49 protein-coding genes and 2 tRNA genes (2 of these 51 only partly in view) are annotated in these 57671 nt (G+C 37.2%); 23 read left to right on the top strand and 28 right to left on the bottom strand.

The window, feature by feature from the left end:
• Both VL047_RS12650 and VL047_RS12645 read right to left on the bottom strand, forming a co-directional pair.
• Positions 1-687, bottom strand: the 5' portion of a protein-coding gene (locus VL047_RS12650; RefSeq protein ID WP_325361094.1) for a tetratricopeptide repeat protein. 153 nt of this gene lie to the left of the window's left edge; 687 of the gene's 840 nt are visible here — the first part of the coding sequence; its start codon is at positions 685-687; its stop codon lies off the left edge, out of view.
• A gap of 14 nt (positions 688-701) precedes the next feature.
• Entirely contained in the window at positions 702-992 is a 291-nt protein-coding gene (locus tag VL047_RS12645; protein ID WP_325361092.1) for an HU family DNA-binding protein, read from the bottom strand.
• Between the two features lie 250 nt (positions 993-1242).
• Here VL047_RS12645 and mutY point away from each other — a divergent pair, with 250 nt between their 5' ends.
• Positions 1243-2292 (top strand): A/G-specific adenine glycosylase, encoded by a 1050-nt coding sequence (gene mutY / locus VL047_RS12640; protein WP_325361091.1) that lies wholly within the window; start codon positions 1243-1245, stop codon positions 2290-2292.
• Between the two features lie 6 nt (positions 2293-2298).
• A complete protein-coding gene (locus VL047_RS12635) occupies positions 2299-2724 on the top strand; it encodes a single-stranded DNA-binding protein (RefSeq protein ID WP_325361089.1) in 426 nt (141 codons plus the stop codon).
• On the opposite strand, the gene aspS is transcribed toward VL047_RS12635, so the two are convergent.
• The 3 genes from aspS to VL047_RS12620 all read right to left on the bottom strand — a co-directional run bounded on the left by aspS (position 2725) and on the right by VL047_RS12620 (position 9222).
• On the bottom strand, positions 2725-4476 hold the full coding sequence (gene aspS, locus VL047_RS12630; RefSeq protein ID WP_325361087.1) for an aspartate--tRNA ligase: 1752 nt from the start codon (positions 4474-4476) through the stop codon (positions 2725-2727).
• Between the two features lie 29 nt (positions 4477-4505).
• Positions 4506-6434, bottom strand: coding sequence for a 1-deoxy-D-xylulose-5-phosphate synthase (gene dxs / locus VL047_RS12625; protein WP_325361086.1), 1929 nt, complete (start codon positions 6432-6434; stop codon positions 4506-4508).
• A gap of 139 nt (positions 6435-6573) precedes the next feature.
• Positions 6574-9222 carry a DUF7133 domain-containing protein gene (locus tag VL047_RS12620; protein WP_325361084.1) on the bottom strand — a complete coding sequence of 883 codons (2649 nt, stop codon included), beginning with the start codon at positions 9220-9222 and terminating at the stop codon, positions 6574-6576.
• A 92-nt stretch (positions 9223-9314) separates the two neighbouring features.
• Here VL047_RS12620 and VL047_RS12615 point away from each other — a divergent pair, with 92 nt between their 5' ends.
• Together VL047_RS12615 and glyA are read left to right on the top strand one after the other, a co-directional pair.
• Entirely contained in the window at positions 9315-10067 is a 753-nt protein-coding gene (locus tag VL047_RS12615; RefSeq protein ID WP_325361082.1) for a segregation and condensation protein A, read from the top strand.
• 96 nt (positions 10068-10163) lie between these two features.
• A complete protein-coding gene (gene glyA, locus VL047_RS12610) occupies positions 10164-11435 on the top strand; it encodes a serine hydroxymethyltransferase (RefSeq protein ID WP_325361081.1) in 1272 nt (423 codons plus the stop codon).
• Positions 11436-11547: 112 nt separating this feature from the next.
• Here glyA and VL047_RS12605 read toward each other — a convergent pair whose 3' ends face one another.
• Positions 11548-12387 (bottom strand): UDP-2,3-diacylglucosamine diphosphatase, encoded by an 840-nt coding sequence (locus VL047_RS12605; protein ID WP_325361079.1) that lies wholly within the window; start codon positions 12385-12387, stop codon positions 11548-11550.
• A 142-nt stretch (positions 12388-12529) separates the two neighbouring features.
• Here VL047_RS12605 and VL047_RS12600 point away from each other — a divergent pair, with 142 nt between their 5' ends.
• Positions 12530-14083 carry a carboxylesterase/lipase family protein gene (locus tag VL047_RS12600; RefSeq protein WP_325361077.1) on the top strand — a complete coding sequence of 518 codons (1554 nt, stop codon included), beginning with the start codon at positions 12530-12532 and terminating at the stop codon, positions 14081-14083.
• 10 nt (positions 14084-14093) lie between these two features.
• Here the strand turns inward: VL047_RS12600 and VL047_RS12595 are convergent, their stop codons facing one another.
• Together VL047_RS12595 and VL047_RS12590 are read right to left on the bottom strand one after the other, a co-directional pair.
• The gene (locus VL047_RS12595; RefSeq protein WP_325361075.1) at positions 14094-15464 is read right to left on the bottom strand and encodes a GDSL-type esterase/lipase family protein; all 1371 of its coding nucleotides are present in this window, start codon (positions 15462-15464) and stop codon (positions 14094-14096) included.
• A 50-nt stretch (positions 15465-15514) separates the two neighbouring features.
• Entirely contained in the window at positions 15515-17329 is a 1815-nt protein-coding gene (locus VL047_RS12590) for a response regulator (RefSeq protein ID WP_325361073.1), read from the bottom strand.
• Between the two features lie 219 nt (positions 17330-17548).
• Between VL047_RS12590 and VL047_RS12585 the strand changes: the two genes are divergently transcribed.
• The gene (locus VL047_RS12585) at positions 17549-19642 is read left to right on the top strand and encodes a TonB-dependent receptor plug domain-containing protein (protein ID WP_325361071.1); all 2094 of its coding nucleotides are present in this window, start codon (positions 17549-17551) and stop codon (positions 19640-19642) included.
• A 63-nt stretch (positions 19643-19705) separates the two neighbouring features.
• Positions 19706-20434: a DedA family protein gene (locus tag VL047_RS12580; protein ID WP_325361069.1), complete on the top strand. Its 729-nt coding sequence runs from the start codon at positions 19706-19708 to the stop codon at positions 20432-20434.
• Here VL047_RS12580 and VL047_RS12575 read toward each other — a convergent pair.
• The 4 genes from VL047_RS12575 to VL047_RS12560 all read right to left on the bottom strand — a co-directional run bounded on the left by VL047_RS12575 (position 20422) and on the right by VL047_RS12560 (position 24793).
• On the bottom strand, positions 20422-21876 hold the full coding sequence (locus VL047_RS12575) for an amino acid permease (protein WP_325361067.1): 1455 nt from the start codon (positions 21874-21876) through the stop codon (positions 20422-20424). The two genes, VL047_RS12580 and VL047_RS12575, sit on opposite strands and share 13 nt — an antisense overlap.
• Positions 21877-22021: 145 nt before the next feature.
• Positions 22022-23044, bottom strand: a complete 1023-nt coding sequence (locus VL047_RS12570) for an LLM class flavin-dependent oxidoreductase (protein WP_325361065.1) — start codon at positions 23042-23044, stop codon at positions 22022-22024.
• A 124-nt stretch (positions 23045-23168) separates the two neighbouring features.
• Positions 23169-24101, bottom strand: coding sequence for an NADP-dependent oxidoreductase (locus VL047_RS12565; RefSeq protein ID WP_325361063.1), 933 nt, complete (start codon positions 24099-24101; stop codon positions 23169-23171).
• Between the two features lie 92 nt (positions 24102-24193).
• Complete coding sequence (locus VL047_RS12560) at positions 24194-24793, bottom strand: nitroreductase family protein (protein WP_325361061.1); 600 nt, start codon at positions 24791-24793, stop codon at positions 24194-24196.
• Positions 24794-24936: 143 nt separating this feature from the next.
• Here VL047_RS12560 and VL047_RS12555 point away from each other — a divergent pair, with 143 nt between their 5' ends.
• Entirely contained in the window at positions 24937-25236 is a 300-nt protein-coding gene (locus VL047_RS12555) for a winged helix-turn-helix transcriptional regulator (protein ID WP_325361059.1), read from the top strand.
• A 50-nt stretch (positions 25237-25286) separates the two neighbouring features.
• On the opposite strand, the gene VL047_RS12550 is transcribed toward VL047_RS12555, so the two are convergent.
• Positions 25287-25358: transfer RNA gene (locus VL047_RS12550), tRNA-Glu, on the bottom strand.
• A 285-nt stretch (positions 25359-25643) separates the two neighbouring features.
• On the opposite strand from VL047_RS12550, the gene VL047_RS12545 reads away from it, so the two are divergent.
• From VL047_RS12545 to VL047_RS12535, 3 genes are read left to right on the top strand one after another with little or no spacing between them, the layout of a single operon-like run.
• Positions 25644-26768, top strand: a complete 1125-nt coding sequence (locus VL047_RS12545; protein WP_325361057.1) for a Re/Si-specific NAD(P)(+) transhydrogenase subunit alpha — start codon at positions 25644-25646, stop codon at positions 26766-26768.
• Positions 26769-26787: 19 nt separating this feature from the next.
• Complete coding sequence (locus tag VL047_RS12540) at positions 26788-27075, top strand: NAD(P) transhydrogenase subunit alpha (protein WP_325361055.1); 288 nt, start codon at positions 26788-26790, stop codon at positions 27073-27075.
• A 43-nt stretch (positions 27076-27118) separates the two neighbouring features.
• Positions 27119-28507 (top strand): NAD(P)(+) transhydrogenase (Re/Si-specific) subunit beta, encoded by a 1389-nt coding sequence (locus VL047_RS12535; protein ID WP_325361054.1) that lies wholly within the window; start codon positions 27119-27121, stop codon positions 28505-28507.
• 39 nt (positions 28508-28546) lie between these two features.
• Here VL047_RS12535 and VL047_RS12530 read toward each other — a convergent pair whose 3' ends face one another.
• The 3 genes from VL047_RS12530 to VL047_RS12520 form a co-directional block, all read right to left on the bottom strand.
• Positions 28547-31624 (bottom strand): SbcC/MukB-like Walker B domain-containing protein, encoded by a 3078-nt coding sequence (locus VL047_RS12530; RefSeq protein WP_325361052.1) that lies wholly within the window; start codon positions 31622-31624, stop codon positions 28547-28549.
• A complete protein-coding gene (locus VL047_RS12525) occupies positions 31621-32844 on the bottom strand; it encodes an exonuclease SbcCD subunit D (RefSeq protein WP_325361051.1) in 1224 nt (407 codons plus the stop codon). Before VL047_RS12525 ends, VL047_RS12530 begins: the two co-directional genes overlap by 4 nt.
• 100 nt (positions 32845-32944) lie before the next feature.
• Positions 32945-33517, bottom strand: coding sequence for a YceI family protein (locus tag VL047_RS12520; RefSeq protein ID WP_325361049.1), 573 nt, complete (start codon positions 33515-33517; stop codon positions 32945-32947).
• Between the two features lie 241 nt (positions 33518-33758).
• On the opposite strand from VL047_RS12520, the gene VL047_RS12515 reads away from it, so the two are divergent.
• The gene (locus VL047_RS12515; RefSeq protein WP_325361048.1) at positions 33759-34994 is read left to right on the top strand and encodes a BamA/TamA family outer membrane protein; all 1236 of its coding nucleotides are present in this window, start codon (positions 33759-33761) and stop codon (positions 34992-34994) included.
• Positions 34995-35051: 57 nt separating this feature from the next.
• Here the strand turns inward: VL047_RS12515 and VL047_RS12510 are convergent, their stop codons facing one another.
• The 7 genes from VL047_RS12510 to VL047_RS12480 form a co-directional block, all read right to left on the bottom strand.
• Positions 35052-36227 carry an alpha-hydroxy acid oxidase gene (locus VL047_RS12510; protein WP_325361046.1) on the bottom strand — a complete coding sequence of 392 codons (1176 nt, stop codon included), beginning with the start codon at positions 36225-36227 and terminating at the stop codon, positions 35052-35054.
• A 12-nt stretch (positions 36228-36239) separates the two neighbouring features.
• The gene (locus tag VL047_RS12505; RefSeq protein WP_325361044.1) at positions 36240-37592 is read right to left on the bottom strand and encodes an FGGY-family carbohydrate kinase; all 1353 of its coding nucleotides are present in this window, start codon (positions 37590-37592) and stop codon (positions 36240-36242) included.
• 16 nt (positions 37593-37608) lie between these two features.
• Positions 37609-39735 carry a bifunctional aldolase/short-chain dehydrogenase gene (locus VL047_RS12500; RefSeq protein ID WP_325361042.1) on the bottom strand — a complete coding sequence of 709 codons (2127 nt, stop codon included), beginning with the start codon at positions 39733-39735 and terminating at the stop codon, positions 37609-37611.
• A 212-nt stretch (positions 39736-39947) separates the two neighbouring features.
• Complete coding sequence (locus VL047_RS12495) at positions 39948-40979, bottom strand: substrate-binding domain-containing protein (protein ID WP_325361041.1); 1032 nt, start codon at positions 40977-40979, stop codon at positions 39948-39950.
• 484 nt (positions 40980-41463) lie between these two features.
• Positions 41464-43092 carry a carboxylesterase/lipase family protein gene (locus VL047_RS12490; RefSeq protein ID WP_325361039.1) on the bottom strand — a complete coding sequence of 543 codons (1629 nt, stop codon included), beginning with the start codon at positions 43090-43092 and terminating at the stop codon, positions 41464-41466.
• Between the two features lie 32 nt (positions 43093-43124).
• Positions 43125-43853 carry a LytTR family DNA-binding domain-containing protein gene (locus tag VL047_RS12485; RefSeq protein WP_325361038.1) on the bottom strand — a complete coding sequence of 243 codons (729 nt, stop codon included), beginning with the start codon at positions 43851-43853 and terminating at the stop codon, positions 43125-43127.
• Positions 43843-44919: a sensor histidine kinase gene (locus tag VL047_RS12480; protein WP_325361037.1), complete on the bottom strand. Its 1077-nt coding sequence runs from the start codon at positions 44917-44919 to the stop codon at positions 43843-43845. The genes VL047_RS12485 and VL047_RS12480 overlap by 11 nt, the downstream gene beginning before the upstream one ends.
• A 187-nt stretch (positions 44920-45106) precedes the next feature.
• Between VL047_RS12480 and VL047_RS12475 the strand changes: the two genes are divergently transcribed.
• From VL047_RS12475 to VL047_RS12455, 5 genes are all read left to right on the top strand, one after another.
• Positions 45107-46438: a TolC family protein gene (locus VL047_RS12475; protein ID WP_325361036.1), complete on the top strand. Its 1332-nt coding sequence runs from the start codon at positions 45107-45109 to the stop codon at positions 46436-46438.
• A 3-nt stretch (positions 46439-46441) separates the two neighbouring features.
• The gene (locus VL047_RS12470; RefSeq protein ID WP_325361034.1) at positions 46442-47623 is read left to right on the top strand and encodes an efflux RND transporter periplasmic adaptor subunit; all 1182 of its coding nucleotides are present in this window, start codon (positions 46442-46444) and stop codon (positions 47621-47623) included.
• Positions 47620-48366 carry an ABC transporter ATP-binding protein gene (locus VL047_RS12465; protein ID WP_325361033.1) on the top strand — a complete coding sequence of 249 codons (747 nt, stop codon included), beginning with the start codon at positions 47620-47622 and terminating at the stop codon, positions 48364-48366. The genes VL047_RS12470 and VL047_RS12465 overlap by 4 nt, the downstream gene beginning before the upstream one ends.
• A gap of 10 nt (positions 48367-48376) precedes the next feature.
• Positions 48377-49597 carry an ABC transporter permease gene (locus VL047_RS12460; protein WP_325361031.1) on the top strand — a complete coding sequence of 407 codons (1221 nt, stop codon included), beginning with the start codon at positions 48377-48379 and terminating at the stop codon, positions 49595-49597.
• Positions 49598-49912: 315 nt separating this feature from the next.
• Positions 49913-50332 (top strand): c-type cytochrome, encoded by a 420-nt coding sequence (locus VL047_RS12455; protein ID WP_325361029.1) that lies wholly within the window; start codon positions 49913-49915, stop codon positions 50330-50332.
• Between the two features lie 98 nt (positions 50333-50430).
• Here VL047_RS12455 and VL047_RS12450 read toward each other — a convergent pair whose 3' ends face one another.
• Positions 50431-50820 carry a hypothetical protein gene (locus VL047_RS12450; protein ID WP_325361028.1) on the bottom strand — a complete coding sequence of 130 codons (390 nt, stop codon included), beginning with the start codon at positions 50818-50820 and terminating at the stop codon, positions 50431-50433.
• Positions 50821-51181: 361 nt separating this feature from the next.
• Positions 51182-51253 (bottom strand) — tRNA-Arg (locus VL047_RS12445).
• 215 nt (positions 51254-51468) lie between these two features.
• On the opposite strand from VL047_RS12445, the gene VL047_RS12440 reads away from it, so the two are divergent.
• The 5 genes from VL047_RS12440 to VL047_RS12420 all read left to right on the top strand — a co-directional run bounded on the left by VL047_RS12440 (position 51469) and on the right by VL047_RS12420 (position 55342).
• Positions 51469-52107: a peroxiredoxin gene (locus VL047_RS12440; RefSeq protein ID WP_325361026.1), complete on the top strand. Its 639-nt coding sequence runs from the start codon at positions 51469-51471 to the stop codon at positions 52105-52107.
• 11 nt (positions 52108-52118) lie between these two features.
• A complete protein-coding gene (locus VL047_RS12435; RefSeq protein ID WP_325361025.1) occupies positions 52119-52433 on the top strand; it encodes a thioredoxin family protein in 315 nt (104 codons plus the stop codon).
• Positions 52414-52674, top strand: coding sequence for a DUF6952 family protein (locus tag VL047_RS12430; protein ID WP_325361023.1), 261 nt, complete (start codon positions 52414-52416; stop codon positions 52672-52674). The genes VL047_RS12435 and VL047_RS12430 overlap by 20 nt, the downstream gene beginning before the upstream one ends.
• A gap of 409 nt (positions 52675-53083) precedes the next feature.
• Positions 53084-53791, top strand: a complete 708-nt coding sequence (locus VL047_RS12425) for an SAM-dependent methyltransferase (protein ID WP_325361021.1) — start codon at positions 53084-53086, stop codon at positions 53789-53791.
• Positions 53792-55342 carry an FAD-dependent monooxygenase gene (locus VL047_RS12420; RefSeq protein ID WP_325361019.1) on the top strand — a complete coding sequence of 517 codons (1551 nt, stop codon included), beginning with the start codon at positions 53792-53794 and terminating at the stop codon, positions 55340-55342. It begins immediately after the preceding gene.
• Here the strand turns inward: VL047_RS12420 and nadD are convergent.
• Genes nadD through VL047_RS12405 form a run of 3 tightly spaced genes read right to left on the bottom strand, consistent with a single transcriptional unit; the run spans position 55339 to position 57374 of the window.
• Positions 55339-55914, bottom strand: a complete 576-nt coding sequence (gene nadD, locus VL047_RS12415; RefSeq protein ID WP_325361017.1) for a nicotinate (nicotinamide) nucleotide adenylyltransferase — start codon at positions 55912-55914, stop codon at positions 55339-55341. The genes VL047_RS12420 and nadD overlap by 4 nt on opposite strands.
• On the bottom strand, positions 55907-56497 hold the full coding sequence (gene gmk, locus VL047_RS12410; protein ID WP_325361016.1) for a guanylate kinase: 591 nt from the start codon (positions 56495-56497) through the stop codon (positions 55907-55909). The genes nadD and gmk overlap by 8 nt, the downstream gene beginning before the upstream one ends.
• Before the next feature lies 1 nt (position 56498).
• On the bottom strand, positions 56499-57374 hold the full coding sequence (locus VL047_RS12405) for a YicC/YloC family endoribonuclease (protein ID WP_325361015.1): 876 nt from the start codon (positions 57372-57374) through the stop codon (positions 56499-56501).
• 122 nt (positions 57375-57496) lie between these two features.
• Here VL047_RS12405 and VL047_RS12400 point away from each other — a divergent pair, with 122 nt between their 5' ends.
• A protein-coding gene (locus VL047_RS12400) for a hypothetical protein (protein WP_325361013.1) crosses the window boundary here: on the top strand, positions 57497-57671 show its start. 569 nt of this gene lie beyond the right edge of the window; only the first 175 of its 744 coding nucleotides appear in the window; its start codon is at positions 57497-57499; its stop codon lies beyond the right edge, outside the window.

The raw sequence follows: 57671 nt of genomic DNA, 5'->3' as shown, positions 1-57671 counted from the left end.
ATTAGGAGTTTGTTCAAGCACTGTATTAAAACGTTCAACTGCTTTATCAAACTGTCTGGATTTCATTGAAAATAATCCCAGATTATAATTTGCATTTAAGTTTTCAGGATCTTCTTTAACCACATCCAACAACATAGTAATACCTGCCATTGGAGCCGGACCATTTACCAAAGCTGTTCCCAGGCCAGTCCTTGCATCCAGATTCTTATCATCAATTGCCAATGCCTCCTCATATGCTTTCTTAGCACGTTCCGTAAAAGCAGGAGCCATAACCGTATCACTCAAATGTTGGTAAGAATCTGTAAATAGATCGCCTGTCTTTACCCAATTCTCAAGACTTGGTTCTTGTTGAGCGATCTCTTCATATATAAATGCTACAGGCATAGGTTGATTTACATCAAGCCAATGTTGAGCTAATTCTTTATATAAAGGTAATTTGTCTGCATCAGATGCAGCATTCAATTGAGCTTCTAAATCAGTAATCTCTTTTGCTAAATTAGCACTAAGGCTTTGTTTTGCAATCTGAGAAACCGATTCCAGGGAAAATTGATCAGTAACAGTAGTGGCCGCGGCTCCTTCAGTAGCAACGGGCTCCTCCTTTGTCAAACTTTTTACTGGCTGCAACAAGATGAAGCCCATAAGGACCACAACTCCTGCAATCACAACTATTTGTTTTGTATTGATCATAATCCCATTGTTTGTTATTTAGCCTTATTGCCCGCTTTAACTTTTTCTACGAAAACTTTAGCAGGTTTGAAACTTGGAACGAAGTGCTCCGGAATAATAATTGCGGTATTCTTAGAAATGTTACGAGCTGTCTTCTGAGCTCTTTTCTTTACAACGAAACTCCCAAATCCTCTAACGTACACATTCTCACCCTCAATCATGGAGTTCTTCACCACTTTGAAGAATGCTTCTACAGTAGCCTGTACATCCGTCTTCTCTAATCCAGTCTTGTTGGATATCTCCGTGATAATATCTGCTTTAGTCATGTTTTAATTTAATTTATTATATATGCTTTTATTATATGCTTCTTTAAACGAATTGGGACGCAAAAGTATCCTTTTATAATGATTAAACAAAATCATTATAGACAAATATTTTCCTCAAACATGCTATTAACCAATAGTTAAGCAAAACTAATCTAAATATTAGATAAAGATCTCTATTAATGTAAGATATTCACAAAGTTTAAAAATAAAAATTTAAGGCTATTTTAATTTTATTTACGAATCTTGCAAAATGTATTTCTCTCGACAAATAATTCAATGGTATTATAAAAATCAACGCAAGCTTCCCTGGCGGGAAACTCATGATCCTTATATAATCTGGCTATCCGAGATCATCTTACAGCAAACACGTGTTAATCAAGGCATGCCCTATTTTTATAAATTCGTAGAACATTATCCCAATATAGAATCCTTCGCTTCAGCACCTGAAGAAGAAATACTACGCCATTGGCAAGGTCTTGGTTATTACTCTCGTGCTAGAAATATGCTAAAAGCTGCAAAACTAATTATGCAAGAGCATGGTGGCATTTTTCCATCCCGCTACCAGGTATTAATTAAGCTACCGGGTATCGGCGAATATACAGCTTCAGCAATTGCATCTTTCTCAATAAATGAACCCAAGGCAGTAGTCGATGGCAATGTAAGCCGCGTATTGGCCAGACACTTCGGAATCGAAGAACCTATAAACTCGACCAAAGGTAAAAAAGACTTCAACATTCTAGCTCAGGATGTACTTGACAAAGAAAACCCCGGTATCCACAACCAGGCGATGATGGAATTCGGTGCATTACAATGCAAGCCCCAAAACCCGGATTGCGAAACTTGCCCGCTACAACAATCCTGTTTTGCCTATCAAAATAACCTTGTTAACAAACTACCGATAAAAATCAAAGCAGGGAAAAGTAGAAACCGTTATTTCAATTACTTCGTACTACGAAAAGAGGAAAAGATTCTAATGCAGAGAAGACAGAAAGGAGATATCTGGGAAGGATTGTTTGAATTGCCTCTTATAGAAAGTACCTTTCTCTTGAGCGACGAAGAATTAAAACTTTCGGAGGAGTTTATTAAACTTTTCGGAAAACAAGCAGAAATTATTTACAGCAGTGCAATTACAAAACACATTTTAAGCCATCAGAATATCTACGCACGCTTTTTTGAAATTACCAATATCAAGGAGAATGTATTCAAAAATAAAGATTGGGATTATGTATTGATAAAAGATTTAGATAAATTAGCTAAGTCAAAGCTTATGTTTTCTTTTATGGATGTGTATTTTAATTAATTTGATATGTCGGGAATTAACAAAGTTATATTAGTAGGGCACCTAGGTAAAGATCCGGAAGTTCGCCACTTGGATAATAACGTAACCGTAGCAAGCTTTCCGCTTGCAACTTCAGAAACCTATAATAAGGACGGAAAAAGAATCGAACAAACCGAATGGCACAACATCGTGATGTGGCGCGGCCTAGCTGAAATAGCTGAGAAGTTTCTTCACAAAGGAAAATTAGTATATATCGAGGGTAAGATACGTACGCGATCCTATGAAGATAAAGAAAACGTAAAACGTTATACAACCGAGATTGTAGCCGATAACTTCACCATGTTAGGACGTAAGAGTGATTTTGAATCTACCGGCACACCTGGCGCATTCGAAAATGAGAACCCTGTTAATTTTAAAGAAAATCAAGATGAAGAGGATGATCTACCCTTCTAATTAATCTTTCTTTTTAATCTGAATAGATAATTCGGTCAACTGCTTCTCATCAATTGAAGAGGGTGAATCAATCATTACATCCCTGCCTGCATTATTTTTAGGAAAAGCAATAACATCTCGAATGGAATCTAATCCTGCAAATATGGAAACCAAACGATCGAAACCTAAAGCAATTCCACCATGTGGCGGGGCTCCGTATGTAAAGGCATCCATTAAGAAACCAAATTGTTTCTTTGCTTCTTCAGGAGTAAAACCTAATAGGTCAAACATCTTAGCCTGTACATCCTGATTAAAGATACGGATAGATCCACCTCCAACTTCACTTCCATTAATAACCATATCGTAGGCATTCGCCCGAACACTTAAAGGTTCGGTATCTAACTTAGCCATATCCTCTGGCTTTGGAGCCGTAAAAGGATGGTGCATAGCATGATAGCGATTAGACTCTTCATCCCATTCAAGTAATGGAAAATCCGTTACCCATAGCGGTGCAAAAGTCTCTTTATTTTTCAGGCCTTTTCGGTCCGCAATCTCTAAACGCAATTCACTTAGCTGCTTGCGGGTTTTATCAACCGAACCAGCCATTATCAAAATCAAATCACCAGGCTTAGAATCCATTTTATCGGCGATTGCTTTTAACTGATCTTCCGTATAGAACTTATCAACCGATGACTTTAAGGTGCCATCCACATTATAACGGATGTAAACCAATCCTGTCGCGCCTATCTGTGGCTTTTTCACAAAGTCAGTAAGCTCATCCAATTGCTTTCTTGTATAAACAGCACAATCTTGAGCATTAATTGCAACAACCAATTCAGCTTTGTCAAAAACAGAGAAACCCTTTTTCTGAACAAGTTCGTTAATTTCAACAAACTTCATATCAAAACGAATATCCGGCTTATCAGATCCATACAAGCGCATAGCATCTGCATAATTCATTCTCGGAAAATCATTTAAAATAACTCCCTTGATATTCTTAAATAAATGCCTTACCAAGCCTTCAAAGATATTCAGAATATCTTCCTGTTCAACAAACGTTAACTCACAGTCAATCTGAGTAAACTCCGGCTGCCTGTCGGCACGTAAATCTTCATCACGGAAACACTTTACAATCTGGAAATAACGATCAAAGCCGGATATCATCAATAACTGCTTAAAAGTTTGCGGCGATTGAGGCAATGCGTAGAACTCACCCGGATTCATGCGGCTTGGAACCACGAAATCTCTTGCACCTTCGGGAGTCGATTTAATTAAAACCGGTGTTTCTACTTCTATAAAATTCTCAGTATCTAAATACTTACGGATCTCTTGAGCCATTGTATGGCGAAGAATCAAGTTATTACGAACAGGATTACGACGTAAATCAAGGTATCGATACTTCAAGCGAATATCTTCTCCACCATCCGTTTCATCTTCAATTAAGAAAGGAGGTAGTTTAGCTGAATTTAAAACATCAAGCTGCGAAACCTTAATTTCTATTTCACCCGTAGCCATTTTCAGGTTTTTACTCGCTCTTTCTATAACCGTACCCGAAACCTGTATAACATATTCGCGACCCAGCTCACGTGCATTTGCCCGTAAAGCAGGATCATCATCTGAATTAAATGTTAATTGTGTAATCCCAAAACGGTCACGCATATCTATGAAGGTCATCCCTCCAAGATCACGTGATTTTTGAACCCAACCACAAAGTTTTACTTCTTTTCCTAAATCGGCAAGCGATAATTCACCGCATGTATGTGTTCTGAGCATATAAATTTTGTATATCTTATCTTGAAGAGCTAACCAGCCAATGTGTTAGTCTTTCTGCTAACTGCTAAACGCTTAATTTCCGTCACAATGGAGTCAGCGTCATACCCACTCTCTGCCCACAGCTCATGCTGCTCACCATGCTCTACTATTATATTAGGAATTCCTAAACGGACAATCTGACTTGAATAATTATGGTCAGCCATAAACTCCAGTACAGCACTGCCCATTCCTCCCTCTATTGTACCATCTTCAACGGTAATAATCTTCTTAAACTTTTTAAACACTTCATGGAGCAATTGCTCATCCAGCGGCTTAACAAATCGCAAGTCATAATGAGCAGGATATATTCCTTGTTCATTCACTATCCGACAAGCTTTGACAGCTTCATTACCAATATGTCCGATAGTAAGAATGGCAAGATCTTCCCCATCACAAATCTTTCTTCCCTTCCCGACCTCAATAGCTTTCATCGGCCTGCGCCAGTCTACCATTACACCTTTTCCACGCGGATAGCGAATAGCAAATGGCCCCATATTATCCTGCTGTGCAGTAAACATCAGATTCCGCAGCTCCTCTTCATTCATCGGTGCAGAAACTACCATATTTGGAATACAACGCATAAATGCCAAATCATAAGCCCCATGATGCGTTGCACCATCAGCACCTACCACACCGGCGCGATCTAAACAAAAAACCACATTCAGATTTTGCAGAGCCACGTCGTGAATCACCTGATCGTATGCTCTTTGCATAAAACTAGAATAGATCGTGCAAAATGGAATCAGATCTTGTGTAGCCAAACCGGCTGAAAAAGTAACGGCATGCTGTTCAGCAATACCCACATCAAAAGCCCGGTCAGGCATAGCCTTCATCATAATATTTAATGAAGAGCCTGATGGCATCGCTGGGGTAATACCCATTATTTTTTTATTCTTTTCTGCTAATTCCACCAAAGTAAGTCCAAAAACATCCTGATATTTAGGTGGAGTAGGAGTAGTCGAACTAGATTTTTTAATCTCGCCCGTTATTTTATCAAACAAACCCGGTGCATGCCACTTGGTTTGATCCTTCTCGGCTAAAGCATAACCTTTGCCTTTCGTAGTAATTACATGTAATAATTTAGGACCCGGAATGGTCTTCAAATCTTCAAGCGTTTTCACCAAGCGCTTCACGTCATGCCCGTCAACGGGTCCAAAATAACGAAACTTCAAGGCCTCAAAAAGATTGCTGTTTTTAAGCAAAGTACCTTTAATGCTCTTCTCAATCTTCTTAACTGTTCCCAAAGCATCTGGCCCTAGTTCAGATATCTTTCCCAACACATACCCAATATCATCCCGGAAACGATTATATGACCTCGAAGTGGATATCTGTGTCAAATATTCTTTCAATGCCCCAACATTAGGGTCAATCGACATGCAATTATCATTTAATATCACTAATAAATTTGAATTAGCAATACCTCCATGGTTCAATGCCTCAAAAGCCATACCGGCAGTCATCGCACCATCACCAATGACAGCTACATGCTGACGGTCGGTTTCACCCTTGTAAACAGAAGCAACCGCCATACCCAAAGCTGCAGATATAGAAGTAGAGGAATGTCCTACCCCAAAGGTATCATATTCGCTCTCAGAACGTCTCGGAAAACCACTAATGCCATGATGAGTTCTATTGGTATAAAAAGAATCGCGCCTACCGGTAAGAATCTTATGTCCATAGGCTTGATGACCGACATCCCAAACTAGTTGATCGTAGGGTGTTTTAAGTACATAATGTAAAGCTACTGTTAATTCAACCACGCCTAAGCTCGCTCCAAAATGACCGCCATACACGGATACTACATCAATTATATATTGACGCAACTCCTTGCTTAGCTGCTCTAAGTCAGATTCTTTAAGCTTCTTTATGTCAGCGGGGCTATTAATGTGCTTTAATAACTCTCCCGGTTCAAAATCCATATCCAATAAGGTCCTCTTCAAAACTTGTACAAATTACGGTATAATATTTAAAACATCCTATTTTGACTAGCCTTCCCCGAGCTTAATACAAAGGTTCTGCTATTAAATAATATACCGGGCACAGATTATCAACCTTGATTTATTTCTGTTCTGATAAATAAGTAACCAGCGAAGCGAATTCTTCAATCGATAATGAGTTTGCTAAACCACTTGGCATCATAGACATTTCCATTTCTTCCCGCGAAGCAATATCCGAAGTTTTTATTGTTGAAACATGTCCGGTGATATCTCTTAAAACAATCGTGTTAGCACTTTCTGAAGTAACAAAACCCATATAACTGTCGTTCGATTTTGTAACAATCAATACAGTCGCAAAACCTTGAGAAATAGAAGCATTTGGCTTAAGGATCGATTCAGCAATCTGCTCACGGTTCATGATGGAACCTATCTGACCCATAAATGGTCCTTTCAATGGATCACCTTTATTAATACTATGACAAGCAACACATCCCTGTTGCATAAAAATAGCCGTACCCTTCGTCGGATCACCTTTTATATCCTGAATAGCAAGCAACACATTCTCAATAGAGGTTTCTCCAATCTGGCCTTTCTTGTTTTTTATTGATTCCAAATCAACGATAACTTCATCCTTATTTCCGGCTAAACGCTCCTCTCCGCCACCAAACTCGCTGATACCCAACTGAAATTTAGCATTCAAATCAGCATAAAACTCTTTCTCAGAACCTTGGCTCTTGTTTCTTTCTGAAATAAGGAACTGATTAATTTTTGGAGTTGATTCCCAATCAATTGCTTTATAGTAAGGACCGTGTCCATCTGGTCTTGTATTCCACCAAGTTAAACCTTCATAAGGAGCTTCCTTCTTATCCAAACGTGCAAGCGTAGTAATAATTTGCTTTTTCAACCCTTCATCATTCGTCTTTTCATAAGCAGCTATCAAACCGTCAACAGCTTTCGGATCGTGCATATAACGCAAAGCCCATAATGCAATTGTAGAATTCTCAGTACCAATAGCTGCAACACATGCTTCAACAGCATTCAGTTTTACTAATGCCTGCACAGCTAAATGGGCCGGGATAATCTCAGAGTTTGGCGTTGCATGCGGGCCTTCCATGTTTTTCGGAGGAGCAACAAATGAGGCAGGAACCTCAATTCCTAAAAGATGACTGATTGCTTCCGGACGACCTAAACGGCCTAAACCTACAATCGCCGCTGCTTGAACTCGTGGCGACTGATCTGCTAATGCTTCAATAAAAGGATTGATAGGCACCTTCTCACTAGCCGTTTTGCGATCAGCAAGAGCGCGAAGTGCAAACTCTTTTACATCTTTATCAGATACTAGTTTAAGTAGATTATTTGTGCCACTCTCTCCTGCTGCTTGTGTATAGGTAAAAATACCTGCTACACGACTGTATAATGGCAGGCTTTTATCAACAGCAATATCCCAAGCAATCTTTTTTGCTTCTTTAGGAAAACGATTTAGTAACTCTTGCTGAGCATTTAAGCGAGCAACGCTACTCGCTGACTTCAACAAGGCGGTCAATTCTTTTACCGATGATTTTCTAATATCCGGAAAAGCTTTGTACTTCCAGTCTTTAGGTACTACACGCACAACATAGCCTTTATCCGGACTTCCAGAATAACCAGCACCATCCCAAGCTGATAGATACAAAGTACCTGAGCCATCAACATCCAAATCTGTAATTTGTGGTAACTTTATAAATTCCTCCTCTGCTTGTGTAAAACTCGCTCCATCCGGAGTCACACGATGGATATAAAGCTTGCTGTTTCCCCAATCAGCCATCATCGGAACCTGGTTATATTTTGCAGGCCAAGTAGGTTCATCCATGAATAAAGAACCGGTTCCAGATCCACCACCAAGATCAACCAAGCCAGGAAGGATTTCTTCTGTAAAATTTTTAAATAAAAGCGGATAACCGTACTCTCCCGATTGAATTTGATGGCTAAAACGAATATTCCAGCCACCACCATCATTGGTGTTATCGCGTGTAAAAATATTCATATAGGGGTCAATAGCTACGTCATAAATATTGCGCGTACCATGGGTATATATTTCCATTTCTGTTCCATCAGGTCTGACACGCACAATACCACCACCCTGCATGGTCAGCTTAGTGCCTTCCCGGTCAACAGCATTATGAAAACCGAAATCACCAATAGTAACGTAAATCCAACCATCGATACCCATTCTGATACCATTTGTTGCATGATCAACACCTCGGTCTACTATAAATTTAGTGGAACTGATGTTTTCGATCAATGGTTTGGACGGACCATCTGCTACTCCATCATGATCCTTGTCTTCAAAAACTACCAGGTTCATTCCAGTGGCTTTTCCAGTATCTTCAGAGAAAATAGCATGAAGAACAAATACCTGATCGCCCATTGCGATAATTCCACGCGGATTATTAACCTTCACAAACTCAGTATGTGAATCGACCTTCCCATCATGATCACTATCCACAAGTCTGACAATACTTCCATTACCGGGTGTCTTACCTAAAGAACCCATTTTATCAACACCAACAAATACCTCTCCTGTGGCTGCTACTGCGAGACAAGCAGGGCTGGGTGTGAGATCCGAACCAGAAAACATAGTAAGATTAAATTCATCTGGCCAGGCAACACCTTTTAAGGTATCGGTGTTTTGTACTTTCAGCCCCTCGGAAACAACAGGACGTTCCAGGTTTAACCAGAAACTAAAAAAAGTTATAAAAGCGTACAGCAGTATAAATTGGATTTTGAACATAATAAATGATTATAATTTAATTTCGAAGGTTCCAAATTAATAAATAACTTGTGAAGTTTTCAATACTTTTATAAAAAGCATCCCAAGAGGTTATGAGTACTAGCAATTTTGAAATAAATCTGCCTCAGTTTGAGGGACCATTTGATTTACTGCTATTCTTCATTGAACGGGATGAATTGGACATTATGGATGTCCCGATTGCCAAAATAACACAAGATTTTTTACTCTATATTCAACAAATGGCAGCCTTGAATATGGAAATAGCCAGCGAATTTATTTTCGTAGCTGCCACCCTTATGCGAATCAAAGCCAAGTCTTTACTTCCGAGTATCCGCCTGGATGACGAGGAAAATGAAATAGACTTAAAGGAAGATTTAATACAAAAACTAATAGCATACAAGCAATTCAAAGTTGCCTGTGAAGAATTACGCCTTTTAGAAGCAGATCGTAGTCTACTTGAGAAACGCAGAAATATTGCATACGATCTCAATTTAGCTGCTCAAAGCAATGAATACAACGAAGAACTCGAATCTTTCGACCTCTATAAACTCATGCAAGTTTATGATAAAGCGATAAAAAATCATACCAATCGTACGCAGGAAATTAAGCACCGAATAGAACAATACCCTTATACCATTGAAGAACAAAGAAAGGTAATTGCTTCCTTATTAGAAGTAAATGAACAACTGGATTTTCAAACCATCCTGAAAAACTCAAAAGATAAGGTGCAATTTGTTTATAATTTCCTGGCAATCTTGGAAATGCTGCAACAACAACTCATCAACATTCAAATCAATAGTGGTTATAACAATTTCAGGATCGAAAAATATAACCATACTGTTTAAGAAACGTAGAATTTTAAATGATTTTGTAATTATTATCCTGATTAAAACATTCATTTTTAATATCTTTGCCGTTTATCTGAATGACATCAAAAAAACATGAAAAGAGATACCTTAATATTTGATCTAATTGAGGAAGAATTAGACCGCCAAGAGGAAGGCTTAGAACTTATTGCTTCCGAAAACTTTGTAAGCAAGCAAGTTATGGAAGCGGCTGGCTCTGTATTGACGAATAAATATGCAGAAGGACTTCCGGGAAAACGCTATTATGGTGGCTGCGAAATTGTAGATGAGATTGAAACCATCGCTATAGAACGCGCTAAACAACTATTCAACGCAGAATGGGCAAACGTACAACCACACTCTGGAGCGCAGGCAAATGCAGCTGTTTTCTTAGCTGTTTTAAAACCAGGCGACAAAATATTAGGTTTTGATCTTTCACATGGTGGACATTTAACGCATGGTTCTTCTGTAAACTCATCAGGTAAATTATACGATCCTTATTTCTACGGTGTAAATAAAGATACCGGATTAATTGAATATGAAGAATTAGAGAAAGTAGCATTGCGCGAAAAACCTAAATTAATTATTTGTGGCGCATCGGCTTATTCAAGAGATTGGGATTATGAATTTATCCGCAAAGTAGCCGATAAGATTGGAGCTTTAGTATTAGCAGATATCTCACACCCTGCGGGAATGATTGCCCGTGGTTTATTAAAAGATCCGCTTCCTCATTGCCATATTGTAACCACTACTACTCATAAAACCCTTCGCGGACCAAGAGGTGGTTTGATTCTTTTAGGAAAAGACTTCGAAAATCCATTCGGAATAAAAACTCCAAAAGGAGAAGTACGCATGATGTCATCATTGTTAGACATGGCTGTTTTCCCGGGAATACAAGGTGGTCCGTTAGAGCATACCATCGCTGCAAAAGCAGTTGCCTTCGCAGAAGCTTTGAGCGACGAATACATGGAATACATCCTTCAGGTTAAAACCAATGCACAGGCTATGGCTAAAGCATTTACTGACAAAGGATACAACATCATTTCCGGAGGAACTGACAATCACCTAATGCTAATCGATTTACGCAATAAAGACATCAACGGAAAGGTTGCTGAAAGAGTTCTTGGCGAAGCTGGAATTACGGTTAATAAAAACATGGTTCCTTTTGATGATAAGTCTCCATTTACAACATCTGGAATCCGTGTAGGTACTGCTGCAGTGACCACCCGCGGATTAAAAGAACCCGAAATGCAAACCATCGTTAACTTAATCGACGAAGCTTTGATGAATCCTGAGGATGAGGAAAAACTATCTGAAATCCATGATAAAGTAAACGAACTGATGGAACGTTTTCCATTATACAAATAACATAAAATATTTTTTTTTAGCCGCTCAGCAATGAGCGGCTTTTTTTTTGTTAAAAAATCTAAATAAACTACTAAAACGCTTCGCAGCATCTACTATCTTCTTATTCGGATTTTTAACTAATCTGGCTTAATAAAGATTTGATATCAAGAAGCGAATTAAGGTTCTGATTATCCAAAATATCATCGCTTTCGGAAGGATAATTTTTAAAATCTTCTGGTTTATATTTGAAGATATCCCATTGACCTTTATGATACTCCAAAGCAGTGAGGCTTTCTACCCAATCGCCTGAATTTAGGTAAAGCACCTTACCCTTATCAGATTCGATTTCCCTTATTTCCGGCTGATGGATATGACCGCAAACTACATATGTATATCCCTTATCGATGGCCAGGTCGGCTGCTGTATTTTCAAAATCATTAATGAATTTTACGGCATTCTTAAACTGCTTTTTGATGCGTTGCGAAAAGCTCATTTTTTCTTTACCGATAGCCGTAAGACACCAGTTAACAAAACTGTTGATGAGGATTAATGAATCGTAGCCTACAGCACCTAACTTGGCGAGCCACTTCGAGTTTTGCATGGTAACATCAAAAATATCGCCGTGAAAGAACCATGCTTTGTTGCCTCTCAGGTTTAGGATCAGTTTATTTACAAGTCGGAAATTACCCATCTTAAGATCTACGAACTTACGGAGCATTTCATCGTGGTTTCCGGTAATGTAGTAAACTGACGTCCCTTCAGATGCCATTTTCATAATTCTTCGCAACACTTTCATATGAGAATCGGGCCAATACGATTTACTGAATTGCCAGATATCGATAATATCGCCGTTAAGGATTAGCTTTTTTGGCTGAATGCTTTTTAGATAGCGAATTAACTCCTTGGCGTGACAACCATAGGTGCCTAAGTGAACGTCGGAGATTACGACTAAGTCTATTTCTCTTTTTGGCATGTATGTATGCTAATAACAATACAAAGGTCAGCAGATTAATTCCCTGATATATTAAATAATTATCAATCTTAGATTAAGCTTGCACACCTAATGTTAGAATCGTCCGTAATAATTATTAATTTTAGCTGTAAACTCTACCTTTATGAAAAAACCTAAATCGATTATATTTAAAATTGCGATTGTAAGTATCCTTATTTTAAGCTCTGCTTTTACTTTAATAAAACTTAAACAAGACGGCTTAGACCTCGTTCAAACGGTATCCGGCTTAGTTTCAGGTATTAAAAACGATACGGGCGATGTTCTCTCTTTTAAAGGAATCCCCTATGCAGCGGCGCCAATTGGGGATCTTCGATGGAAAGCACCTCAGCCTGCAAAATCTTGGCAGGGCATTATGGTAGCAGATAAGTTTGGTGCAAGTCCTATCCAAGGCAAGCCTGTTCCGTTTGGCGTTTATACCCCGGAGTTTCTAATTCCCGAAACACCGATTGATGAAGACTGCTTGTATCTGAATATATGGACCAATGCGAAAACAAAGCAAGATAAGCGGCCGGTATTGGTTTGGATTTATGGTGGCGGTTTTTCAAGCGGTGGTAGCGGAGTACCAATTTACGATGGAGAAGAGATGGCTAAGAAAGGCGTAATTTTTGTTTCCATCAATTACCGAGTAGGTATTCTTGGGTTCCTGGCGCATCCCGAACTAACAGCTGAGTCGCCGAATCATGCGTCCGGCAATTATGGCTTACTTGATCAAATTGCAGCGTTAAAGTGGATAAAGCAAAATATTGAAGCCTTTGGTGGAGATCCGAGCAATGTAACTATTGCCGGACAATCTGCTGGTTCTATGAGTGTTAATGCTTTGGTTGCATCGCCTCTGGCAAAAGGTTTATTTGCCAAAGCTATCTCAGAAAGCGGATCATTTTTAGTAAGCAATCTGCAGGCATTAAAAAGTGCTGAAGAGCAAGGCAAGAAGCTGACAGACGCAAATTCTCTTACACTAAAACAATTACGAGAGATGCCGGCAGAAGCGGTACAAAAACTTCAAGGCCGTTTCTCGGTGATAGAAGATGGTTATGTATTGCCAGAGCCTATATCGAAAATATTTGCTGAAGGGAAGCAAAATCAAGTTCCCGTAATCACAGGTTGGAATGCAGATGATTCTTTTGCATCTGGGGTGATGAAGAAGGAAGATTTTATTGAAAGAGCTCAAGATCAATATGGTGCAGACGCTGCGGAATTTTTAAAACATTATCCGGCTAATTCAGATGAAGAAGCGGGAGTCTCAGATATTAAAATCAGTCGCGATCAGACATTCGCTTTATCTGGTTATAAATGGGGCGCTATACAAAGCAGTCAGGCAAAGAATCCGATTTATCTTTATTATTTTGAAAGAAAAGTGCCTGCCACTCCTGCTTTTGAAAAATACGGTGCTTTTCATACAGCAGAAGTCCCCTATGTGTTAAATACACTTAAATTTTTGAATCGGCCTTTACAGCCTGCAGACTATGAACTGGCAGAACTGATGTCTTCTTATTGGGCAAACTTTGCTAAAACTGGTAATCCTAATGGTGAATGGCTTCCACTTTGGCCAGCTTATAAAGCAAAAGATGGTATCGTTATGATTTTTAACGAGCACTCTATGGTTGGAGAACTTCCTGGTAAAGAAGGTTTAGACTTTCTCTTGTCGAGAATAGAATAATAAGGCTATTTTAATTCGAAGCAGAATCCATGCTGTTGATTTCTCTAATGGTATTCATGCTTTGTGCTAGATTAACCAGTGGATCTGAAACACTTACTTTCTTTCCATCCAATGGTGCATATAATTCAAGGCTTGATTTTAATAAGGAATCTTTTGCTAGATAAGCAACTTCTTCTGCGTTCATAGCTGAACGATAGAACAGCCAGTTTTTATAAGGCAGCTTTTGGGGAATGTTGGCTCCCCCGATCTTAACGCCGGTTGTTACAAGCTTCTCTTCTAATGTTCCTTGCAGAGTACTATCAGCATAGAGCATGGTAACGCCTTTGGCATAATAATGAGTAAGGGTTAACTTATGCCATTTGTTATCATTAACCTTAGTAGCCCCGATAATAACACCCAATTTCGCTGATGAATAAACAAGGTGACCATCGTTATTAATGGACACCTTACCTGCTTCTGTGACATCATCAATCTCCAATAATGTTCCCTGACCTTTTGTTTTAAAACTGATGGAGGTTGTAAATGGATGCACAACATTTTCAGGAGTAAATGCTATATACTTATTTCTTTCTGCCTTAATATACGATCCTTTTACGCTTTCAGGCATTGGTTTCTTGCTTTCAAGAGCATCAAACAAAGAAGGAACAATGGTATAAGACATTTCTGCATGCCCGGCATCATTAGGATGTGCCGCATCTGCCCAGTATCCATCCATCCAGTGACCAGAAAGATCATCCACTGCACCAAGTAGATTGATGCTTGGAACATTCCATTCATGGATCAATAGATTCATCTTTTTTATAAAGCTATAATCTTTTTCATTATAGTCATTACGGGTATAGCTATTGGTTACGATTGGAGTATAACCATCTGATCTTGCCTTATCAATCAGAACCTTCATGTTCTTTTTAAACTGATCAAACATCGGTTGTCCTTGTTCATGAATCCCCTCGTTACCCAAAGCTAATGCAAAAATGACATATTTGCCCTTTTGAGGCAAAAGATCTGCTTCATACCTCTTTAATACTTTTATAGTATTGTCTCCCCCTATACTTATATTGGATGTTTCCCATACACTTCCGCTAGTTGATATCCTATTCTTGAGAATATCTGAAAATAAGCTGGTATAACCCCTAAGATTTGTTGCACCTTGTCCGTATGGAACCGAAGAACCAAAATAAACAATCTTTATATGAGTGCTGTCCTGAACGATTGACTCTTTAAGAAAGTTGTTAGAAACAGAAAAATTATTATTCCAATAATTCTTTTTATTTGCCGTTGCAGTATTCGTAAGCAGTTGTGCTTCCTGAGCTCTTACACTAATTGAAAGAAGAACTGTTAAAGCACAGATTAATGCTTTTTTAAAATAAGTATATTGCATTTGTTTATGTTTTTAGCTGTTTTCCAAAAGCTACATTTGTTAATACCTTGTTAGCTATAAGCCTTTTCTAACGATAGTTTTTGTAACTTTTCAAATAAATGTTCTGGATGAAATGGCTTTGATAGGTAGTCGTTCATACCAACCTGGGTTACTCTCTCAATTATATTATCATTAACCGTAGCTGTTAAAGCAATGATGGTTGTATTGGCTTTTGTCTTGTCGGCCATTTTCCGTATTAATGTTGTGGCCTCGTAACCATCCATATTTGGCATATACAAATCCATCAATATCACGCTATAGTTTGTTTCTTCTAACTTTTGCAATGCTACGATACCGTTTTCTGCAATTTCTGGCTCAATATCCCATTGTTCGAGCGTTTTTTTAATTACCAATATATTGATCGCATTATCTTCAGCTACCAAAACTTTAAGATTTTTCAATCCATTTTTCTCAATTTCTGGCTTTAGAACTGTTGCTTTATTATCTATTTCATAATTGAACTCAATATCAAAGAAAAATTTCGAGCCCTCATTGGGTATACTCACGAGTTCAACATGGGTATTAAACATACTTAAAACTTTTTTAACAATAGGGAGACCCAAACCTGTACCTCCATAGTTTCTGTTTGTGCTTGATGATGCCTGAGAAAATGCCTCAAATATATGCTCTTGTTTATTTGGCTCAATACCAACCCCTGTATCTCCTATAATAAAACGAACAGTCATTTTATTGCTATCTTTCTTTATTACATAGACCTCCAGACTTATAAAACCTTTTTCTGTAAACTTTATAGCATTATTCAGGAGATTGAGTAACACTTGAGTTAATCGTGTAGGATCGCTGATAACTATTTTATCTTCAATATCCTTAGAAAGAGACACATTGAAATCCAACATTTTTTCTTCTGTCTTCATTTTCAAGCTCGAACAATTATTTCTAATAAGGGTAGCAAGATTAAATGGAATATGCTCTAATTCTACCTTATCTAAATCTAATTTGTTAAAATCAAGGATATCATTTATGAGTGACAACAGATTCTCGGCGGAAAATCCAAGAATTGCCAGATTCTCTTTCTGATCGGCTCTTGGATTCTGAGATAAAAGAGCATTTGAAATTCCTATTACTCCATTTAATGGTGTCCGCAATTCATGTGACATTGTAGATAGAAAGTCCATCCTAGCATTTGACAGCTTGCTAACATCAACTAAGGTTTCATTTAATTTCTCATTCAAATCATTCAGCTCATTCTTTGTTTGGGTAAGATTAACGATGTTGCGATTAAAGGTTCTAAAGAAATAATGATGAAGAAAAATAATAACAAGAAAATCATAGCTAAGTACAAAGAGATATACGGACTGGTTAACAGGACGTGCATCATAAAATGAATGTAAACTGCCGATTATATAACTATACTCACTATATTCTATATAAGTGAACACAAGTACAGGGAACAGATTAACTATAGAATAGAACCAGCCCCACTTTAACCCATGCATATAAAAGCTTAGCGCAATCGCAAGCCAAACGTATTGTAAAGTAGCCACATTAATTCCCTGTACATAGATCAATACATTGCTCCACACACACAAGGTTACCGTGAAAACTACAAAATGCGAGATCAGTTTCCAGCCTTTGGTATACCGAATAAAAGCAAATAAAGCAAAAGCAGATGAAAAAATTAGGGATACTCTTATCAAATGCAGGAAATTCCAGTCAATGAAGTATGCAACCATTAATATCCCCGTAAAAAGCATGTAAGAGAATATAATGTATATAAGTATTCTAACACGCGCTTGATCTATTGGGTTTGTTTCGCGACTTGCCACGTTGACAATCATATTATCGATATATCGAATTAGAGGCATAATAATAATACTTTATGCATGAGGATAATGGGTTTAAATTCGGTGCCTAAAGGTAGGTTAAATTTTATAATCTCAATATTGATATCTCAAAAACATGACTGAAGATAAACATTTCTTAAAGATGCAAGTTATACTAAATAATTATGTTAGTTGAATCTAACTTATTATATTTGCACAACATAACATATGCATTCTTGCAAAATATCAGACAACTATATTATGAAAAAAATCAAAGTGCTTTTTTTGACTTGTTCGATCACATTTTCATGCCTGCAAACTATTGCACAATCAGAAGAAACAGGCAGAAAAGGTGACGCTGAAAAGAAAGGTGATTTAAATGAAGTAGTTATCTCAGGAACACTGAAAGAGGTAATTAAGCTTGACAGCCCCGTTCCTGTTGAAGTCTATACTTCTAGTTTTTTTAATGCTAACCCTACCCCCTCAATATTCGAGGCGCTTCAAAATATAAATGGTGTACGGCCGCATTTGAATTGTAATATCTGTAATACCGGCGATATTCATATCAATGGATTGGAAGGGCCCTATACAATGATTCTTATAGACGGGATGCCCATAATTAGTGGGCTTTCTACTGTTTATGGCTTAAGCGGCATCCCTCAGTCACTTATTGACCGTGTAGAGATTGTAAAAGGGCCAGCTTCTATGCTATATGGAAGCGAGGCTGTAGGTGGATTGATTAATATCATTACGAAGAAACCCCTGAACGCACCGCTTTTCTCGGTTGATATCTTTGCAACTGGTTGGGCGGAGGTTAATACAGATCTATCTGCGAAATTCAATGCAGGGGAAAAGGCACAGTCTTTAGTAGGATTGAACTATTTTAATTATCAGCAGCCAATCGATAATAATAAAGATAATTTTACTGACGTTACCTTGCAAAATCGTTTTTCAATTTTCAATAAATGGAGCTTTAAAAGAAAAGAAGATCGTCTTTTTTCCTTTGCAGCAAGATATGTATATGAAGACAGGTGGGGAGGAGAGTTGAACTGGTCAAAGAAATACAGAGGTAGCGAAGAAGTGTATGGTGAGAGCATTTACACAAAAAGATGGGAACTATTCGGAAACTATCAATTGCCCTTTAAAGAGAACCTGGTGTTTTCATTCAGTACAAACGGACATAATCAAAACAGTTATTATGGAAATATCCCATATATGGCAGATCAATATATCGGCTTTGGCCAGTTAACATGGAATAGAGAAATGGGTAATCATGATGTTACGTCTGGTCTTGCTTATCGCTATACTTATTATGATGATAATACATCTGCTACTGCAGGTTTTGTTAATCCGGCTAAAAATAAAGCTACTCATACGAAACTGCCAGGTACTTTTATACAAGATGAAATTGCATTAGATACCAACAATAAGATTTTATTGGGATTAAGATACGATTATAACTCTATTCATGGCAGTATACTGACTCCCCGATTCAATTACAAATGGAATTCTGCGGATAAAAACAATGTTGTTCGCTTAAGCTTTGGAAATGGATACCGGGTAGCCAATGTCTTCACAGAAGATCATGCTGCTTTAACTGGAGCGCGTGAAGTGACTTTTAACAATGAGCTCAAACCAGAAACTTCCTGGAATGCAAATGTTAATCTTATAAAGAAAATATTTGTTGGAAATTCTTTTATTGGCTTAGATGCGACTTCATTCTATACTTATTTTAAAAATAAGATCATCGCTGACTATGATGCAGATCCGAACAAAATTATTTATGACAACTTGGAAGGGCATGCTGTTTCAAAAGGTTTCGCTTTAAATATTAACATCGCATTTACAAACGGGTTAGAAATATTATTTGGAGGTACAGTAATGGATGTATATAGCAAAGAAAAAAATATAAAAACAAATCAGCTGTTTACTGAGAAATTCACAGGCGTATGGAATGCAGGGTATACAATTAAAAAACTGGGACTTACGATTGACTACACCGGCAACCTCTATGGGCCAATGCGTTTACCTCTGTTAAGCGAACAAGATCCAAGAAAGGAATACTCTCCTTGGTGGAGCATTCAGAATATACAACTCACCAAGATATTAAAAAAAGAATTTGAGATCTATGGCGGTGTAAAAAATTTGCTAAACTGGACTCCTAACAAAGGTAACCCATTTATTATTGCCCGTTCAAATGATCCGTTCGATAAAAACGTTCAGCTTGATACAAATGGCCTAGCAATGATAACACCTGATAACCCTTTCGGACTAACCTTTGACCCTTCCTACGTTTATGGTCCTAATCAGGGAATAAGAGGATTCTTGGGAATAAGGTATAATCTTTCCAGATAAAATCAATGCAGTAGCTATCAGGAATAAGATTAATTTTTGTTTATATAGCTCGATTTTTACAATATGTTTCCATTTTTTGTTCGTTCCTTTGCAGCTGAATATCAGAACGATTTTGTGGAAGTATTTTTAGAGTTTTTCAATAACCTAACTGATCCTGATTGGATCGTAACTCATGGCGGTCTTTATCTGCTGTTATTTATTGTCTTTGCTGAAACAGGAATTCTAATAGGTTTCTTTTTACCAGGTGACCCCATTCTTTTTATATCAGGTGTTATTATCGCCAACACATCGCTTGGAGCCAGCAATCCTGTACTGACACTTCTATATTGGATAATTTTAATTTCAGCAGCTGCTGTACTGGGTAATTTTGTAGGCTATTGGTGTGGTAAGTACTTTGGTCATCGTTTGCTAAAGATGAAAGACAACTGGCTTTTCAAGAAGGAATATATTTATAAAGCTCAGGAATTTTATGAGAAGCGAGGAGGAGGTGCAATTATTTTAGCTCGGTTCCTTCCCATCGTACGTACATTCGCTCCAATTGTGGCCGGTATTGTAGTAATGGATTTTAGAAAATTTGCCTTTTATAATATTATAGGTGCTATTATATGGGTTGGAAGTTTGGTAACACTTGGCTACTTAGTTGGTGAGAATCCTTGGGTGCAACGTAACCTGGAATATGTTATCATGGGGATTGTTATCTTGGCAACAGCACCGGTTATTATGAAGCTGTTTACCAATAAAAGGAAACCAGTAAAAGAAGTTACTGAGGTAGAGGAACCTCAGGATGTATAGCTTACTCTATTGTTCTTACCTTTCCTTTTTTTAACGATGCGATAACAAACATAGAGTAATAAAATCCATCCGGGAATCAGTTCAACTGATATTTTCAACCCTGTTATCCACATAATCACCAGAATACCCACCAAAAATACGAGGCATATATAGTTCGAAAGAGGATAGATATAAGAAGGAAACTTGGTTTTAATCTGATTTGCTTCTTTATTTCTTTTAAATTTTAAATGCGTAATGCTAATCATTAACCAATTGATAATTAGCGAAGATACTACCAGTGACATCAAAACCTCCAATGCTCTTTCCGGCATTATCTTATTGATTACAATACATATCGCCGCAAATAAACTTGATATTAGAATTGCATTTATAGGTGCAGAGTTCTTATTCAACTTTGATAGAAAAGAGGGTGCATTGCCCTGTTCTGCCAATCCAAATAGCATCCTGCTGTTACTGTATACACAACTGTTATAAACAGATAGGGCTGCTGTCAATACAATAATATTAAGCACGTTAGCAATCAGACTCGTAAAGTATACCGTTTTACCTAAAAGGCTAAACTGAAAGCCTTTCAGACTTTCAAAAACCATTACGAAAGGACTACTGTCTGTAGTAATATTTCTCCATGGAGATAATGAAAACAGAATTATAAGCGCGCCAACATAAAAAATTAAAATTCGGTAAATGACTTGGTTAGTAGCCTTTGGGATCGTTTTTTCAGGCTGTTCAGCCTCTGCAGCTGTTATTCCAATTAACTCAAGTCCGCCGAATGAAAACATAATTAAGGCAATTGCGGCAAACAATCCCTGAAAACCTCCTTTACCATCGGCACTTAAGAAACCTTTTGGAAAAAATCCTTCATCATTCCATAGGTTTCTAATACTTGCCTGCTCGCCTCCATCACCACTAAAAAGCAAATATATCCCGAAAAGGATCATGGCAATAATGGCTATCACCTTGATAATAGAAAACCAGAATTCTACTTCGCCATACACTTTAACGGAAGTGAGATTCAGGGCATTAATAACAATAAAGAAGAAAAGACTTGATGTCCATAGTGGGATTTCAGGCCACCAAAAATGTATGTAAATACCAATGGCAGTCAGCTCTGACATACTTACCAGGATATATAATACCCAATAGTTCCAACCAGAAGCAAAGCCGGCGAAGGATCCCCAATACTTATTGGCAAAATGACTAAAGCTACCAGAAACAGGTTCTTCCACTACCATCTCACCTAACTGTCGCATAATAAAAAAAGCGATTATACCTGCTAATGCATATCCTACGATTACCGCAGGGCCGGCTAATACAGCTGCCGGACCAATGCCTAGAAACAATCCGGTTCCTATGGCTCCACCCAGGGCAATTAGCTGAATATGCCTATTCTGTAAACCTCTTTGGAGCTTCTGATCTTTAGTCTTTTCGCTAGTTCGTTTCAATATTTACGCTATTATTCAAATACAATATAAGTGCCCACAAGAATTTTCACAAAAATGGGAACTTATATTGATTATCTAACGATTAACTAGCTATTTACTTTATATGAGAACGATTTAGAGGAAAAGCTGGCTTTGAATCCAATTCTCAACGCCAGCCTAACCCAGGAGCAACATGCTCCAGAATGGCAGACAGCACATGGACGTTATAATCAACACCCAAGGTATTTGGCACAGTTAGAAGCAGTGTATCAGCCTCCTTAATAGCTTCGTCTTTTGATAGATCCTCGATAAGCTGATCAGGCTCGGCAGCATAACTTCTTCCAAAGATTGCTCGTTTGTTATTTTCAATGAAACCGACTTTGTCATGACGATTGGACTCTTGTCCAAAATAATAATGGTCTTGTTCATTTACCAATGCAAAAATAGATCGGCTAACCGATACACGTGGTTCACGTTGGTGGCCTGCTTTTTTCCATGCATCTTTGTATAACCTGATTTGTTCAGCTTGCTGTACATGAAAAGGCTTATCACTTTCGTCTTCTTTTAAGGTAGAACTTTGCAGATACATTCCATTTTCTGCAGCCCAAATGGCTGTAGCATTGGAGCCAGCGCCCCACCAAATACGTTCACGCAAACCTTCGGAATATGGTTCTAAACGCAGAAGACCCGGTGGGTTGGGAAACATAGGATTAGGGTTAGGTTGTGCAAACCCAACACCCTTCAGCTTATCCAGAAATTCCAAGCCTTTTCGGCGTCCCATATCTGCACCATCTTCTCCTTCCGCCGGCTCATAACCGAAATAACGCCAACCATCGATAACCTGTTCGGGCGACCCCCTGCTAATGCCCAATTGCAATCGCCCTTCTGAAATTAAATCAGCAGCTCCGGCATTTTCTGCCATATACAATGGGTTTTCATAGCGCATATCAATGACACCCGTTCCAATCTCTATTTTATTTGTTTTAGCACCGATTGCTGACAATAAAGGAAAAGGTGACCCCAATTGATCTGCAAAGTGATGTACTCTGAAATATGCGCCGTCCAAACCTATCTCTTCGGCAGCAACAGCTAAATCAATTGACTGAAGCAAAGTATCACCTGCCGATCTGGTTTGGTATGAGGGATGCTTTCCCCAATGTCCAAAAGATAAAAATCCTATTTTTTTCATGTTAAACAAATTTAACAATTCAACGGCTGTTTTCTGTTGACCTAAATCAATAACAACAGGGCCTAAGTCATCTTATTTATTTTGTTTCAAGATAGCTTGTTACATCTATTTGGAAGCACTTTAATCATTCTAATCGAACAACAATTTTTCCGCGCACTCCATGAGTTTCGATAAGTTGATGAGCTTGGGCAATTTCCTGCATAGGGAAAATCTGTTGGATTTCTACCCTCAACTTTTCATCATTTAATAAATCTGAGATTGTTTGTAAAATCCCCTTCTCAGGTTGCATCATAAACCAGATTAAATCTACACCTTTTTCCTGAGCAAGCGCTATTGCTTTTGGGTCATCTTTTGTGGATGATGGTAAACATACAACTTTCCCTCCGGGCTTAACAAGTGCAATGGAACGATATAGTATTTCACCGCCCATAGTGTCCATTACAGCATCTATATTAGTTGCAATGTCTTCAAATCTTTCTTCTTTATAATTGATCGGCTGATCAACACCAAGGTCTTTTAAAAATTCAATGTTTTTTCCAGAGGCGGTTCCATATACAAATGCGCCCTGTAATTTAGCAAATTGAACAGCTAAATGCCCTACACCTCCTGCAGCCGATTGGATCAAAACTCTTTGACCAGATGAGACATTTAAATGATCGTTAATAGCTTGATAGGCTGTCAATCCTGCTAAGGAAACTGCGGCTGCAACTTCGAAGGAAATCTTTTCTGGTTTTTTTACAATGAATTCAGGACTAGCTACTGCATAAGCTGCATATGTGCTGTTAATGCATCCGAATACAGGGTCTCCAACTTTAAATCCTTTTACATTTCCTCCTACAACTTCTACAATACCGCTCATATCCTTTCCCAGGATTGCGGGTAATTGCAAAGTACTGCAGGATATATGCCTTCCTGACCTGATTTTTGTATCTACCGGATTAAGACCTGCTGCCATTACTTTAATCAGAAGCTGATCTTCTGTACACTCTGGTCTTTTGACTTCAGCAAGTTGCAGTTTATCTGCATTTCCGAACTCTTTTATAACAATCGCTTTCATCTATCAAAGTTAAAACCTACTCTCAAATTTAGAATATATTTAGATAATATTGAACGCTAAGATGAGCCTTATATTAAGTTCTTATGATAGCCTTATATTGATTCTACTACCTTTTCTAATGGCAATCGAGATTTTAACTTAACAGACGGCTGATTGGTATCATTGGGATTCCTGTAACCAATAACAACGGCAAACAAAGTTTTATAACCTTCCAATCCAAGTATTTTATCATACTCTTCACTTTTAAGGCCTTCCATTGGCGAGCTGTCAATTTCTAAACTTGCACAAGCCGAAAGGAAAAATCCTAGTGAGAGATAAACCTGATGTTTAAGCCAAGATTTGATTTCTGCCTCCGACAATGGCTTCACGAAAGTATTGTAATAGTTGACCGAGCCTTCGGGTAAATTCTGCTGAATCTGCTCTTCAAATTTTTCAATTTCGTCAATCACGCTAAAGACAATCAAATGACTTGATTCATTGATTTTCTTCTCATTGAAGAAGGAAACACTTGCTAACTCCTGCTTTGTTTTTTCATCTGAAACAAAAATAAACTTCCACGGCTGGCTGTTGATAGATGACGGACTTAACTGTAAAATTTCTTTTAACTGATTAAGCTTTTCATCAGTAATTTTCTCGTTCTCATTATATGCTTTCGTAGTGTATCTACTTTTAGCAAGGTCTAAAAAACTCATTTTTCTTAAATTATATTTACACTATACTTTTTATGGTTGCAAACATAAGTATAGTATTTTATCTTTGCAATAACGGTCAAAATAGATAGTATAAGATGTATTGTATAGACAACAAACAATTTCCTTGCAGCACGAGCCTGACAATGAAATATATAGGAGGAAAATGGAAAGCAGTAATCCTTATTCATTTAATCAAAAAAAAGAGATATAATGAATTGAGAAAGGAACTACCCATGGTAACCGAACGCACAATTAGCCTCCAGCTGAAGGAGCTAGAACAAGATGGTTTAATTTCCCGGACTGTTCATACAAGCAAACCACCATTGAAAGTAGATTATGAATTAACTGAGTTTGGAAAAACGTTAACCCCTATATTGGAAGCCATTGCAGAATGGGGAAATGAAACTGCTCAGATAGATAAGCGAATAAGTATTGTAAAATAAAAAAGAGGCAAATCAGAATTAAACTGAATTTGCCTCTTTTGCAACTGAAGTAGCCCGTAGGGGAATCGAACCCCTGTTTCTAGAATGAAAATCTAACGTCCTAACCCCTAGACGAACGGGCCAATTATAATCGAAAATAACTGTATATTTTCGGACTGCAAAGATAATCCTTTATACTACAAATCAAAGAATACTTAAAAATATTTTCAATCAATAACCTTAAATAAGGTACAACAATAATCGCAAATTTAACTGCAAGGGTGATTATGATATATCTCATAACAGCACGTGACAGTTATCTACACCACAATTTCTATTATTGTCGCATAGATTAATAATTAAACCTATATATTTGATACAATTGCAGTTAACAACAAGCAATACCAAAAATAAAACCTTAAAATCGAATGAAATTAGGCGTACTAAAAGAATCCAAAGAAAAGGAAAAACGTGTGGCCCTTACTCCGGAACTAGTTAAACAACTCATAAAAAAAGAATTTGAAATTCTGGTTGAAGACGGAGCAGGAAGCGAATCGAAGTTCTCAGATAATGATTATATAACTGCCGGAGCAAGTATTGTTTCTAAATCTGAAGTCTGTAATGCTGATGTTATTCTGAAAATAAATGCTCCTACTATTGAAGAAGCAGAACTTATGAAGGCCGGAGCAATAAGTATATCGCTACTATATGCTTACACACAAAAGGATCTTTTAGAAGTATTTAAAGCTAAACAGATTTCTGCCTTTGCAATGGATGCTGTTCCTCGTATATCAAGAGCTCAAAAAATGGATGCATTAAGCTCACAAGCAAATCTTGCAGGCTATAAATCCGTAATTATGGCCGCAGATTCATTGGGCAAAATATTTCCTTTGATGATGACCGCAGCAGGAACCATTACTCCAGCAAAAGTTCTGATTTTTGGTGCTGGTGTTGCCGGATTACAGGCAATAGCGACAGCCAAACGGTTGGGCGCAGTGGTTGAGGTTTCTGATGTGAGACCCGAAACCAAGGAACAAGTTGAGTCATTAGGAGGTCGTTTCTTAGTTGTTGAAGGCACGGATGAAGTGAAAATTGAAGGAGGTTATGCTAAAGAGGTTTCTGCTGATTTCTTAGCTAAGCAAAAGAAACTAGTTGAAGATAAAATAAAAGACGCCGATATTGTTATTACAACAGCATTGGTAATTGGGAAGAAATCTCCATTATTAGTGACAGAAGATATGGTTAAATCTATGAAATCAGGATCTGTGATTGTAGATATGGCTGTTGAATCAGGAGGAAATTGTGAATTGTCGGAGTTTAATCAAACAGTCATTAAGCATGGGGTTACTATTATTGGTGAGTCTAATCTACCAGCTCTTCTTCCAATCAATGCCAGCCAACTTTATGCTACAAACATAAGCACGCTTTTACTGCATCTGGCAACCAAAGATGGCTTTAAATGGGAAATGGAAGAGGAAATCACTAAGGGGGCATTGATAACCCATCAAGGTGAGCTTGTACATGAATTTACAAAGTCTATTCTATCTAAATAAAAATCCAAAACATACTTTTATGACTGCAGAATCATTCATTATCTTATTATACATTTTGGTATTAGCCAGCTATGTTGGTTTTGAATTAATCAATAAAATACCTCCAACACTCCATACACCCCTAATGTCTGGCTCAAATGCTATTTCTGGGATTACCATTGTAGGTGCAATAATTGCCTGTAATGTATTGGATTATGGGGCTACCAGTAAATGGCTAGGAATGCTTGCTTTAATTTTGGCTACCATCAACGTTGTAGGAGGATATGCTCTTACAGACCGGATGCTTAAAATGTTCAAAAAGAAATAAACCTTTAATTAAAGGGATAATAACAACCTACTAACCTATTGTAATGGATATTTTTATACAAATTGCTTATTTAGCAGCATCTATCTTATTTATTATTGGCATTAAAATGCTTGGCCGCACCAGTACTGCAAGGAAGGGAAATTTCCTCTCTTCTATAGGCATGTTCCTCGCCATTTTTGCTACTGTCATTCAGGTCGAGGCTATTACCTTAGTCGATATTTTAATCTGCGTAGTTATTGGTTCTACTCTTGGTTTAATTATCGCCTATAAGGTTCAAATGACTAAGGTTCCGGAAATGGTTGCCTTATTTAATGGATTTGGGGGTTTGGCTTCGCTTGCAGTTGCTTTAGCAGATTTCTGGTTAAATACGCAAGAGAAAGGCCTGCAGGTTGATCAAATCACAGGCATTAGCGTTGCAATCAGTATTTTAATTGGTGGAGTTACCTTCACCGGTTCTTTAATTGCCTATTTAAAACTCAATGGTAAGGTTTCAGGAAAGGCTATTACATTTACCGGACAACATCTCATCAATCTGATTTTACTAATTGCTGCAGTTGCTGTTTCCATATTTGCATTGACTGACTTCGCAAACCCCAACTTTATGATTGCTCTGGCAATTCTATCATTGGCTATAGGAGTATTGGTTGTAATCCCTATTGGTGGGGCTGATATGCCAGTAGTTATTTCCTTGCTGAATTCTTATTCAGGAATGGCAGCATGTGCTACAGGTTTTGTACTTAACAACAATGTATTAATAGTAGCTGGTGCTTTAGTAGGTGCATCAGGAATTATCCTTACACAGATTATGTGTAAAGCAATGAACCGTTCCTTGATCAATGTTTTATTGGGTGGCTTTGGTCAAACGTCTGGAGGTGGAAACCAAGCTGACGGACCAGAAATTGCTGTTAAAGAAGTAGGAGTAGAAGAGGCTGCACAAATCTTTGATTCAGTATCTTCTCTAATCATTGTTCCGGGTTATGGAATGGCGGTCGCTCAAGCACAGCATGCGATCCGAGAATTAAGTGAACTATGTGAGAAAAGGAATATAAATGTTCGATTTGCTATCCATCCGGTTGCGGGAAGAATGCCCGGCCATATGAACGTTTTGTTGGCAGAAGCAAATATCTCTTATGATAAATTAATCGAAATGGATGAAATTAATGACGATTTTGCCAACACAGATTTAGTATTTGTAGTAGGTGCAAATGATGTTGTTAACCCGGCTGCGAAAACCAATCCTGATAGCCCAATTTTCGGGATGCCTGTTCTGAATGTTGAGAAGGCACAAACCGTGATTGTATCTAAAAGAAGTATGGGTAAAGGTTATGCGGGTATTGAAAACGAGCTATTTGGAGCAGATAATTGCTTGATGCTTTTTGGTGATGCCAAACAGACCATAACCAAATTAGTAGGAGAGTTAAAGGAATTATAATTCCTTTAACTCTTTCTTTTGGTAAAAAGGCACTGGCAATTACTCCCAATTTCCTGTAATTTTACTTCCTGTAAAAGGATCATTTACGATCGTAAGAAATACATCAATCTCTTGCTGTAGCTCTTCTACATGTGATATGATTCCTACAATACGATTCTCCTTACGAAGCGACTTTAAGGTTTCAAACGCAATTTGAAGCGACTCCTTATCTAAGGATCCAAATCCTTCATCCAAAAAGAAGAAATTCTGATTAGATTTATTCTGTTGTTGCACGCTCTCCGCCAGAGCTAATGCCAATGAAAGAGAAGCCTGAAAGGTTTGTCCGCCTGATAAGGTCTTCACGTTCCTCACTTTACCATTATTTAAGAAATCTCTTACCTGAAAATCATTCTTATCATTAACCTCTAAACGCAATTGTTGCCTTGTGAGTTTATAAAAGCGGGCATTTGCAGCATGACAAAGATTCTGCAAATAAACTGTAGAAATATAACTCACAAAGCCACTTCCTTTAAAAAGCTGCTTAAGTGTATTAATATTTAAAGCACGATGTTGTAACTTCTCATAATCCTTTTCAAGTTTAACTTTCTTATCGTAATCTTGCTTATTCGCTTTTAATAATTCAGACTCCCGAATATAGTTTGAGTGAATAACTTCAAGCTCATTTTTAAGTTCAATAAGCTTTGCTTCAAGCGATATAAATTGCTCTTCGTTAAACACACGGTTACCCAATACATCTTGTAGCTGTTCAAGACGTTGTTCAATTGCGAACACTTCCTTCTTATGCTCTAATACTCGTTTCTTAATCGCTAACAAATCGATCGGCTCTTTTAGAATTGACTGGATATGTTGAAAATCAGAATAGGAAGATTTTGCCAATTCATTCTCTAATTCAATCTCAATCCTTTCCAAAGACTCTTTATTCTCAGAAATCAGCTGTTGGGATGAATTAATTCTCTCCGAGAGAGTGATTTTTTGATTAGCAAGATCTTGATACTTTTCAGTAAAAGCCTCAAAACGCCCTTTAACGGAATCTATAGTAGCATAAAGTGTTTTAATCTTTGATTCCAATTCAACATCAGACACTTCCTGATATTCTTCAAAAGAAAGATTCTTAACTTGCCGTTGGAGGGTCAAAAACTCCGTTCTTTTTTCAACCAACTGAATCTCAAACTCATTAACTGCCTTCTGGTATCGATCATAATCAGCATTTTTCTTTACTAAAAGGGCTTCTAGTTCTATGATTTCTTTTTCTAAGAGTAAGATCTCCTCTTGTGTTTTCTCAGCTTCCTTAAATGCAAAATCTACTGCTTCTGGTTTTTGAGAAGAATGATTCTCCCATCTAAAAGAAGCTTTGTGTTCCAAATAGATTAAGTTTTCTTCATCCAGTTGCTTCTGAGCAATCGTAATATGCTGTGAGATTACCTGTTCTTCATAAATGAAATGTGAAAGTTCAGTAAGAAACCTCTCCAGAAGCCCATCAATTTCTCTAAGTTCTCCTAAATGGGAAGTTGCTTTCTCTAAATGGGACAAAACATCGTCCACCTTTAAAACTTTGGGATGGTGAACTGAGCCGCATAAAACACAAGCCTCTCCATCGTTTAATTGGCTACTAAATTCACCTAATTTTACTTGCAAATTATAATGTTCGATTAGCCCTTGGACTTCCTTTTGCTTTTCACGATGATGATCTTTCAATTGCTGCAGCTGATCGCGATGATAACCTGGATAAATACCTGTCTTTATCTCTTTTAAAAGAGGATGAGCTAATTGCTGATGAATTGTTTGGGTTATAATCTTTTTTCTTTCTTTTAACTCATTTACTTTGCCTTCAAAACCTTTTATTGATCTCTCTAAATGTTCTTTTTTAAAGAACCATGTTCTTAAATCGGAAAGAATATTTAAATCCGGTAAAGAAGCCTTTAATTCACGAGTTCTTGCTTTTAGCGCAGCAATATTATTTTCAATAGCAGTCCTTTCCCCAACAGCCTTATTTACATAAATTTGTCCGTCTTCAATTCGTTTCTTCAATTTGATTTTATCTGCTCTTATCTGAATTAAAGAAAGAATATGTTTATATTCAATAGCTAATTCCTTATATTTCTCCTGCTTTTTATATTCTATTTCTACGTCTTCCTGCTCTTTTGTTAAAAGTTCAAGGCTTGAACAACATTCATTAAAAAGACGCACTAATTCATGACCGGAATCTGTGTGCTTCTTAATTAAAGTCTCCACTTCCTGTCTGCGCTCTAATCTATTTTTAAAATGCAACTGGCAGTATTCATAATCTTGTGCTTTTTTATCCAGCTGTTCAATATCTGAACCCGCTTCCAGAAGTCCATTTAGTTGCTTAAGATAGGATGCTTGATCATCAAAAAGCCTTTTTTCCTTTAATTGTGCTTCGTATAATTTTTCTTCTGCATATAGATATAGCCTTTTCTGGTCTAGCTCTTCCTTCAATTGTTTAACTTCTGTCTCTCTTTTATCAATAACCTCTTTCATTAGATAATCATAATGAGAAAGTTGACCTTTCAAATTCTGAATGGCCTCATTGTTTTTACGTTCAATACTCGATGTTTGATAAAAGAACTCATATTTATTAAGGTTGAATATCTCTTTCAACATATCCGTTCTAGCCTTATCACCTAACTGCAGAAATTCCTGAAACTTCCCTTGTGGAATGATAATGGTTCTTCTAAAATTCTCATAACTAAGTCCTAATATAGAATCTGCAGAAGTACTTTCTAATGGCATCCATTCACCATTGATATATTTATATGTGCTACGATCAAAAGTTCCTATTTTATTAAAGTCTTTCCCATTTCTTTTTCCACGCACAATAAAACGATATTCTTCATTATCAAAATTCTTGAATCTAAAATCGATTAACAGATCATTCGATTTTAAATTCATCATATTATAATTACGATTATCTCTTTGATTCAATCTTTCTGTTTCCCCATAAAGAGCAAAAGAGATCGCCTCAAGAATTGAAGACTTACCCGATCCAACAGACCCAAAGATTCCGAACAATTGTCCTTCAATAAGCTTATCAAATTCAATTGTTTGTGCCTCCTGATAAGAGTACAGCCCTTTAATAACCAGCGTTATAGGTATCATTCCTCGTTTTGTTCAGCTTTAATTTCTTTAAATAAATCAAATAACTCATCATTTACTTCTATCCCGTGGCGATGTTGAAAGTATTGTTTAAACAAATCCTCGATACTTTGATTAAGATCAAGCGTTTGAGACTGAGATTCCACTTGATCCGAATTGATAAGCTCCGGAATAAGGGTGACTATTCCTGAATGCACTTGTAAAAGCCTTTTCCGATCATCGGAACGCATATATTGATCTGTCACCATCGTAAGCTCTACAAGAGAATCAGGGTTCTCTTGTAGCCACTTAACAGCTTCGTCAATATCATCAAACCGTTTACGTTGCAGTTTCTTGCCCTTGGTTAATGGAATCTTGGAATACTGAACCTCTTTCGCAGGCTCTATATCCAACAAAACAACAAACTTCTGCTGTTCTGCTTCGGCAAAGCTATAACTTAATGGACTGCTGCAATAAACCATAGGACAAGGTTTATTATCGATTTTCTGATGTCTATGTAAATGACCTAATGCAACATATTGAATCTGTTCAGGTATATTCTCAGAATATATAGCTTGCGCACCACCCACATGCAAGATTGGCTTCTCATCCTCCGGCTCTTCTGGTGGAGCAGAACCCTTCTTCATCATAAATAAGTGAGCTAATAAAATATTTACTCCCTTATCATCACAGTACCTATCTGCTAATTCCTTCCATCTGGTCTCTAAAACATTCCGTAATTCACTTTCAGTCTCATCTACTCCCAAAAATGTCTTTAAGCGATACTCATTGGCATACGGAGTAATAATTATACGAAGTGTTTCATCACATCCAGGCAATTTTAACTCAATAAAACCTGGCTCGCTCTGAAGAATTGCTATACCGCAATCTAACTCTCCAACCGATATAACCGAGTCGGGATACCCGGCAAACAAAATGCCACACTCCCTTGCCAAAGGATCCGGAGCCTCAATCCTATCAGGGGAGTCATGGTTTCCGGCAATAGCAACAACCACCCTTTTCCCATTATTTGACAATCGCTTAAGACTTCTATAAAACAATTCTACTGCCTCAGTCGAAGGATTGAAATTATCAAACAGGTCTCCGGCTATCAATACTCCGTCTACATCATTATCCTCTGCAATCTGTATAATCTCTTCCAGAACTTCACGCTGCTCATCCATGCGCGAGAATTTCTCAAGACGCTTTCCAAGGTGCCAATCTGCTGTATGAAGAATTTTCATCCTAATATTCTAATAGATTAATTCAAATGTAAAATAACAAATTAATGCACAAAAAAAGCGGATTATTAATAATCCGCTTTCCAAATCCTGTTAATGATTCTTATTTCTTATGCTGAAACTCACCGTCTGCTTTAACGATTACTTCATCACTAATCATTGGTGCAGGGAATTTAGATCCAAGTCCGAAATCAGAACGCTTGAATGTGCCTAAAATCTGAATTCCTGCAACAGATGCTCCTTGAGGATTTACAATAGTTCCACGGTGATTCATCGTTACAGTTATAGGTTTAGTCACACCTAGTAAAGTAAGATTTCCTTTTACATTATACTTACCATCACTTACTTTCTCAATCGATGTACTTTTAAACGTCATTGTAGGGAATTTCTCCACATCGAAAAAGTCAGGGCTTTTTAAGTGAGTATTTCTTTGTTCTACTCGCGTATTGATTGTATTAGTCGGAACAGTCAATTCAATCGCAGCATCACTGAAGTCCTCTTTTGATGAAACAATACTTACATCGAATTTATCAAAATGTCCAGGAACATCTGCAATCCCTAAATGTGTTACAGTAAATCCTAATTTTGAATGATTTGGATCAGCTTCCCATGTAGTTTGTGCAAATACTCCGGCTGATGCAAATAGCAAGGCTAAAAATAAAGTGATTTTTCTCATAATAATCTTAATTGTATTTAAATGTTTATTTATAAATTTCTTTTTCTTTGGTATCAAAGATACATTACCTTTGCTGGAAAAATCTTGACCTATATCAATTAATAACCTAAGTCATTAATATTTTACATAGTTTTCGACAGTTAAATGTACAAACAAAACATTATTCCTGCTGTTAATTTATCAAACTAGGATAACAATAGACCGTTATTCATATGAATAATGAAATATACCGTGTATTACTATGCGTAAACTGTTGAGTGTGATTCACTTTTGTCTTTTACTGACACTGTTTCCTCTTTTCACTTACTCGCAAAACGCGAGTAATGCTATCATTGAAAATAATGTACCCAGCGATACTTCTAAACAAAAAGACTTACTCGATATTGGAAAATCCATATTGAAGATAAAACCAAAAACCCTTGAAGAAGAAAAGAATAAAAAAGCGTACTTCTCCATATTACCCATTTCAGGAGAATTACCTGGCGGTGGCAATATCTTAATAACATCCACTACAGCAGGATTTTATTTAGGGAATCGGGATAGTACATACCTCTCTTCTGTAGTTTTTACTCCATATTGGAATTTCAGAAGCCGTTTCGGTATTCCACTAAGAAGTAATCTCTGGCTTGCCAATAACACTTGGAATATCAAGGGCGATACGCATTTTATGGTTTATCCTCAATATACTTGGGGGTTAGGCGGAGGCCAGCCTTCTGAAGATAAACTGCTGATTAACTATAATTATATCCGATTCTACCAAAGTGCCCTGAAACGCATCAAGCCCTATTTTTATGCAGGCATTGGATACAACTTAGATTACTTTCATAATATTCATACAGATTATCCAACAGGTCTGGCAGATTTTACAGGTTATAATTATGGGACTGAAGAAGGTTCAAATGCTTTTTCTTCGGGCATCAGCCTAAATTTACTTTACGATACTCGTAATAATTCTATAAATCCTATTCCTGGCGTTTATGCTAATTTAATCTATCGTGTAAACTCAACATTGTTAGGCAGCAATTCTACATGGCGATCAATCTATCTCGATGCACGAAAATATATCCCTTTTGCAAAAAGGCCAGGTCAACAAAATGTATTAGCAGTCTGGTCTTATTTCTGGACGGTTTTAGATAATCATACTCCGTACCTAAACTTACCCAGTATAGGGATGGAACCTCAATATAAGTCGGGCAGAGGAATAGAGCAAAGTCGTTATCGTGGAAAAACCCTGATCTACCTCGAAAGCGAATATCGTAGAGATATAACCAACAATGGCTTATTTGGATTTGTAGTTTTTGCTAGCATTAATTCCGTAAGTGATACGGACAACAGTAGATTTAAACACATTAATCCTGCAGCCGGTGCAGGATTACGAGTTAAGTTCAATAAAGGTTCGAATACTAATATTGCAATCGACTATGGTTTTAGTAAAGGTTATTCTGGAGTATCAGTAAGTTTAGGTGAAGCTTTTTAATTTTATTATAAGGGCTAAGTATTAATATATTTCAAAGGAATAACATTGCTGATTTAATTATTTTTGAATTAAACATTCCTTGAAATCCTCCAACGTTTCGCAACCCAATTGTTCCATAACCTGCTTTAGCTGTAGTTTCAATATAGCAATTGTATGATCGCCACCTTTTTCACCTAAGGCGCCTACTCCATACATAAAGGGCCTGCCCATAAAGGTAAAATCAGCACCACAAGCCAAGGCTCTTCCAATATCAGGTCCTGATCGCAAACCACTATCAATCATAACTTTTAATTTATCCCCAAATTTATCTACCAAGCCTTTCAAAGGCTTAATAGTCGACTCTCCAGAATCAATCTGCCGTCCTCCATGATTAGAAACAATAATTCCATCTGCTCCAATAGCTGTCACTTTCTCTGCATCCTCTTCATTAACAATGCCTTTAATTACAAGTTTTCCTTTCCAAATATCTCGGATAGCTGAAATCTTATCAGCATCAACCCTACCTGTAAAAGTGGAATTCATAAATTTACCCAACTGACTCAGATTTAAGTCTTTAGACATATAGGGTTTTAAGGTTGCAAACTCAGGTATACCTACTCGAAGTGTTTCAAAAGCCCAAGTTGGTCGAGTAGCTGCTTGTAGAAAATTATTAATAGTCATCCGTGGAGGCATGGATAAGCCACTCTTTATTTCACGATATCGCATACCAAAAGAGGGAACATCAACAAGTACAACTAAGACCGGGCACTGAACAGCTGCCAGTCGTTTTAGAATATCATCACGCAAGCTGTTTTCTGTTGGATGATAGAGCTGAAACCAGGCCTGCCCCTCTGAAACCTCAGCAATTCTCTCAATACTGCTTGTAGAAACAGTACTTAAAATATAAGGAATATTCTGTCTTAAGGCCGCCTTTGCTAATATTTCAGGTGCATTAGGCCACATTAAACCTTGCAAACCAATTGGAGATATGCCAATAGGAGCAGAATAGCGATGACCAAACAAATCAACACTCATATCCATCCCCTTAATCTTTCGAAGATAATGAGGCATCAAACTAATCTGATGAAAATCAGATTCGTTACGCAACAAATTAACTTCATCATTACAACCACCTTCAAGATAATCAAAGGCAAATTTCGGCATTCTCTGTTTGGCTTTCTTTTTCAAATCAGAGATAGATGGATATTGAGGGTTGTACTTCAATAAACTATCATTTTCGTTCATCTTTTCCATTAGGTATATTAATTATAGCTTCGGCTGCTTAGAAGCAGCATAAAATTTCAACTCAATTAAATCATTAGGCAAGGGCAGAGTATTCCAAGAACTGTGAATTGCCAGAGCTGTTCCCATTGCAGTAGCCTGAGCCATTGAAGCAGCAAAAACTTCCATCTCAGGAAACACTCGTGATAGAAGATTCATATAGATCGAATTCTTACTAAAACCCCCATCTACGAAAATCCGGTTCACGCCAGATGAATTAATAATTAATTCTGTTGATTTTTTTTGTTGTAAAACAATATTCGCCATTAGGTAATGGTATGCTTCGATATCTGATGAGAATACAGACAAATCTATTTCTGAGAAAGGCTGTGTACTTCTTTTATCATTCACAATATCAAAGTACTTACTTTCAAATGCTACATTTTTATACTTCGAAGTAACCTGATTGAAATATTGTGCGATCCTTTTTACCTCCACTTCATGTTCATGACCCGCAAAAAGCCGTGAAGCTTTTACCGGAGTACCTTGATATTGTATATATGAAAGACAATCTGACTGAAGTTCCTCCTTTGTCAACGGACTAGCTGTAAAAGGATTAAAACTTATACACCAGGTTCCGGTTGAAATAAGAATGAATGGCTCTTGAAAACTTACCAGATAAGGTATTAATGCAGCCGAACTATCGTGTAAGCCAGTTCCTACTCCATAATTGTTACCCGGAAAAGTTGCAGGCATCACACTATCCGACGGTACAATCGGTGCTAATTTATCTCTTATCCCTTCTTTGTCAACCCATTCATGATATGCATTCTTACTGAAATCCCATAAATTGGTGTGACAGCCAATGCTAGTTATATCTGAATATAGCTTCCCAGAAACAAGGAAGCTCATATATTGCGGAAGATGTAAAGCATATTTTATCTTTTTAAATAGCTCTGGTCTTTCTTTCTTTATCCTATAAAGCTGCATTCCGGAGTTCAGACTCCCCAAAACAGGAGAAGCCGTTTGAAATGCAAATTGATCCTCTCCGCCATATTTTGAATAAAACTCTCTTTGAATGTCTTCGGGATATGGTTTCAAATAGCTGTATAGCGGGGTTAAAGGTCTTCCATTTTCATCTACATGCACCATACTGGCCCCATAGGTAGAAAAATTGATCGCTTTTATTTCAAACTCCGAATTACGAAATACTTCATGCAAAGAATCAAATATCGAAAGTCTTAGGCTCTCCAGGTTCTCACAGGGAAATCCATCTTCATCTGTAATTTCAAGAAAACGTGCCGATCGTTCAAAAACTATCTTATACTGTTCATCAAATAGAAAAAGCTTTTTATTTGTTTTTCCTACATCAAATACAGCTATAACAGGTTTTTTCATAATGATCCTCTATTTTCTATCTCACAAATGCCATAGAAACTCCACCATCTACATTTAATACGTTTCCAGTAGCTTTATTCATTAAGCCTCCAACAAACACGAAACAAGCATTTGCGATATCTGCAGGCAAAATCATTTCATTCAATAAAGTACGCTTAGCATAGAAAGCCGGCAACTCTTCAATTTTAATTCCATAAGCTTTAGCACGTCCTTCTGCCCAAGCACCTTCCCATATCTTACTATCAGAAATTACTGCATCAGGATTCACAACGTTAACCCGAATTTTGTCCTTTCCAAGTTCCGCAGCATTTAATCTGCTTAGATGTATTTGTGCTGCTTTTGCTGAACCGTAGCCTGCATTGTTAGGCCCTGAAACCAAGCCATTCTTACTGGCGATGTTTATTATATCTCCACCTATCTTTTGCTTTTTCAGAACTCTAACTGCTGCTTGAGTAATCTTAAACTGCCCTTTTACCAACACATCATATAAAAGATCCCAATCTGCGTCAGTATGATCCTCAATCGATTTTGAAATCGATAAACCTGCACAGTTAACTACGATATCCACTCCTCCAAAGTTAAGAGCAGCAGCATCGAAAGCTCGTTGAATCTCTTCGTCTTTCGTTACATTTAAAGGCACCGTTATAAAACTATCTTTACCATATTGTTCTAAGAATTTATTACCGGTAGTTGCCAATCGCTCTAGATCCATATCATTCACAACAGCTACTGCTCCCTCCTCAATAAACTTTCTAACTATTGCTTTTCCAATTCCACCCGAGCTACCTGTTACTAAAGCAATCTTGCCTGATAATGCCTTCGGTTTTGGCATACGTTGAAGTTTCGCTTCTTCCAGCAACCAATATTCAATATTAAAAGCTTCCTGCCTATCTAAAGAAGTATATTCTGAAATAGCTTCCGCACCACGCATAACGTTAATTGCATTGGTATAGAACTCTGCAGCTACCCTGGTAGTTTGTTTATCCTTTGAAAAAGAAAACAATCCAACTCCCGGATATAAGATAATTACCGGATTTGGGTCTCTCATTTTAGGAGAATTTGCATGCTTGCAAGTTTCATAATATTCAGCATACATTTTTCGATAGTCTTCAAATAAAGGCTGAAGCTTAGATGAAATTTCTTCTGGATCACTTAAGTCGGTATCAGGCTCTAAATTAAGCACGAGCGGACTTATCTTCGTACGTAAGAAGTGATCCGGACAGCTGGTTCCCATAGGAGCCAAACGATCAAGGTCATTGGAATTTATAAATTCCAAAATACGCTTATCATCTGTGAAATGACCAATCATATGTCGCTCAGAAGAGCAGAGCCCTCTCAAAACAGGTGCAATCTTTGCAGCCTGTTCTTTTCGTTTATCTTCATTTAAACTTTGCAGACGTTGCCCTCCAAAAACAGACCCATTACTTTCAACTCTGTCTTCTATATATTGAGCACATTTTTCAACAACAGTTAATGTATTAATATAGCAATCATAGGCTGTGTCTCCCCAGGTAAATAACCCGTGTGAACCTAACATAATTCCTTTTATACCTGGATTATTATCCAAGCATTCTTTAAGTTTCAAACCTAAGTCAAAACCTGGTCTTTGCCATCCAACCCAACCTATTTCACCATTAAATAACTCCTGAGTAATTCTTTCACCATCTTTTGCCGCTGCAATTGCAATCGCAGCATCCGGATGTAAATGGTCAATATGTTTAAATGGTAAAAACCCATGCAAAGGTGTGTCAATGGAAGGAGCCTTAGAATCTAGATCATAAATGCAATGATTAAATAAATTCACCATTTCATCTTCATATTCTATACCCCTATAAACATCCTTAAGATCCAACAGTCTATCCAAATACAAGGCTGCCAATCCGCTCCTCTTTAATGTTCCAATATCTCCGCCAGACCCTTTAATCCACATCACTTCTACTGCTTTATTAGAAAGGGGATCTTTCTCAATAGTTTTGCATGAGGTATTACCTCCACCATAATTGGTTAAACGCAAATCTGAACCAAGAAGATTTGACCGATAAAGTAGCAAAGCTACTTCGTCACCTGCCAATTTAGCCGCTGTCTCATCATCCCAGAGATAGCTTACATGGCTAAAATTAAGTTTGGATTTTAAGTTTGTCATATTTTACGTTATCTAGTTCAATTCTCTTATCAATTCTCTTTTAACCCTCTGTTTTAATTAGAAGATTAACTAGTAAAGTATAAGATTTAATGTTTAATATTAATTGATTATTCTAATATCACAATGATAGAAAATGTGTTCTGTTTAACTGTCATGTGCTGTTATGAGATAAGTAATTGCAACATTAAATTATCATTTCCATAAGACATTTTTTAAAGAGATGAACGAATAGTTAGATAAAACGGTACTTCCTCATGGCGTGTAGAATTCTCTAGAATCAACTTGGCAGCGGTGACTCCCATATGGCTAAAATCTGTCGATACTGTTGTTATTCCATTCATAATAAACTTTTTCAATGGCGTCTCATTATACGAGATCACACCCACATCTTTTCCAACTTCTAATTTTAACAACATGATCCGGTCTAATAACTTTACCAAATCATCTTCCATCAAATTAATATAAACTTCACCAGCTTTAATGGGTTCTTTTGATACATCGCTTACCAATAAATGTGTGAATGCATACTGTTGACAAAATCTGTAGAACCCCTTTATAATATCTTTAGGATAGTAACTTTTATCCGGAAATATCAACTTTAAAGTATCGTATTTACTTAAGCGTTCTCTAGCCTGCTCAAGTGCATTATAGATATCGTTTGAGAAGCTTTCATATACTGCTGCATAATTTCCCTCAATACCAGGAATTTCTTTATCTACTAATACAAGCTTCTCCTTTGGTATCGAATTTATTATTTCTACCGCCTTTTCTCTACCATCAACAAAGTGAGGTATGATTACATAATGTGTATATTCACGCTTCGGATTTAATAAAAGCTTCTTAAAGTAAGTTAAATCATTATTATAGATATAAAAATCAACAGAAACATCCTCTCCAATAGTCGATATAAAGGCATCATATATCAACTTCTTATGTGCGCTCAATTTGTTAAAAAAGAGAACAACATGCAGTTTTTGCTTTAGATGAGTATTTAACACATAATATCCTTTACCCGGCACAGAGCCCAGAGCCCCCATTTTCTTCAAATGCTTATACCCCTTCTCAGCTGTATCTCTTGATATTTCAAGAATATAACTAAGCTCATTGATTGAAGGCAGAATTTCATCCTTAGTCAGCTTACCCATTTCAATTGCCTTTAATACTGAATTCGTAAGCTGTATATATTTAGGCGTTATTGAATGTTCATCAATCGTAACATGCTCAAAGAAAGGCATCAGCTTCATAATAATTGGTGTTAATATTTGAAATTTACAATAAATAAAATCAAAAAAATAATCTTTATTTTAATAATGAGAAAAACTCGGGCAGCAAGCATTTAAGGACTTCGCCATCTATTATCAGTTTTCATGCTTTAACAAAAAAAGCATGTTATTGTACCATGATCTAAAAATCTCTGTACAATAAACATGCTTACAATAAACCGACTATAAATCACCCCGTCCCACTCTTAACAAATAGAATCTCTCAATTGTATCCTATGTCTACATTTTCATAAGAAATTATAAAACTAATACAGATAAACTGAATGGTTATTTAGTACATAGGTAGGGGCGAATACTTATTAATATATCACCCCTACATATATGTACTACCATTTAAATAAACCATCATAGTAAATAATCATTACGAAACTAACTTTAATAATTTAAACAACTGTCCTGTACTATCCACCTCTATCCTGTACCATCCGATAGTCAGATAGCGATATTATTTTGTGTAAATTCCATCTAAAAATAAGTAACGTGCACGATCAGTCGCCAGCTCCTGTTTAGTAATAACATCTATATTTATAAATGGTGCATTATCCGTATTCGTAGTAGGCGACCATTGAGGAAGGTCTGGACCGTTTGGATTTCCTGTTTTTATAAAATTGGCAAAGTACTTAAACATAGTTTTAGACACCTTATAGTCATCTGAAGTCCATGCATAAACCGGATTGGTATCAAGGTTACCCATTGCATACTCAATTTCAAAAGCATGAGGAGCACCTTCTGAAACTGGCGTCTGTTGTGTCGTAATCTCTTGTTTTCCTTCAGTAAAGCCACCAGCCAGGCCAGGAACTAAATTGGAGAACTCAGAAGCCATTGGTGGCTTTGATTTTGAGAACAAATAGCGATAAACAGGTTTTCCACCTGTCAAAGTTTGCAAATCAATCCATTTCCAGGTACTATATACAATAAACCCATCACTCGCTAATGCAGTTGCCGACCGAACTACTTCTTGCTGTGTATTTCCAGGATACAGTTTCAAAATCAAATCCGCCTGTTCAGGGTATTCCTGTCTTATCTTTTTCGCATAGTTCTCCGGAGTCGGTGCATCTGCACCCATAAATGCCTGATAAGGTATCTCTGCAGAATTCCATCCTGCGAGCAGAGGAACCTTAGCTTGTTCTCCGGCAGCGAAAATGGCCGGCAATGTCTTTGGTAAAAAATACCCGTCAATAGTTGAAGATGCACTAAAAACTCCGGGCATTGAAGCTGCCTGAAGCAGTTCTTCAGCAGGCATTGCACGTAATGCAGCAAGAGAACCGGCTTTAACTTTTTCAGCGAATGCAAGGCCATTCTGCTCACCAACTTCCATTGAAACCGGTGCAAGTGTTGGGAAGATCATAGCACCACTTTCGCCAATTGCGCCTGCAATTAGATCCTTTGATAAAGGGGATGCCATCTGGGCAGATACGGCTATTGAACCAGCCGACTCGCCAGCAATCGTTACCCGTGCAGGATCTCCACCAAAGGCCGCTATATTTTCCTGTACCCACCTCAAAGCGGCATTCTGATCCATCAAGGCATAATTACCAGATGAATTATGAGGAGATTCTTTAGTCAACTCAGGATGTGCCAAAAAACCAAAAACACCAAGCCTGTAGTTTACAGTAAGAGCAACGATGCCCTCTTTAGCCATATTCTCACCATCGTAGCGAGCCTCGGATCCATCGCCCGCCATAAAACCACCTCCATAGAAATATACCAAAACAGGAAGTTTCTCATTCGAAGATTTCGCCGGGGTCCAAACATTGAGATAGAGACAATCTTCACTCATACCGTCCGAACGAAATTTCATATCTCCAAAAACTTTTGTTTGCATCGCACTGGGCCCGAATTTATCAGCCTTTTTTATCCCTGTCCAATTTTTTGCTGGTTGAGGATCCTTCCACCTAAGATCTCCCACAGGAGCTTGTGCAAAGGGTATTCCCTTAAAACTACGAATACCAGACGACTCAAGGACACCTTCCAAAGTTCCATTTGAAACTTTTACATGAAGGCTTGAATTAGTTTGCGAAAAGGCCATTAGACTTACAAATTGAATTACGACAAGTAGATTAAATAATTTCATGTTTTATGCTTTATTGGGTAAATATACTTTAATTACAACCATTTACTTAGATATTCATTAAAGGCATCTTTATACTGATCGCCAATAGTTATATTCACATCGCCAATATTGATGGAATTTTTAGTAATGGAATTTATTTTTTCAAGTGCTACAATATAAGAACGATGCAACCGCATAAACTTTTTTGGGGAAAGCTTTTGTTCCAGCGACTTTAAGCTCGTTAAAGTGAGCACAGGCCTTTCTGTTCTTTCCAGATACACCATCACATAGTCTTTTAAACCCTTAATATAGATGATATCCTTTATAGCAACACGAATTAGATTATACTCAACCTTCAAGAAAATATATTCTTCCGGACTCACCGACATCTCCGGCACAGGCTTTAACATTTCAGCATAAGCTCTTGCTTTATTAGCAGCCTTTAAGAAATCTTCATAGTCAAAAGGTTTAAGTAAATAATCCAATGCATCGACTTTATACCCTTCCAGCGCAAAGTTATTATAGGCTGTGGTAAAAATTATCCGTGGACCTGCACTTCCCGGCTTTCTTTCCAATAAACGGGCTAATTGAATTCCGGTTATATCAGGCATCTGAATATCTAGAAAGATCAAATCTATTGCTTGCTCATGCAGCATCTCCAATGCTTTTATTCCGTTAGAAAAACTTCCTGCTAATTTCAAAAAAGGAGTCTTTTCAATAAAGCTGCAAACCAAGCCCAGAGCAAATGGTTCATCATCAACAACTATACAATTAAGCACCATTTAGTATCAATGTTAAGTGAACAATAAACTCATTATCATGCGTTTTCTGTGAAGTAAATTCATGCTTCTCCGGATAGAGCAAATCCAAACGTCTTTTAGTATTTGTCAGACCTATGCCGCTATACTCATCTACGGCCGCTATTTGTTCATTAAAAACTGAGTTCTTTACTATCATATCCAATTTATTGGCTTCCAGCTTAAACTCGATTGATATCACAGAAGATACTGTAGTACTCACCCCATATTTAAATGCATTTTCAATATAAGGCAAAAAAAGCATCGGAGGGATCTGTATATTATCTTTCAGATCAGGTTCCTTAAACACAATCTCGGTTGTCTCATTTAACCGAAGTTTCATTAGTTCAATATAGTCCTTTACGAAAGATAATTCCTGACTTAGTGGAGTAATGCCAGCCTGTGTATCGTATAACAGGTAACGCATCATGCGAGATAATTTATGCAAAGCGCTGCGGGAAGTCTCAACATCCACATAGGTTAATGCATAAATATTATTCAATGTATTGAAAAAGAAATGAGGATTAATTTGTGCCTTCAGGAAAGATAATTCAGATCCTATCTTTTCTTTCTCCAATGCTTCACGAAGAAGTTTATCTGCCTGCCACTTCTGCATTAATGAAACACTCGTACTGATAGTAACTATAAAAAGAGTTATCATGGTCAGGATGGAATTAAATATCTCATTCCCCATCCCCCTCGTTGGTCTCATACCCAAATCTCGGAACGTTTCATTCATTACTCTTGGCAGCTGCAATATATCATCTAAAAGTTTAGACAACGGACCAATTAGCAATGACAAAATAAGAACTGCTGCGATAAACAATAAAGCTTTATTCTTTAACAAAAGCCGGGGAACGAGTATATAACTATTGAAATAAAATATACCAATTAACATGCATAGAACACCTCCCTGTTTAATCCAAAACTGATAGGGTAAGCTAACATTCCATGTTAATGGCAGAATAAAAAATGGAGTAAAAGCAAACAGCGTCCAAACCAATACATGCAGCACAACAGTGATATAAGAACGTCTTTTTAATGGATTCATCTTTTGTGAATTTAAATACAATTAACAGTTCACCAAGGTAATCAACCAAATAAGACATGTCCAAATATTTCCGTCGATTACAATTTGCCGTTGGTCTATATGATTCCAACGCTCGTCTATTACGTTTTTCAGTTTGATTTAAGAAGCGTTGATTTGGTGAAGATAAACAGAAATTAAACAATTCCTTATGTCACGTTTCAAAATTAAATTCCTCATCATCGCACTCTTGGGATTCTTCTGGTTAGAAGGATTTAGCCAAGCCCCAACTACCAAAACATTACCTGAAGTATGGGATTTAGCAGCTTGCCTACAATATGCTAAAGAGAATAATATTCAATTACAGAATTTAAAACTGGACAAGCAAAGTGCCGAGCAAAATCAGATACTAGCTAAAGCTGCCGTACTCCCTGACTTAAGTGGCTCCGCCTCTCAGTCATTCAATCATTACAATCTCAGTTCAGGCAGCTCTTCTTCCATTAATGCATCAGGTTCTTATGGATTAAACTCAACATGGACATTATACCAGGCAGGCTACTTAAAAATGGATATCCAACAGAAGGACTTGGCGGTCCAGTCGGCAAACTTTAATATCCTTCAAACTGAAAATGATATTACACTACAGATTACACAGGCTTACTTAAATATTCTACTAGACAAAGAGAGTATTATTTACAATCGGGATCTTGTTGCAACCTCTATTGCCCAATTAGAGCAAGCACAGAAATTATATGATGCCGGTGCAACCGCACGTAAAAATGTAGTTCAGTTAGAAGCACAATTGGCGAGCGACCAATACAACTTAACTGCTTCTGAAAATGCCGAACGTCAAGATAAGATTACATTAAAGCAGCTTTTACAGCTACCGGAACTAGCGAACTTTGAAATAGTAAAGCCGGATACAATAATAACCGATCAAATTCTGCCTGAACTTTCAGACGTACAAGAATACGCCTTAGCAAACCGTCCGGAAATAAAGAATGCTGCCTTGCAGATACAAATCGCTGACCTGAGTTTAGGAAAAGCAAAGGCAGGCTATCTTCCCACCATCACATTAAGTACAGGAATGGGAACCAGCTATGCCAACGATCCGACTTACAATGCTTTGCAGCAATTCACTAATAATTTTCATCAGCAAGCCAGCATAAATTTATCCATTCCAATTTTTACTAAGAAAAGGAATCAGACAAATGTTGCACTGGCAAATATAGCAAGCGAAAAAGCCCAATTAGCTTATGAAGATACACGGACAAGCTTATCGCTTACTACAGAAAATGCTTTCATCAACGCTCAAAACTCAAAAAATCAATTAGCGGCAGCAGCAGAGCAATTGAAATATAATGAAGAAGCATACCGGATCGCAAATGAAGAATTAGAACTGGGAGAGGTTGATATTGTCGACTTCTATCAACAAAGAAATCTATACGTACAAGCTTTGCAATCAAACATTCAAGCCAAATACAACGCCTTATTAGCAGCCAAAATCTATGAGTTTTACATTGGGGAACCTATTAATTTATAAATCATGAAACCAAAAAAAATCATCACCATTCTTATCTTGATTATAGTCTTCATTGGACTAATCTGGTACTTTTTTCTTAGAACTACCGAGCAGCAGCTTACACTTTCTACTGAAAAACCAACAATAGGAGAAATCTCCACCAGCGTAACGGCAACCGGAACCATACAACCAGTAGATACTGTAAGTGTAGGTACGCAGGTCTCAGGTACAATCGCCGCTTTATATGCCGACTTTAATTCAACGGTTAAAAAGGGCCAGCTATTAGCTGAACTTGATAAAACACTGATACAAGCCGATGTAGACAAGGCCAACGCAAATTTAGCACAGGCAAAGAGTAACGAAAACTATCAATCAACAACCTTTGCACGTCAGCAAAAACTATTTGATTCAGGATCTATCAGCAAAGCTGAATACGAACTCGCACTCAATAATTACCAGGTAGCTAAAACCTCTGTAACAAATGCTGAAGCGCAGTTAAGGTCTGCACAAAGAAATCTTTCTTTCACGAGTATATACTCACCCATAGATGGTGTGGTTCTTGGAAGAAGTGTTAATATCGGACAAACGGTGGCTGCAAGCTTCAATACACCAACCATCTTTACCATTGCAAAAGATATTACAAAAATGCAGGTAGTAGCCAAGGTTGATGAAGCTGATATTGGTGCAATTGAAAAAGGCCAACGCTCAACTTTTACAGTCGACGCTTTTGTTGAAGACACCTTCAATGGTACAGTAAAAGACATCCGTTTACAACCGTCAATTTCTTCCAATGTTGTTACTTACTCTACCTTAATAGATGCACCTAACGATGATCAGAAACTCAAACCAGGAATGACGGCCAGTATCGTTATCTATACAAAAGAGATAGAAGGAGCTACACTGGTTTCAGCTAAGGCATTAAATTACCAACCAGATGCTGCACTTGCAAGCCAATATCAACTCATTCCAATAGCAAATGCAGAAAGTAATCCACCTTCGGCAGGAGAAGGAACCGTTTGGGTAGTTGAAGGCAATAAAATTGTTCAAAAAAAGATAAAAACTGGCCTGAATAACAATACCCAGGTAGAAGTTATAAGTGGACTGACACCCAATGATGTAATCGCTACCGGAACACAGAATCAGGTAGCAGCTTTTCAAGGAGCTGCCTCCAGTCCATTCTTACCTAAAAGACCAGCAAGAAAATGAGCAAGAAGATCTTAGAAATCCACGATGTAAAAAGAGAGTTTACCATGGGAAGCGAAACAGTAAGGGCGTTAAAAGGTGTTTCTTTTGATGTAAATGCCGGAGAATTTGTAACCATTATGGGAAGTAGCGGCTCAGGCAAAACAACACTTCTGAATATATTAGGTTGCCTGGATAAACCTTCCAATGGGATTTATTTGCTGGATGATGTAAACGTAAAAGACCTATCAAGAGATGAACTCGCCAAACTCAGAAATACAAAGATTGGTTTCGTTTTTCAAGCATATAATCTATTACCCAGAACCTCGGCACTTGAAAATGTTGAATTACCCTTACTTTATAATTCTTCAATCAGCACCAAGGAGAGAAGAGAAAGAGCAATTGCTTCTCTTGAAGCTGTAAAACTAGGAGATCGGTTAGACCATACACCCAATCAACTATCGGGTGGCCAGCAGCAGCGGGTAGCCATTGCCCGCGCGCTGGTAAATGAGCCAGTAATGATACTTGCAGATGAAGCAACCGGGAACTTAGATACACGTACTTCTTATGAAATCATGACTTTAATGCAGGAACTCAATCAGCAGGGAAAAACAATCGTATTCGTTACACACGAACCTGATATAGCATCTTTTACCAGCCGAACAGTGATGCTAAAAGATGGTAAAGTACAAAAGGATATTCAAAATATGAACCACCGTTCTGCAAAAGAAGCTTTAGTTTCTCTGCCTGTAACCGATGACTATTAATTAATTTATCATGAAAATAACAAACCTTATAAGACTAGCGATCAGAGCATTGCAACGCAACAAGCTGCGAGCATTGCTTACCATGTTAGGTATAATCATTGGTGTAGCAGCTGTAATAACAATGATGTCTATTGGAGAAGGCTCTAAGCTTAGTATCAATGAATCTCTATCCAGTATGGGTTCTAATATGATCACCATTACACCCTATAGTAATGAACCAGGAGGTGCTACCATGATGGGAAGCAACCTTAAAAACTTAACAATTGCAGATGTTGAAGCATTGGAAAAAGATGCACCAAATATTGATAAAATATCCCCTCTGGCATCAGCAAGTGGTCAGGCTATTAACGGTGCATCCAATTGGCCTACAAGTATACAAGGTGTAAGCCCTGAATACCTCGATATTCGTAAACTCGAGATAAAGGACGGCATTCCATTTTCAGAAGAAGATGTAAAATCATCAGCCAAAGTGTGTTTATTGGGACAAACGGTAGTAGATAATCTGTTTCCCAATGGAGAAAATCCCATAGGAAAGATCATTCGTTTCAACAAAATTCCGATGCAGGTAATCGGAACACTTGCCTCAAAAGGACAAAGCAATTTCGGACAAGATCAGGATGATATTATTCTGTCTCCTTACACTACCGTACAAAAGAGACTGCTTTCTTCTATTTACTTTAGTAGCATATATGCTTCTGCAATAAGTGAGGATGCTTCGATAGCTGCAGTAAACGATGCTACAAATGTACTTCGTGTCACTCACCGACTAAGAGTTGATCAGGAAGATGACTTCCAAATAAGAACTCAGGAAGAACTGATGTCAACCCTGAACTCAATAAGCAGTATGCTGACAACTTTATTAACTGCAGTAGCTGGAATTTCCCTGGTGATAGGTGGTATCGGAATTATGAATATCATGTATGTTTCGGTAACTGAAAGAACCCGTGAAATCGGATTAAGAATGTCTATCGGAGCAAGAGGTGTCGATATACTTCTTCAATTTCTAATTGAAGCAATCATGATCAGTATCACCGGAGGAGTAATAGGCGTGGCTCTTGGTGTATCAGCATCATTGATTATTTCATCTTTATTAAGCTGGCCTGCGGCGATCTCAGATTCTTCCATCATTATCTCCTTTTTTGTTTGCGCTTTAACCGGAATATTTTTCGGCTACTACCCAGCATTAAAAGCTTCCGGACTGGATCCAATTGAAGCACTCAGATACGAATAAGAATAGCCCAACTGATCATTCTAATTCGTTAGAGTATAATTAGGATATTCTAAAAATATAGCAGGGACCTTCTTCGGACTTTAAAGGCATTTGCCCCTAGGAAGTCCGAAGAAGGTCCCTACCACGTCCGAAGAAAATCCTTTGAGCTATTGTACAGTTGCTAGTTCAATATTAATGGAAATCAGACTAAAAAGGTAAGGTTCTTATACTGCTAGATATTTAAGTTTTTACTATTAAAAAATTACAGACGGCATTATACTTTTTACTACTATTATCTATACATTAGTAATAAAATTTACTTAATTATGACGAATTATGAAATATAGAACCTCCCTAATCCTATTATTCGTTGTTGCAATTGGCTTGATGTTAAGCGCATTTATGCCTCAACAACCTGAACCTCAACAGCCACACCCGGAATTTAAAGCCCAAAACCTGAAGGTTCTTCCAAAGAACATTACCAAAGACGAAATTGATGAAGTGATGGATGGGTTTAAAGTTGCCTTAGGTGTCAAATGTGGATTTTGCCATGCTTCACGAGCTGATGATCCGAAGAAACTTGATTTCGCCAGTGACGAAAAACCAGAGAAATTAATGGCCAGAAAGATGATGAAGATGACAGCAAAAATTAATAAAAAGTACTTTCATGAACCAGGAATGGATGGAGCGATGCTTGCTATCTCATGTAATACTTGCCATAATGGAAAAGAAAAACCGCAAACACTCGCACTTTAACAACAAAATCTAATTAAGAATAGGAATGAAATTCATTCCATTAAAAAAGGGAAAGATGTTTTACATCTTTCCCTTTTTTATTTATTGATCTTCCCCTTTTACATAACTGACTCTGCTTTGATACGAACCCCACTCGCATCGAACATATCCATTACATTACCTTTAACGTGATCACTATCCACAAGATCAAGCATAATGTTAAGATCATAACTTTCTGCAACGAAATTGCCATAAAGCCTCTTATCATTCTCAACTAAAGCAATTTCGGTAACTTTAGACATTTCCACACCATTCGGATCCAAGACCACACCGCTTAATTTTCCTTCTTTTTTCTCAAATACAAAAGTCAATTGAGCATCACCACTAGGCGTATCGAAAATGGTTACTTTCCATTTACCTTCAAAGGTATCGGCAGTAGTTTGAGCACTCGTATCCAAGGTTATAAATAACCCCATAACGATGGCGAATAGTAAGCTTAGCTTTTTCATAATAGTTGTTTTATAAGTTGTAAAATTGATTGATTCTGGTTAAGTATTAGCATAACAGCACCAGGTACTATTCTGTATATTTAACATACTAAAAGTAAAATACTAAATCCATATTCCCAAACCTAATCTGTACTTTTTACGCAATGATATTTAACTTAAAAATTCTGCTATAGCATTCACTGGCTTTAGACTAAATGGACCGTAATAGGTGGTTATATCAAAAAGGCAGAGTTTAAGGTTTATTGAAATTCAATTATTTCGTATCCATAGGATTTTAAATCCTTTTTAATAAAAAAGGAAAAGAATTTAAAAACTCCTTTCCCTTTTTTAAATGTCATCTGTGGTAATTGTAATTTACTTGTGGCCTCGACGAGAATCGAACTCATATCTAAAGTTTAGGAAACTTCTATTCTATCCGTTGAACTACGAGGCCATAGTTCGCAAAAGTACGATTTCGAATAATATTTCCATGATTATTTGTAAATATTTGTAAATTCACAGAATAAAGACAAGTATTGTTTTTAACAATATCATCCCACTGTCACTATAGATTATACCTATAAGGTATCAATATAAAAGATAGCTTTTGAGAGGCGCTTTCAGTATATTTGCACCATCAAAAAAGAACAATAAAAAGAAAATAAAATTATGAGTTTAGTAGGAAAGAATTTCCCCAACATTACAGTGGATGCGATGGATTATATGGGTGATGATTTAAAAATCAATATATTTCAAGAAGCTAGTGCAAAAGGTAAAAAAGTTTTATTATTCTGGTATCCAAAAGATTTTACTTTTGTTTGTCCAACAGAATTACATGCTTTTCAAGATGCGCTTCCTGAGTTTGAAAAACGTAATACAATTGTAATCGGCGCCTCATGTGATACCAATGAAGTACACTTTGCATGGTTAAACACAGCTAAGGATAACGGTGGTATCGAAGGAGTTACTTACCCGATTATTGCAGATACTACCCGCAACCTATCCAATGTCTTGGGAATTTTAGACGTTCAAAAAGCTGAATATGATGAAGAGTTGGATACCATGATTATTGAAGGATCCAATGTTTCTTACAGAGCTACTTACTTAATAGACGAAACAGGTAAAGTTTTCCATGAAAGTGTGAATGATATGCCTTTAGGTAGAAATGTAAAAGAATACATTCGTTTAATTGATGCTTATGCTCATGTTCAGAAATTCGGCGAAGTTTGTCCGGCAAACTGGGAAGAAGGAAAAGATGCAATGAATGCGAATCGTGATGGAGTTGCAAGTTATTTAGCTGCTCACTAAAAAATAAAAAGATGATATTAGAATTAGATAAAGATAATTTAGCAGAATTAGTTAATGATAATGATATTGTAGTTGTGCAATACTCAGCGTCATGGTGCGGAAACTGCAAAATCATGAAGCCTAAATTTAAAAAGATGGCTTCTGAAAACGAGAATTACAAGTTTATTATTGCAGATGCGGAGAATTTTCCAGAATCAAGAAAGTTAGCAAATGTAAATAACCTGCCTACTTTCGCCACTTTTAAAGATGGTAAATTGATAAACCAAGTACAAACGAATAAGTTAGAGCCTTTAGCACAATTGATAAATGAAATTACCAGTAATTAAGCATTTGACTCAATTTATTGAGGATAATGACGAAGACTTTGTAATCGAAACCATTGAAACATTGGAGTCTATAATTGATGCTCCTGGTTTAAAAGATGAAGAATTAGATGTGATAGGAGAGCTTCTTTCCAATATGTATGGTGCATTGGAGGTTGATAAGCTTATCAAAAACGAAGGACTGGATAAAAAAGAAGCATTAAATAGCTTTATGAAACGCGTTCTGGGATCTATCGATAAATAGTTTTTAGATTATAAGTAAGTAAGTGGGTTGTTAACACTAAATTGTTAACAACCCTTTTTTTGTTGAAAACTTAATTAAAACAATAGAGGATATTTTGTTAAATTTAACACTAGTTAAGGGAACGTACTTAAAGCCTATTTAGAAGCCAATCCATCTGTTTCAGTCAAGTGTTTAAAGGTTAAGCTTTAAGAAAACAAAAAATTTTAATTGTTGATTTTTTTATGTTGATTTTTTAGAAAAAGGGAGATTATAGCGATCTCCCTTTTTCTTTTTTAATTTTCATAGATTGCTTATCTGATAAAACATCATATTTGTACTATTGAAAGCATCATGTGTTTGATAAATTCACAAATCGAAATGAGAAGATTACTCATGAAGCTTCATCACCACTAGAAAACAATTTATTCTGATGAAAAAAGGCCGTCTTTTTTTAATACCTGTTCCTTTAGCACCTTCAGCAGCTGCTGCTTCCTTTACTCCATACCTGAGTGAAACCATTAATCATATTGATGAGTATATCGTAGAAAATGAAAAAACTGCACGAAGATTCCTAAAAGAGGCCGGATTAAAGACACCGCAAAGCAATCTGACAATTCATGACTATGGGAAACATAAAAGAGATCGTTCTTCCATCAACGTTTTCTTTAAAGGTCTTTTGGCGGGCAAGGATGTAGGTTTAATGAGCGAGGCAGGCTGTCCTGGGATTGCAGATCCCGGTGCGGACATTATTGCTCATGCTCATAAATTAGGCATAAAGGTTTCTCCACTTGTAGGACCCAGCTCTATTATGTTGGGTTTAATGGCATCGGGGTTTAATGGACAAAGTTTTGCGTTCCATGGTTACCTCCCAATAGATAAGGAGCCTCGTGCAAAAAGATTAATGCAATTAGAGCAGGATGCTTTAAAAAAACATCAAACACAGATCTTTATAGAAACTCCATTCAGAAACAATCGCATGCTGGAAACCATATTGAACACCTGCAACGATCAAAGAATGCTATGCGTTGCCTGCAATTTAACAGGAGAGGATGAACTTATTATCAGTGAATCGATAAAGGACTGGAAGAAAAGAAAGATTGACCTTCATAAGATTCCCGCAATCTTTTTATTATTTTAAATGAATATTATTGGTGAGACAGATTCTGTTTTAATAATTGGGGCCAGTCCGGCTGGACTACTTCTTGCAGCCCAATTATTGAGATTTGGTATTCATCCTGTGATTATCGACAGCAAATCATCCTCTTCAAAGGTATCACCATCCATTCTTCTTCAACCTAGAACATTTGAAATATTCAACCAGTTGGGCTTGGCTAAAGAATTATTGCATGCAAGTTTAGAGTGCGACGGACTTACTATCCAGGTTGAAAGAGAAGTTATTAATTACATTAGCTATGCTCAATGGGTTTTAGACTCGGGGTCGGCTTCTCTGTTAAATATAGAACAGCGTAAAATTGAGGAGTTACTAATAAATTATCTGGCAGTCAAAGCTTGTCCAATTTACTGGAATTCACAATTAACGGCCTTCAACCAAGATTCAAGCACCGTTAAAATTGAATTGAACAAAGATGGAGAGATTATTAATAGAATTTTCAAATGGCTAATCGTTGCTGAAAAAGAACAATTTGATATAAAAGAAAATTTAGGAATCTCTTATAAGCATTGGGCCTCTAAGCATCCTATATATCAACTGGTTCTCAGGACAGATGAGTTGCATAATCGTAATCAGCACCTGTTTTTAAAGAAAAATAGCTTTGCATTTGCTACACCTATTAATGATTCGGGAAGCTATGATTTCGTGGGCACTTTACCACAAAGCAGCCCATCAGAAATGGCGTTTAAGGATATTAAAGATGCTTTGGATCAAACGATGGGCTTTTCTATTCCTGTTGTATCAGATGAGTGGCATAGAACCGATGTTCTACAATCCTTTTTAGCCAATGAAAGCTATAAACAACGATCTCTTTTAATTGGAAATGCTGTCTTTAAACAGTCCGGGTTTGTGGGCTATGAGATTAATAGCGGCCTTCAGGATGCGTACAATATCGGTTGGAAACTTGCAAATGTATGTTTGGACAAACAAGAAGAATCGATGCTAAGTTCTTATGAGGAAGAAAGGAAAAAAATAAGCGATGCACGTTTTAAAAAAGATCGCTGGCTCTTTAAGCTTTTTAAAGGTTCATCCGTTTTATCTTATGACAGGCGTAAATACTTGATAAAAAAACTCTTACAGAAGAGCGATTGGTATGATGTAGACTCCAACTATCAAAAGAGCAATTTATCTGTACATCATTCTCGTGGAAGAAAGATTAAGGCGGGAGATAAATTACCTTTTATTAATGTTTATGATGAAAAGAAGCAGGAAGAAACCGATTTATTTCAATGGTGTAAACGGCCTGGCTTCGTTTTATTGGTTCTAGGAAACTTGAGCAATAATTCTCTTTTTATTCTGGCACAATGGATGAAGCAGAAATACACTCGTTATATGCAGCTATTTTATTTACCATATTCTTCTAAAAACCAAGCGGTCTTTGATGCTTTTGAGGTAAAAAAGGATCAGAATAAAATGATCCTTGTGCGGCCCGATATGTATATTGCCTATATTCACGATGTTGTCAATACCGGTCTGATTGACACCTATATGATCGGTGTAATGAGATGGAAATTTTAACGATACAAACCTTTTTTGTCGATAAAATCTATTACCGCATCGGGTAAAAAGTACTTTATGTTTTTATTAGCTGCCACCGACTTGCGGATGAAAGTAGAGGACAATTCCATTAAGGGTGTTTGAGTAATAGTGATGGATGGATGTTTTGCCATTTCCTCGTCGTAGAAATCTGGCCGTGGATAAATATAGATATGATAATCGCGAAGAATAATCTCATAATTTTTCCACTTCTTTAAACTCACCAGATTATCGGAACCCATGATCAGAACAAATTCCTTTTGAGGATAACGTTCTTTTAAATGGGTTAAAGTATCAATCGTATAGGAGGGTTGCTTAAGTCTGAATTCAAAATCACTGCTTTTTATATTTTCTGTGCCTTCAAGTGCCAGATTAACCATTTCAAGACGGTCGTACATATTTGCAAGGCTGTCTTTTTTCTTTAAAGGATTGTGAGGAGATACCATTAACCACACCTCGGATAAATCTGAATGATTAGCCATGTAATTGGCAATTATCAGATGACCGACATGAATGGGATTAAAAGACCCAAAGAACAAACCTACTTTACTCATTGACTACTAACTTGTTTGTATAAAAACCCTCTACGAGCTTTTCTGCCTGAATGCATGCATCTCCAAGGTTATCATTTTCAAGAATGATGTCAAACTCACTTGAGAATTTTAATTCCTTATCTGCCTTTGCAATGCGCTCCATCAATTTATCCTCACTATCAGTTCCTCTGGAACGTAAACGATGTATTAATACATCAAGCGATGGTGGTTGAACAAAGATTGCCAGTGCCTGCTTACCAAACTTCTTTTTTAACCGCAATCCACCAATAACATCAATATCAAATATAACGATTTTTCCACTTGCCCAGATTCTATCTATTTCAGAGCGTAGGGTTCCATAAAAAGTTCCAGAATATACTTCTTCAAATTCAACAAACTCCTGGTGAGCAATTTTGTGAAGGAAAGCCTCTTTGGAAATAAAATAATAGTCTTTCCCATCTACTTCATTGCTACGTGCCTGACGGGTACTCGCTGAAATTGAAAAAGATAATTTATCTGGGTACTTACCTAGTAAATGTTTAACGATCGTGGTCTTACCTGCTCCTGAAGGAGCTGAGAATATTATAAGTTTACCTTCTTCCATACTACAAAACGTTCAATAGTTGCTCCTTGATCTTTTCTAACTCCTCTTTCATCTGCACAACGGTTTGCTGAATCTCAGCATTGTTTGCCTTGGAACCTATTGTGTTGATTTCACGTCCCATTTCCTGCGATATAAAGCCAAGTTTCTTTCCGTTAGCATCTTCACTTTCCAAGGCTTTAATAAAATAATTACAATGACTTCTTAGTCTAACCTTCTCTTCCGTGATATCCAGTTTATCAATATAATAAATCAACTCCTGTTCGAAACGATTCTTATCTACATTCTCTTTACCCACAGTTTCCTCAAGATAATGACTCAGTTTCTCACGGATCAAAGGTATACGTGTCGTTTCCTTTGCTTCAACGTGACTAAGTAGTTCCAACAATTTATTAGAACGCATAGCCAAGTCTGTTTTTAAAACAGCCCCTTCGTCCATTCTGAATTGTTGAAACTCCTTAACCGCCAATAAAAAAACCTCATAAACTTTTTCCCACTCCTTATCGTCTGCTTTTTCTTCTTTATAGCTAACTACATCAGGAAAATTAAGAGCTGTTTTTAACAAATCTGCATGCGATGTACCTAAGCTCTCGGCAATAGCTTTCAATTCATTGAAGTAATGTGTTAATAAAGGTTTGTTTATGGTTGCGGCAGATGTAGTTGAATCATTTTGTTCTGCACTAATACTGATACTAATTTTCCCACGCTCTAACAGTCTGGTACATTCATTCCTTATGAATAACTCTTTATCTGCAAATGCCTTTGGGATCTTAAGGCTTAGCTCTAAAAACTTGGAGTTTAGCGATTTAATTTCAACAGCATAATGGCCTTGCTCATTGTCGAAATTTGCGGTACCGAATCCGGTCATTGATTTAATCATTCGCAAAGATAAATTAATTTCTATTGTTTTGTAAGCTTCCACAAAGACATCAAAGTCCCTTTTAACATTTTTTAGCATATTCTTTGTGGCGATTTACCTAAGTTTACCCGATATTACAGAAAATGAATTGTTTAATTAAATATATAATAATTGCTTGTTTCTTACTCCCTAACACTGTGTTTGGACAAGAAGCGATGCGAGGGGTGGTATTAGATTATGCAACAGAAGTTCGAATTGGTAATGCAGAAATCACAAACCTGCGTACACAACAGTCTGTAGTAAGCGATGGCTTAGGTA

Source organism: Albibacterium sp. (assembly GCF_035514885.1).
Classification (GTDB): Bacteria; Bacteroidota; Bacteroidia; order Sphingobacteriales; family Sphingobacteriaceae; genus Albibacterium.
This window is presented reverse-complemented; position numbering and strand designations above follow the sequence as displayed.

What these genes read in the sequence shown, in the direction of transcription:
- VL047_RS12645 (WP_325361092.1), bottom strand. Translation starts at nt 992, where the DNA reads ATGACTAAAGCAGATATTATCACGGAGATATCCAACAAGACTGGATTA.
- mutY (WP_325361091.1), top strand. Translation starts at nt 1,243, where the DNA reads ATGTATTTCTCTCGACAAATAATTCAATGGTATTATAAAAATCAACGC.
- VL047_RS12635 (WP_325361089.1), top strand. Translation starts at nt 2,299, where the DNA reads ATGTCGGGAATTAACAAAGTTATATTAGTAGGGCACCTAGGTAAAGAT.
- aspS (WP_325361087.1), bottom strand. Translation starts at nt 4,476, where the DNA reads ATGCTCAGAACACATACATGCGGTGAATTATCGCTTGCCGATTTAGGA.
- dxs (WP_325361086.1), bottom strand. Translation starts at nt 6,434, where the DNA reads ATGGATTTTGAACCGGGAGAGTTATTAAAGCACATTAATAGCCCCGCT.
- VL047_RS12620 (WP_325361084.1), bottom strand. Translation starts at nt 9,222, where the DNA reads ATGTTCAAAATCCAATTTATACTGCTGTACGCTTTTATAACTTTTTTT.
- VL047_RS12615 (WP_325361082.1), top strand. Translation starts at nt 9,315, where the DNA reads ATGAGTACTAGCAATTTTGAAATAAATCTGCCTCAGTTTGAGGGACCA.
- glyA (WP_325361081.1), top strand. Translation starts at nt 10,164, where the DNA reads ATGAAAAGAGATACCTTAATATTTGATCTAATTGAGGAAGAATTAGAC.
- VL047_RS12605 (WP_325361079.1), bottom strand. Translation starts at nt 12,387, where the DNA reads ATGCCAAAAAGAGAAATAGACTTAGTCGTAATCTCCGACGTTCACTTA.
- VL047_RS12600 (WP_325361077.1), top strand. Translation starts at nt 12,530, where the DNA reads ATGAAAAAACCTAAATCGATTATATTTAAAATTGCGATTGTAAGTATC.
- VL047_RS12595 (WP_325361075.1), bottom strand. Translation starts at nt 15,464, where the DNA reads ATGCAATATACTTATTTTAAAAAAGCATTAATCTGTGCTTTAACAGTT.
- VL047_RS12590 (WP_325361073.1), bottom strand. Translation starts at nt 17,329, where the DNA reads ATGCCTCTAATTCGATATATCGATAATATGATTGTCAACGTGGCAAGT.
- VL047_RS12585 (WP_325361071.1), top strand. Translation starts at nt 17,549, where the DNA reads ATGAAAAAAATCAAAGTGCTTTTTTTGACTTGTTCGATCACATTTTCA.
- VL047_RS12580 (WP_325361069.1), top strand. Translation starts at nt 19,706, where the DNA reads ATGTTTCCATTTTTTGTTCGTTCCTTTGCAGCTGAATATCAGAACGAT.
- VL047_RS12570 (WP_325361065.1), bottom strand. Translation starts at nt 23,044, where the DNA reads ATGAAAAAAATAGGATTTTTATCTTTTGGACATTGGGGAAAGCATCCC.
- VL047_RS12565 (WP_325361063.1), bottom strand. Translation starts at nt 24,101, where the DNA reads ATGAAAGCGATTGTTATAAAAGAGTTCGGAAATGCAGATAAACTGCAA.
- VL047_RS12560 (WP_325361061.1), bottom strand. Translation starts at nt 24,793, where the DNA reads ATGAGTTTTTTAGACCTTGCTAAAAGTAGATACACTACGAAAGCATAT.
- VL047_RS12555 (WP_325361059.1), top strand. Translation starts at nt 24,937, where the DNA reads ATGAAATATATAGGAGGAAAATGGAAAGCAGTAATCCTTATTCATTTA.
- VL047_RS12545 (WP_325361057.1), top strand. Translation starts at nt 25,644, where the DNA reads ATGAAATTAGGCGTACTAAAAGAATCCAAAGAAAAGGAAAAACGTGTG.
- VL047_RS12540 (WP_325361055.1), top strand. Translation starts at nt 26,788, where the DNA reads ATGACTGCAGAATCATTCATTATCTTATTATACATTTTGGTATTAGCC.
- VL047_RS12535 (WP_325361054.1), top strand. Translation starts at nt 27,119, where the DNA reads ATGGATATTTTTATACAAATTGCTTATTTAGCAGCATCTATCTTATTT.
- VL047_RS12530 (WP_325361052.1), bottom strand. Translation starts at nt 31,624, where the DNA reads ATGATACCTATAACGCTGGTTATTAAAGGGCTGTACTCTTATCAGGAG.
- VL047_RS12525 (WP_325361051.1), bottom strand. Translation starts at nt 32,844, where the DNA reads ATGAAAATTCTTCATACAGCAGATTGGCACCTTGGAAAGCGTCTTGAG.
- VL047_RS12520 (WP_325361049.1), bottom strand. Translation starts at nt 33,517, where the DNA reads ATGAGAAAAATCACTTTATTTTTAGCCTTGCTATTTGCATCAGCCGGA.
- VL047_RS12515 (WP_325361048.1), top strand. Translation starts at nt 33,759, where the DNA reads ATGCGTAAACTGTTGAGTGTGATTCACTTTTGTCTTTTACTGACACTG.
- VL047_RS12510 (WP_325361046.1), bottom strand. Translation starts at nt 36,227, where the DNA reads ATGGAAAAGATGAACGAAAATGATAGTTTATTGAAGTACAACCCTCAA.
- VL047_RS12505 (WP_325361044.1), bottom strand. Translation starts at nt 37,592, where the DNA reads ATGAAAAAACCTGTTATAGCTGTATTTGATGTAGGAAAAACAAATAAA.
- VL047_RS12500 (WP_325361042.1), bottom strand. Translation starts at nt 39,735, where the DNA reads ATGACAAACTTAAAATCCAAACTTAATTTTAGCCATGTAAGCTATCTC.
- VL047_RS12495 (WP_325361041.1), bottom strand. Translation starts at nt 40,979, where the DNA reads ATGAAGCTGATGCCTTTCTTTGAGCATGTTACGATTGATGAACATTCA.
- VL047_RS12490 (WP_325361039.1), bottom strand. Translation starts at nt 43,092, where the DNA reads ATGAAATTATTTAATCTACTTGTCGTAATTCAATTTGTAAGTCTAATG.
- VL047_RS12485 (WP_325361038.1), bottom strand. Translation starts at nt 43,853, where the DNA reads ATGGTGCTTAATTGTATAGTTGTTGATGATGAACCATTTGCTCTGGGC.
- VL047_RS12480 (WP_325361037.1), bottom strand. Translation starts at nt 44,919, where the DNA reads ATGAATCCATTAAAAAGACGTTCTTATATCACTGTTGTGCTGCATGTA.
- VL047_RS12475 (WP_325361036.1), top strand. Translation starts at nt 45,107, where the DNA reads ATGTCACGTTTCAAAATTAAATTCCTCATCATCGCACTCTTGGGATTC.
- VL047_RS12470 (WP_325361034.1), top strand. Translation starts at nt 46,442, where the DNA reads ATGAAACCAAAAAAAATCATCACCATTCTTATCTTGATTATAGTCTTC.
- VL047_RS12465 (WP_325361033.1), top strand. Translation starts at nt 47,620, where the DNA reads ATGAGCAAGAAGATCTTAGAAATCCACGATGTAAAAAGAGAGTTTACC.
- VL047_RS12460 (WP_325361031.1), top strand. Translation starts at nt 48,377, where the DNA reads ATGAAAATAACAAACCTTATAAGACTAGCGATCAGAGCATTGCAACGC.
- VL047_RS12455 (WP_325361029.1), top strand. Translation starts at nt 49,913, where the DNA reads ATGAAATATAGAACCTCCCTAATCCTATTATTCGTTGTTGCAATTGGC.
- VL047_RS12450 (WP_325361028.1), bottom strand. Translation starts at nt 50,820, where the DNA reads ATGAAAAAGCTAAGCTTACTATTCGCCATCGTTATGGGGTTATTTATA.
- VL047_RS12440 (WP_325361026.1), top strand. Translation starts at nt 51,469, where the DNA reads ATGAGTTTAGTAGGAAAGAATTTCCCCAACATTACAGTGGATGCGATG.
- VL047_RS12435 (WP_325361025.1), top strand. Translation starts at nt 52,119, where the DNA reads ATGATATTAGAATTAGATAAAGATAATTTAGCAGAATTAGTTAATGAT.
- VL047_RS12430 (WP_325361023.1), top strand. Translation starts at nt 52,414, where the DNA reads ATGAAATTACCAGTAATTAAGCATTTGACTCAATTTATTGAGGATAAT.
- VL047_RS12425 (WP_325361021.1), top strand. Translation starts at nt 53,084, where the DNA reads ATGAAAAAAGGCCGTCTTTTTTTAATACCTGTTCCTTTAGCACCTTCA.
- VL047_RS12420 (WP_325361019.1), top strand. Translation starts at nt 53,792, where the DNA reads ATGAATATTATTGGTGAGACAGATTCTGTTTTAATAATTGGGGCCAGT.
- nadD (WP_325361017.1), bottom strand. Translation starts at nt 55,914, where the DNA reads ATGAGTAAAGTAGGTTTGTTCTTTGGGTCTTTTAATCCCATTCATGTC.
- gmk (WP_325361016.1), bottom strand. Translation starts at nt 56,497, where the DNA reads ATGGAAGAAGGTAAACTTATAATATTCTCAGCTCCTTCAGGAGCAGGT.
- VL047_RS12405 (WP_325361015.1), bottom strand. Translation starts at nt 57,374, where the DNA reads ATGATTAAATCAATGACCGGATTCGGTACCGCAAATTTCGACAATGAG.